Raw genomic sequence first — 54,320 nt, forward strand, 5'->3', positions numbered from 1 at the left:
CTCCACTCGTTCTGTGGCAATATTCCGCCGAAGGAGTACGAAGGCGCCTTCTTTAAGGCGCAGGAATCTGCTATGTCATTCGCAAGTTCGCAGGAATCGTAGCCTCCAAGATTCCCGGGGCGGTCCACGGACCGGACTCACACCGGCAAGCGACGACGAGCTTACGAACAACAGGATCCACCGCTACGTCACGGCTTCACCTCCCGTCCTGCTGGGCGCACGAGTCATCGAGGCCAAGGGAAGGCGCCACACCGGGGCCGATCATGTCCCGCAACCGCATGGCGGCCTTGGGCCCTGAACGGTTGTGGTCGAGAAAGAAGCGGAAAGAGCGGGACGCGGCCGTCGGCTATCACTTATGTCATGACATCCCGCAGCAGTTGAGACTGCTCTGCTGGCCGATGAGGCGACCCGAAGGGCGGCGCGGGAGGCCCTGGAGGAGTTCGAAGCCCGCCAGGCCGCCGCGGATGCTGAAGACCGCACCACGGCCGCCGAGGTCGCCAGCGAGGGGCAGCGTGAATACGACGCTGCGACAGGCGGTGACGAACCTGCAGGACAGTTTGATGACGAGTCACAACTTCCACTGGCACCTCATGGCATTACCCAGGACAACTTCGTGGCGATCCGCAGGAGAGCTGCGGTTCGACCTGTGAGCTCGCACAGATGAAACTTGCGGGAACATCCCATTCCCGCAAGTTGATAGCAGCCACGAGTGATGCAACAGATCTGGTTTTCTGGATTTGATTTTCTAGAAAATAGAAAATGGTAAGCTGGCTGCGTGACTGTCGAGAGTGGTGTGGTGACGCCTTGTAAGCACTGTGGGGCGGCGATTGAGCAGCGGCGGGGGAGAGGGCGGCCCAAGGCTTACTGTCCTGAGAAGGACTGTCAGGCGGCGGCCAAGCGGGAGCGGGAGTTGCGGCGCGCCACGCCTGGGCTGGAGGGGGCGCTGGCCAGGGCCGAGCAGTTGTACGACCGGATGGAGAGCGGGCTGGCGGCGGCCATCGAGCCGCTGGCCCGGGCGCTGGCCGACGAGCTGAGTCCGGCGGGGGTCGAGGCGAAGCTGAGTGCGGTGCAGGCCGAGGCCCACACGCGGGTGGCCATCGCGCGTACCGAGCGGGAGCAGGCATTCGAGCAGGTGCGGCTGGCGCGCGAGGCCGCGGAGCACGCTCGCAGGCAGACGGCCGAGATGCGGGAACGGCTCGAAGAGGCCGAGAACGAGCGGGAAACCGCGTTGGGCGATGCCGAGCGGGCCCGGGAGCAGGCGTTGGCCGCCTTGCGGGAGGCGGCGAGCACCGAGCGGCAGGCGCTGCAGGAGACCGAGAAGGCACAGCGGCGGTCGGAGCTGGCCGAGAAACGCGGCCGGGAGGCGGCGCGCCAGGTCAGGGTGGTGGAGGAGGCGCGGGATCAGGCCGTTCAGGAGCTGGCCGAGCGGGTGGAGACGGCCGAAAGGAGCGCCCGGGAGGCTGAGACTCGGGCCGACCGGGCCGCAGACGAGGCCCGGGGCATGGTCGAGAAGAACGCTGCCGAGGCACAGGTTCTGGTGGAGCGGGGCGCTGCCGAGGCACGGGAGCTCGTCGAGAAAGCCGCTGCTGAGGCGCGGGCGCTGGTCGCGCGGGCCGAAGGGGAGGCCGAGCGGGCGCGGGAGGAGCGGGATCGGGCGCAGGAGGAGGCGGCGGCCGCTGTACGCGGACGTGAGCGGGCCGAGCGCGAGATGATCGGGGCCACGGCGCGGGAGGAGGCGGCGGTGCAGGAGAGGGAAAGGGCCGTGCAACGAGCCGTCAGCGCCGAGCGGGCCGCCGCCGAGGCCGAACGCGATCGCGCGGTGTCGTTGCAGGAGGCTCGGCGGGCGGCGGCCGAGGCGGAGCTCCTGGCCGGAAAGATGGCCGAGGTCGAGCAGGAGGCCGCCACGGCGCTGGCCCGAGAGCGTAGGGCCGTCTCGCGGGAGAAGTCCCGGGCCGAGGCAGCGGTCAAGGAGCGTGACCGGGTCCGGGACGAGTCGAGGTCGGAGAGCGATCAGTTGCGGGCGGAGCTGAGGTTGGAGCGGGTGCGGCTTGAGGATCTACGGGCTGAGCTGGAGGCGGCCCGGGCCGAAGCGGCTCAGCTGCGGGAACGGGCCGTGGCGGCCGAACTCCGGTCTTCGCGGCGCTGACTCCGCCTGGTTTCTCATTGATGGTCGAGGGCGACATCGTGGTCGCAGGGACGACGATGTCGCCAACGTACGTGTCAGACAGGTTCTCGATCTGACCTGAGCTACTCGCAGGGCAGGTCGCTCAGGAGCCGATCCGCGGGGCGACGGTCACTTGCCGTCGCGTACGACCTGGATGGTCTTCGAGGTCGTGATCGGTGCGAGGGAACCGTCGTCGGTGTAGGCGCGCATCGACTCGTTCGTCACCGTGATGGTCACCGTGATGGTCACCGTGCCGCGGTTCAGCGCGGTGAGCGTCCGGGTCCGCGGGTCGAGGATCGCGGCCTTGCCCTTGCGGCGCGCCTCGTCCGCGGCCGCCTTGCCGCTGCCGATCGCCAGGTTGGCCGAGCCGCTCCAGCCGACCGACATCGGGTAGCGCAGCGGCACCACCCGCGTGCCCGCCGGCACGCCCTGCGGCTGCACGATGCTGCCCGAGAGCCGGGCCGTCTCGCGTACCCCGATCGAGTCCGGGGCCTCGAGGGTGATGGACTGCGCGAAGGCGCGGCCGCGTCGGGTACACGGTGACGACGGCCTTCGACGAGATGCCGAAGATGTTCGCCGCGATGGGCGCGCGGCACCTGCGGGAACTGCGCGGGGAGACGCTACACCCGCCGGGGATAGGCGAGACTCTCACCAGGCTGACGGCCGCAACCTCTGGCACGACGGCCCCCGGTCACACCCTCTACGGTGACCATGCCGCCTCAGAAAACACGATGCCAATGGGCCTCGGGGAACAGCCGGTGGCGGTCGGCGCTGATCACGATTTGGCCGGTCGGCAGCGAGCACGACGACCTGCGACAGCCTTGGACGCCGTCACCGCCGGGCTCTCGCTACCCGGGAAGTCTGGCCAGGCCGAGGGGCAGGAGCGGGGGCCTGGCCGACGAGGCCGTTGAGGTGGGCGTAGGCGACCGCGTGCACGCGGTCCCGCAGATTCAGCTTGGTCAGGATGCGTGACACGTGCGTCTTGACGGTCTCGTCGCCGATCCCGAGACGGTCGGCGATCTCCGCGTTACTGTACGCGCCGGCGAGCAGCAGCAGCACCTCGCGTTCCCGTGTGGTGAGGAGGTCCAGATCGGCCGGAGGCGGGGGAGGGGCGATGCCGTCGGCGAGACGGGCGCTGAGACGGCGGGTCACCGAGGGGTCGATGAGGGCGTCGCCGCGCGCGGCCACCCGGACGGCCGCGATCAGTTCCTCCGGCGGCAGGCTCTTCAGCAGGAATCCGCTGGCTCCTGCCCGAAGGGCGCGGTGGACGTACGTGTCGTGGTCGTAGGTGGTCAGCAGGATGACCTTGGTGGCGTTGGCCGGGTCCGCGAGGATCTCCTCCGTGGCGCGCAGGCCGTCGAGCCGGGGCATGCGGATGTCGATGATCGCGACGTCGGGACGCAGCCGGAGCACCTCGCTCACGGCGGCCCGGCCATCCGACGCCTCGCCTACGCAGGCGAGGTCGGGCTGGGTGTCCAGCACGGCGCGCAGACCCGAGCGGAACATGGCATGGTCGTCGGCGATCAGGACGCGCAAGGTCATGAGGGGCCCAAGGGGAACGTCGCGGTCGTGGTCCAGGTCCTGCCGTCGGGTGCCGGTCCGTAGCTGGTGGAGCCCGAGAACACGGCGGCACGGCTGCGGATCCCCTGCAGCCCCCGGTGCGGCGAGTCCGGCCGGGCACGCACCCGCGTGCCGAGGAGGTTGGAGGTGGTCACGGTGAGGCTGGCGGAAGCGTGGCGCAGCTCGACCTCCGCGACACCGCCGGCGCCATGCCGCAGGGCGTTGGTGAGCATCTCCTGCACCACCCGGTACACGGCGATGTCCAGCGACTCCGGCAGCGGAGACGGGACGCCGTGGACGGTCACCCGCACCCGCAGGCCAACGGCGCGCAGGGTGTCGAGGAGGTCGGGAAGGTTGTCCAGCCCGGGCTGGCTGTCCTCTCCCGACGGGTTGCCGTGCAGGACGTCCAGCAGCCGCCGCAGGTCGAGCATCGCCGCCCGGCTGGAGGTCTCCACGGCGGTCAGCGAGTCCGCCAGGTCGGGAGCGCCCGGTGCCGCCGCTGCCCGCAACCGGGCCACCCCGGCGTGGACACCGATGGCGCTCACGTGGTGGGAGATCACGTCGTGCAGGTCGCGGGCGATGCCGGCGCGCTCCTCCGCGATGGCCGCGGCCAGGGCCTGCCGCGCCTCCGCCTTCTCCCGCTCGGAGCGCTGTTCCAGCTCGGCGATGTACGCGCGTCGGGCGGTGGTGTACCGGCCGACGAGCCAGGGCAGCAGCGCGCTGGCCATGGGGGAGAGCACCAGGTGCGCCTGTGCGAAGTTCGTCTCGCTGAGGATCGGTCTCACGAGGATCCCCGCGACCAGGAAGAGGAGGGACACCACCGCCGGCCACCGGTCCAGCCAGGCACCCACCCGGTAGGCGGAGATGAGCAGGCCCGCGCTGTTCAGTGAGGGCGGCAGCGCGTTTTCGGGGGTCAACAACGTGCCCGCTGCCTGGACCGTCGCCTGAGCGACGGCCACCACTCCCGACAGCCGCGGTGCGCTGGCCAGGCCGGCGTCCACCACGACGATCGCCGCCAGCATGGCCCAGCGCCATCCCGCCGGAAATGCGGGGGAGCCGGTGGAGTGGGCTAAGGTGAGGGCGTCCACCACCAGGGTGACCGCGGCGATCACGATCGCCTGACGGGTCAGAGGCCCATTGACGTCGATGCGGACGGACCCGGCACCAGGCCCGGCACGTCCCTCCCTGTCGGGCACCGGCACCCCCTTCTCGTTCACGACCTCCCATGATGCCTGGTCGGCGGCGGCGGCCGAGTCCCCCGCCCGGGGGACCCGCATCCCCTGGCGCCGTGACGACAGGGGCGGGCGGCCTCCCTAGGCTGCCCGCACGATGAACGACTCCGCCGCTCGTACGAGGGAGTACGACAGATTCCCGCGCACGGCTCCTTACCTCCGGCCTGCCCGTCCGCTCCGTCTCGGTGCCGGGCTCGCCGTACTGCTGACCGGTGTGACCCTGATGCTCGCCTTCAGCCCACAGGCCGGGGCGGACTCCACCGGCGGCGACGTGCACGTCGCCCAGACGCTCGGCGACCGGGAGCTGACCGTCATCCTGCGCCGGGTCACCGGGGTGCCCGGACCACTGCACGTGGACGTGATCACCCACGCGGGCACGCCCGCCGGCGCCCTCAACCTGGCGGCGGTGCCCACCGGGGTCTCAACCTCCGCGTCCGCGGCCTCGGCGTCCGGCACGACCGTCGACACCGCCGTGGTCACGCTGGGGAGCCGGCCGGGGACCTACTCCGCGGTGCTGGACGTCACCCAGGCCGGCCCGTGGGAGCTGTCGCTCAGCGACGAGAAGAGGACCGCGACGATTCCGTTCATCGTGCCGAAGCAGACCACCTCGCCCGCCGAGGCCGCGGCCTACCTGGGCTTCTCCGGCGCCGGGGTGCTCATCCTCGTCACCGTCCTGGTCGCCGTACGGGCGCGGCACGTCTGGTGGACGCTGGTGCCCGCCGGCGGGCTCGTAGCCTGCCTGGCCGTGGCGGTTACCGGCGCGCTTTTGTCGTCCCAGTTGCCGCTGCCGCCGTCCCAGGGCGGCCAGGTGGACGCCACCATCGACGGCGTCAATGATCCCTACGCCTACGTCGGTCAGCAGACCAGCGACTACTCGCGCCCGCCAGCCACACTGCTGCTGTCGTCTTCCACGGACCGGGCGGGCGAGGCCGCCGAGCTGCGGCTGACCCTGTCGGACGCCGCCACCGGCCTGCCCCTGAACGACGTCGTCGTCCACGACGGCGCGCTGATGCACCTGCTGATCATCGGCCCTTCGGGACGATTGTGGCACCTGCACCCTGTACGGACCGGACCCGGCCAGTTCGAGGTTCCCTTGTCACTGCCCGAGGCAGGCCATTACGCGGTCTCCGCTGAGTTCGCCCGGCGGGGCGGCGGCGTCCAGCAACTGCGCTCCGCCACCGGCATCGACGTGGTGTCCGGCGCCGGCGCGCGGACCACGGCCGGTGACGCTCCGTCGCGGGTAGGGACCGGTTCGCGAACCGTTGCGGGGGTCGAGGTACGGCTGACCGCGTCGCCGCTGGTGGCGGGCAAGGCCACCGTCCTGACCGCCCGCGTGGGGGACACGGCGACCCTGCAGCCCTGGCTCGGGATGCTCGGCCACCTGGTCGTCGTCGGTCCGGTCTCGCCCACGGCAGCGGTGGGGGCGGAGACGCAGAAAGCCCAGCTCTGGGCCCATTCCCACTCCATGGGCGCGATGCCGGACAGTACCCATGACGTGAGCGGCACGCGGGAGACGTCGCACATGGGGACGCATTCGTCGCCGTCATCGTTGCCCACCTCCTCCTCGGAGACGCACTCGATGAGCGGGCTGACCTCCGTCAACGGCGACAGCACCGCCGATGAGACCGTCGCCGCCTACGGCCCCGACGTCGCCTTCGTCTACACCTTTCCGGCCGCCGGCCACTACCGGGTCTGGATCCAGGCCGAGCGCGACAACACCATCCTGACCGTTCCCTTCCTGCTCCACGTCACCGGCACGGAGGACAGGACCCCATGAGCCCGTCCGGTCGGCGGTTGCTGGTGGCCGCGGTGGTCGTAGCGGCGATCCTGCTCACCGCGCTGTCGGTTCATGCCCTGTGGGCGCCGTGGTCAGGTGGGACGCGGCCCGCGTCCGACTCCGTCCCGCCTGGCGCGGTGACCCTCACAGGCGGCACCGCCCACGATGTGGTGACCCTGACGGTTTCCGCGCCCGTCACCGGAGTCACCCCGGTCCATGTCCGGCTCGTACCGCGCGACGCGGCCGTCCGGTCATCACCGGTCGTCACAGTCTCCGCGGCGCTGCCCACCGCGGGCCACGCAACACCCGACTTCACCGCCGTGCAGGCCGCGGACAACAGCTACCACGTGGCCGGCCTTCCGCTGATGATGTCCGGCCGGTGGGAGTTCCTGGTCGCCATCGACGGCGACGGACGTCACGGGCGGCTCGTCTTCCCCTTCACGGTTTCCCCCTGATCGCGTACACCCTTCGAGAAAGGCATGTCCGATGGATCCCGTTCGCGCAAGTGCGCCCCCGTCCATCCGGCCGCCGGCCGGCGTGGCCGGCGCGTACACCGTGCTGGCCGGAACGCTGATGTCGACGGTCGGCATCAGCTGGGATGTGCAGTGGCACATCGAGGTCGGCCCGGACACCTTCTTCACCCTCCCGCACCTGATCCTGTACGCCGGCAGCGCCATCGCCGGCATCGCCAGCCTGGTGATGGTGCTCCGCGCCACCTTCGCCCAACGGGCCGGGCGCCCCGCCGACCCAGCTGTCGGCGGCAGTCCGGTCCGGGTTCTCGGCGGCACGTTCACCGCGCCCCTGGGATACCTCGTCGCCGGAACCGGCGGCGCGCTGTTCCTGCTCTACGGGCTGCTCGACCTGTGGTGGCACTCCCTGTACGGCTTCGACGCCGTACTGGACTCCCCGCCACACGTCGCCCTGTTCATCTCCATCAGCCTGACCATGATCGGCAGCCTCATCGCCTTCGCCGCCGCCCGCGCGCAGCGCTGGGGGCGGATCGGGCTCGTCGTCAGCATCCCCGTGCTGGTGACGTTCACCCCGATCACCACGTACGCCTTCCAGAGAGTGGCCCTGCCCATCGACCCCAAGCTCGCGGGCACTGTCTTCTTCGCCGTCTGCTTCGTCCTCATGGGAGCCATCACCCTGCGTCGCCGGCGGGTGGCCCTGTCCATCGCGGTCGTCCTCGGCGCCATGCAGCTCTTTCTCTGGTGGTTCTCGCCGTGGGCCACGAGGGTCTACGCCGGCGACGTCGGGCTGCCGCTGCGGGACAACCTCAGGGACATGGCGCCTGTGCTCCCGGCCGGCATACCGATGTTCATGCTCGCCGCGGCCCTGGTGATCGAGGGGCTGCTCTGGCTGGGGCGCGAGCGGGGCTGGTCGGCCCGCCGGCTGCCGCAACTCGTCGGCGCCGCCGGCGGCGTGGTGGTGAGCCTGTCCATGCTGGTGCAGACATCGATGCTGCGCGGAGGAGGGGGGAGAGGGCCGATGGGCCAGACCACCCCATCGGCGACCACAGTGCTGATCGACGTGATCCTCGGGCTGGCACTCGGTGCCCTGGCCGGCCACCTCGCCGCCCGCTTCGCCGTCCTGCTGCACCTCAACACGCCCGCCGCCGACCAGGAAAGGCGCTGACCCGATGCACGTCCGAACGTACCTGCCGTCACGCCCCCGACCGGACCGCGCCACCCGCCACGCGCCGAAGCACCGCGCCCGCAACCTGCTCCTCGCCGTATGCGTCATGGGAGCCGTGATCCCGTTCCCGGCCCCCTCCGCCCAGGCCCACGCGCCGGCGGCGGAGCCCGAGCAGGCGTACGCGCCGGTCGAGGTCGTCCACACCGAGCAGGTGCAGGCCGGCCCGTACCACCTGACCGTGGGCTTCTCCACGTGGCCGCTGCGCGCCATGCAGTCGCTGGACTTCACCTTCGCCCCCGACGGGGGACTGATCGGCAAATCCGGCACGCTCAGCATGACCGGCCCCGGCATGGAGAGGGGCAAGCGCAGGGCGGGCCCGCTGTCCCGCCACCCGCGCAAACGGTCCGTCTGGGGTCTGGACGTCCAGTCGCTGCCCACGGCCGGACGGTGGAGCTTCACCTTCGCCATCAACGGTCCTCAGGGGCAGGGAACAGGCACGCTCGACAACGTCACGGTCCTGGAGCAGCCCGGCCCGCCTCTGGCGCTGAGCTGGGCCCTTTGCACCCTGCCCGTCCTCGGACTGATCGCCTCCCTGGCCGTCGCCTGGCGACGTCACCGACCTTCCCGTCATCTCGCGGCGCTGGGCGTCTGACGAGGCCGAACCTGGAAAGATCAGACCATGGATGACAAGACCGAAGGGCAACTGCGTGTCATCCGCACGGTCATCGCGGTCATGCGACAGCCGACATCTCAGCGTGGCTGTTCGGGGGGCTGGGGACTCGATGCGAAGATCGCCGCCCGCACCATCACCGGCACCGACCGCAAGCGCTTCCTGCACCCTCGAAAAGCACATGTTCCCCGACCGGCCGAGCCGTACTCGGCGCCAGATGAGCCCGCAGGGTCGTTCAGGGTCTGCGGCCATGGAAGGTGCGGCGCAGGTCGCTCACCCAGGCGTCGGGGTTCTCCCAGGGGATGAAGTGGCCGCCGTGGTCGTGGGCGTTGACGTTGACGTGGTTGAACCAATCGGCCTGCGGGCCGGTCTTGAACGCCCGGACGCGCTCGTCGGCGGTGTGGATGCCGGGCGGGTTCTCGTACGTGACGAAGGTGAGGCCGACCGGGGCCTGCACGACCGGGGTGCGGTCGTGGGCGGGGGTCCAGGGGTAGCGGTTGGCGTTGGCGTAGTAACGCATCGACGTGGCGATGGAGTTGTTCACCCAGTAGATCGTGGCGTGGGTGAGCAGGTCGTCCTTGGTGAAGACGGACTCGACGTCGCCGTCGTTGTCGCTCCAGGCGTTCCAGCGCTCCAGCAGCCAGGCGAGCAGTCCGGCGGGTGAGTCGCTCAGCCCGTGGGCCAGGGTGGCGCCGTCGAGCATGTGCACGGTGAGGTGGGACGCCGAGCGGTGGTCCAGCTCGATGATGCGGGCGCGGACGTCGGCGGGCTGGTCGTCGGTGAGGGGGCGATTCCGGGCGAAGTCCCAGGCGCGGGGGCCGGTGAAGAAGTCGAGCGGCAGCCCCGAGCCGATGTGGATGCCGTACAGCTCGTCGGCGTACTTGTGGCCGAGCTGGCTGGAGACGATCCCGCCGATGTCGCAGCCCCCGGCGGCGTATTTCTCGTATCCCAGAGTCTCGGTCATCAGGGTGTGCCAGAGGTCGGAGACCTTCCAGAAGTTGACGTCCGGAAAGCCGGTGAGCGGGCCGGGGAAACCGAAGCCGGGCAGGGACGGCACGATGACGTCGAACGCGTCGGCGGGGTCACCGCCGAACGCGGCCGGGTCGGCGAGCGGGTCGATCACCTTCGACCAGTGCCAGAACGTCCACGGCCAGCCGTGGGTGAGGATCAGCGGGATCGGGCGGGGACCGCGACCGGGCTTGCGCATGAAGTGCACCGGGACACCGGCGACGCTCACCTGGTAGTGCTCGTGGGTGTTGATGGCGACCTCGGCCTTGCGCCAGTCGTAGCCGTCGCGCCAGTAGGCGACCAGCTCACGCAGATAGCCGTCCGGGACGCCGTAGGACCAGTCCTCATTCCCCTCGTCCAGCGGCGGACGGGTCAATGTGAGACGGGCGCGCAGGTCATCGAGGACCTCGTCGGACACATGGATCGGGGTGGGCTCCAGGGGGAAGACGTGCGGGGTGGTCATGCCGTGGTTCCTTACCGGGTACGGGGAAGCGGTGCCGTCGGCCTGTTGGATGGCCGGGCGGCGAGCCGGACCATTATTTCAAGCAGGCGCCGCCTGCCGGTGGTGCGGGTCGAGCCGGCCGGCCAGGCGACCGATGCCCTCCTGCCGTCGCCACTCGACCACCTTGACACGCCCGATATCCTGTCCCGACGATCATGAGAAGTCAGATGCCGATACCCACAAACGGCGGGAACGTCATACATGGACAGTGTCGAGATCGACGAGGGCTTGGTGCGCTCCTTGCTGCAGGAGCAGCATCCGGACCTTGCGAGGCTGGCCATCCGGGAGGTTGTGGGCGGCTGGGGCAACCAACAGTGGCGTCTTGGAGACGAGTTGGTCGTGCGCATGCCGCGCATGGAAAGTGCCGCGAACAGCCAGCACAACGAGCGCCGGTGGCTGCCCGTCCTGGCCCCGCGCCTTCCGCTCCCGATCCCGGTCCCTGTGCGGATCGGTGAACCGTCCGCGCGCTTCCCGAGGCCCTGGACCATTATGACGTGGGTTCCCGGCGAGCCGCTCGACTGCACCACGATCAGCCGCGGCGACCACGCGGCCGACACTCTGGCGGGCTTTCTGCGGGCGCTCCATGTGGAGGCGCCCGCAGAGGCACCGGCCAGTTCGGACCGCGGCGGTCACCCCAAGGAGTGCACGGGGGGCTTCGAACACTTCTTGCAGGCCGTTGACCCTGGCAACCTCGCCCCCGACGTCGGGGCCGTCCGGGCGGTCTGGGACGATGCCGTTGCCGCCTCCGAGTGGGAGGGGCCGCTCGTATGGCTGCACGGTGACCTCCATCCCGCGAATGTCGTCGTCTCGGACGGGACGCTCTCGGGCGTGATCGATTTCGGTGACATGTTCGCCGGCGATCCGGCGTGGGACCTCGCGGCCGCGTGGGTCCTGCTTCCCGCGGGCGCGGCCTCACGGTTCTTCGACCTGTACGCGCATGCGGACCAGGCGACGATCCGGCGCGCCCGCGGACTGGCTGCCATGAAAAGCCTGTTCCTCCTGCTTATGGGCCAGAACGGAGATCGGGGCCTTCCTGGCGGCAAGCCGGCATGGGGGCCCGCGGGCCGGGCGGCGCTCGATCGTGTGCTGACATCCAGCCCGGATTGACCTCCAATGGTCGGGTCAGTCGCCGTAGACGGGGTTCTTCGCCACGCGTTTCTCCGACACCAGCAGGCGTACCGCGCCCTGCCGGTAAGGCTCGGCGGCCCAGACGATCCAGTGGTCGCCCACCTTGGCGGACCGCTCGCGGGGATTCACCGAGAAGCCCTCCCCATTGGGGGCGGGTTGGATGATCTGGTACATCACCTCCAGGCCGCGTTTGCGCGTTTCGGCGAGGACCTCGGCGACCGTGTGGCCGTTCGGGTCGTAGCCCTCAAGTGACTCGCCCTTCCTGCCGGCGTCCGCGTTGTTCTGGTACGACTCCGACGGTTTGGCCGGGCGCCCGATATAGATCGTGCCCTTGCCGCTGAAGCCCTTGGTGACGGTGACGGTCAGGGCGCAGCCGGGATGCCCATAGGTGCAGCCTTCCGGCTCCAGGCCCCCTCCGAGGCGGTCCTTCCGCGTAGTGCCGTCGAAGCCCAGCCGGAAGATTTGACCGACTCCCGTGGGGGAAGCAGGCCGCAGGACCAGGGCGACGTCCAGGCCCAGCGCGTTGAACGCTTCGGTGTAGAGGGTGTGGTCGGCGAATGGGTCTATGATCCTGGCCACGTACTCGTCGCCGCGCAGTTGGACGTCGATGGCGGAGTTGGCGTAGGCGGTGGGGTAGAGGTCCTGACTGATCAGCGTCGGTCCCGCGACGACCGCCGTGGCGACCGCGGCCGCGGTGAGCAGGCCGGCGAGCACAAGACGGCTGCGGCGCCCGGCGGCGGGGGCGGTGGCCAGAGCGTTCAGGAGGCGGTCTTCCTGGGCGGTCAGGGCGTCCGGCGTGGGCGGGGGCACTTCGGAGCGGAAGTGTTCGAGCTCGGTCATCTCATTCATGGACGGGCTCCTCGCTGATGATGGCCATGGGGTTGACTCCTCCGAGCTCTTTGCGCAACCTCTCCCGAGCCCGGTTGATGCGCGAACGCACGGTTCCGAGGCGTACGTCCAGCGCCTCCGCGACCTCCGGATAGGTGAGTCCGGCCCAGGCGACGAGGAGCAGCGCGTCACGGTGGCCCTGGGGCAGCGTCGCCAGCGCCCCCGCAAGGCGGCGGCGGGAGGCCTCGGCGCTGACCCGGTCGTCGCTGCGGTCGGTGAAGGGAGCCGTCACCGGGTCGGTGCCCGTTCGTTCCAGGACGCGTAGCTGGTGCAACTCCGTACGCAGGTGGCGGCCGATCAAGTTGGTGGCGATGCCGTACAGCCATGGGCGAGCATTCGGGTGAGTCGCGTCGTAGCGCCTGCGCTGGCGAAACGCCGTCAGGAACGTCTCCGCCACCACGTCGTCGGCGGCGTTCACCCCCAGCCTTCTGGTGACGTACCGGGTGATGTCGGACGCATGTCGACGGAAAACCTCGGCGAAGGCGTCTGGTTCATGCAAGGAACGTTTGATATGGGAGGCGTCATCGCCCTCCGCCCGGCTCATGTCGCTCATGTGTGGCCTTTCGGCAAAAGATCAGGACAGCAGTTGTTGCCAAGTCGGAGGCATGCGGTTCCCGAGTCTCTCGAACGGCGTCGGCGCCGCGGCCCAGCAGCTCCGATCTCGGCCCATGTTCGGTTCCTGGGCGTGTGGGAGGTCGAGGAGGATGGGCCGCGCGGGGTGCATGAGCTCCGCGACGCTGGTGATGCCCTGGTCGGTGTGCAGGGTGAGGTCGGGGGCGAAGGCACCGGCCGGCACGTGGTGGCCGGTGCCGGGCATCGGGTAGCGGATGTCGGCGCCGGCGACCAGCGCTCCCATGCGGCGCAGCGGCTGCTCGTCGGCGAGCAACTCCTGGAGGACCTCCCGCAGCGCTTCGGCGGCTCCATGAGCCGAAGCCCCCGGCTCCGGAGTCCGGGGCCGGGGGTGCCGGTCAGAGTTCGGCCAGGATCTCGATGTCCTCCGCCGTGGCGTCGCGGACCAGCTCGAACGCCGACTTGGCCGCGGACATGTCGTGTGCGGCCTGGCGGGCAGCCGAGGCCGGGGTCGCGGTGCAGACGATCTACTTCGTTTTCGGCAACAAGCGCGCCCTGCTGAAGGAGCTGGTCGACGTCACGATCGTGGGCGACGACGAGCCGGTGGCCACGATGGACCGGCCGTGGTATGTGACGGCGCTGGCCGCCGGCACCGCCCAGGAGATGGTGCGCGCCTACGTCGCGGGCACGACCGCGGTCCTGGAACGCGTCGCGCCGATCATCAAGACCGTGGAGGCGGCGGTCGCGAGCGACCCCGAGGTCGCCGCGCTGTGGCCGCACGGCGTCGATCTCCGGTATGTCGTCAAGCAAGGTGCGGCCAAGGCGCTGGTCGGCAAGCCCGGGGCGCGGCCGGGGCTGGCGGAGGAGGAGGCCGCCGACCTGCTGTACGGGCTGCTCAGCCCCGAGCTGTACCTGCTGTTCGTACGGGAGCGGGGCTGGTCACGCGAGCGCTGGCAGGAGTGGGCCACCCGGACGCTGACCGCCCAGCTCTGCTCCACCGCGCGTCAGGGCGTTCCCGCGGTGGAGCGGGCGTAGCGGGCGGTGAGGGCGCGGATGTGGTCGATGAGTTCCGGCGGCTCGACGACCTCGAAGTCCAGATCGAGCAGGCCGATGTGGACGGCGATCGTGTGCAGGCTGTCCGCCCCGGTGTTCAGCACGCAGGTGTCGGCGTCCACGGCCTCCACCACGCCGACGGCGGGGTTGATGCGCTCGCTCACGACCTCGGCGGGCGCGTGGACGACGATCCGGGAGCGGTGGCGCCAGGCGGCGGCCGAGACGCCCCGCGCGACGTACGCGGCCGCGCCGCCCTCGGGTGGATCGCGCGGCGGGAAACGCGGCCCGGTGGGCACGCGCGGCTCGACGCGGTCCACCCGGAACGTCCGCCAGTCGTCGCGATCGACGTCCCACGCGACCAGATACCAGCGGCGGCCCCACGCCACGAGCCGGTGCGGTTCGACGGTCCGCACGCCCGCCGAACCGTCGTGGGCCCGGTAGTCGAACCGCAGGCGCTCCTGGTCCCGGCAGGCCGCGGCGAGCGCGGTCAGCACGCCCGGGTCGACCTCGGGGCCGGGACGGTCGGCCGGCACGGGCTCGGTGTAGACCTGCAGCGCGTTGACCCGGTGCCGCAGCCGGGAGGGCAGCACCTGCTCCAGCTTGGCGAGCGCGCGTACCGAGGTCTCCTCGATGCCGGCGACGCCGCCGCCGGCGGCGGTGCGCAACCCGACCGCCACCGCCACCGCCTCGTCGTCGTCGAGCAGGAGCGGCGGCATGGCGGTGCCGGCGCCCAGCCGGTAACCGCCGTAGGTGCCCCGGGTCGCGTCGACCGGGTATCCGAGGTCGCGTAGCCGATCGACGTCGCGGCGCACGGTCCGCTCGCTCACGCCCAGCCGCTCGGCCAGGGCCGTGCCGGACCAGTCCCGCCTGGCCTGCAACAACGACAGCAGGCGCAGCAGCCGCGCCGAGGTCTCCAACATGTTTCCCACTGTGCCAGGACTTCAGGACAGAGGTTGACCGGAAGGGTCCGTAGTGTTCTTGCCATGAGCGAAAACCACGAGATCAAGCCCTTCCGCATCGACGTTCCGCAGGCCCGGCTGGACGACCTGCGCGACCGGCTCGACCGCACCCTGTGGCCTGACGAGATCCCGGGCGCCGGCTGGGACTACGGCGTCCCGGTGGACTACGTGCGCAGGCTCGCCGACCACTGGCGCGACGGGTACGACTGGCGCGCTCATGAGGCCGAGATCAACCGCCACCCGCAGCTCACCACCGAGATCGACGGGCAGAACATCCACTTCCTGCACATCCGCTCGCGGCACGAGAACGCCCTGCCGCTGATCCTCACGCACGGCTGGCCCGGCTCCATCGTGGAATACCTGAGGGTCATCGAGCCCCTCACCGACCCCGAGGATCCGGCGCAGGCGTTCCACGTGGTGATCCCGTCGCTGCCCGGCTTCGGCTTCTCCGGCCCGACCAAGGAGCGGGGCTGGAACCGGTACCGCACCGCCAGGGCGTGGGCGGAACTGATGCGGCGGCTCGGCTACGACCGCTACGGCGCGGCGGGCAACGACGCCGGCTCGTTCGTCGCGCCCGAGCTGGGGCGGCATGATCCCGAGCATGTCGTCGGGGTGCACGTCACCCAGCTCTTCTCGTTCCCGTCCGGCGATCCGGCCGAGTTCGAGAAGATCACCCCGGAGGAGCAGAAGGGGCTGGAAGTGCTCCAGTGGTTCTACGACAACAAGATGTCGTACAACACCCTGCTCTCGCAGCAGCCGCAGACGCTGTCGTACGCGATCTTCGACTCGCCGGTCGGGCTGCTGGGCTGGAACTCGCAGCTCTTCGGCGACGGCGTCGACGCCGACTTCATCCTGACCAACACGATGCTCTACTGGCTGACCGGCACCGCCACCTCGGCCACCCGCTTCTACTACGAGGACGCGCACGCCGAGCAGCCCAAGGGGCCCACCACCGTCCCGACCGGCCTGGCGATGTTCGGCGGCGACTTCGTGTCCATGCGCACCTTCGCCGAGCGCGACCACCAGAACATCGTGCACTGGAAGTCGTACGAGCGCGGCGGCCACTACGCCGCCCACACCGTGCCCGACGTGCTCGTGGACGACCTGCGCACCTTCTACGGCGAGCTGCGCTGACCGCCGGAGGGGGCCGGCGGTTTAGAGTGCAGCGCATGGCCCCCTCCTCAACCATCCCGGGACGGGCCGGCACGGTCGCCCAGGACCTCGGCGCCGCGCTGCTGTGCGTCCTGGTGTTCTGGCTCCCGCTCGACCCGCCGGCGCAGGCCGAGACGGTGCTGATCGCGATCCTCGTCGTCGGCCTGCTGGTCAGGTCGTGGTCGCCGCTGCCGGCGTTCGTCCTGGTGGCCGCGGCCACGCTCGCGGGCGCGGCGGCGGGCATGGCGGACGACCCGTTCCTCGCGGCGGCCTGGACGCTCTACCCGGTGGCGCTCAGGTGGGGTGGCCGCAGGTTCCTGCCCTCGATCCCGGTGGTCCTGGGCGTGGTCATCGGCCTGCTCATGGTGACCGGACCCGCCGGCGCGGAGGCCGTGGTCCGGTACGCGATGATGAGCCTGCTGGCGCTGACCGCGGCATGGGTGCTCGGCGCCCAGGTCCGGCGCGGCAGGCAGGCCGCCGAGCAGGCGACGCGCGCCGAGAAGGAGCGCGCGGTCGCCGAGGAGCGGCTCCGCGTGGTCAGGGAGGTGCACGACGTCGTGTCACACTCGCTGGGCACGATCGCGATCACCTCGGGGGTGGCGTTGCACGTCGGCGGCGACGCCGAGGCCATGCGCGGCAAGCTCGCCCGCATCGAGTCGGCGAGCAGGCGGGCGCTCGACGAACTGCGCGGGGTGCTGCGGGCGGTCCGGGACGGCGGCGAAGGGGCCGAGCGCCACCCGCGGCTCGGCGTCCCCGACATTCCGGAGCTGGTCGAGCGGTCTCGGCAGGCCGGGCTGCCCATCGCGTTCACCATGACCGACGTCACCGGCGTGCCGCCGGCGGTGGGGCTGGCGGCGTACCGGATCGTGCAGGAGGCGCTGACGAACGTCGCCCGGCACGCCCCCGGCGCGCACTGCCGCGTGAGCGTCAGCGGCGCCGGCGGTACGGTCCGCGTCGAGATCGACGACGACGGCCCGCGAACCGCCCCCACGGGCGGCCACCCGCCCGGCTACGGCCTGATCGGCCTGCGGGAACGGGTCGAACTGCTCGGTGGCTCGTGCACCGCCGGGCCCCGGCCGGGCGGCGGGTTCACCGTCCGCGCCGCGATCCCGCTGGAGGCCGCCGATGCCTGACCCGGTCACCGTGGTCGTCGCCGAGGACGAGGACCTGCTGCGGGCGTCACTGCGGGAACTGGTCGACAGCGATCCCGCGCTGGTCACCGCCGCGGAGGCGCGCGACGGCAGGGAGGCGGTGGCGGCCGCCGACCGGCTGCGACCCGGCGTGGTGCTGATGGACATCCGCATGCCCGTCATGGACGGCCTGGCCGCGACCGCCGCGATCTGCGCCCGGCACCCCGCCACCAGGGTCGTCATCCTCACCACCTTCGACCTCGACGAGTACGTCTACGAGGCGCTGCGCGCGGGCGCCGCGGGATTCCTGCTGAAGAACACGCCACCGGCGGAGATCCTGCGGGCGATCCACATCGTGCACGAGGGCAACGCCATGCTCGCCCCCGAGGTGACCCGGCGGATGATCGCCGAGCTGGCCGACCGGCGCCCCGGGCGGGCGGCCGGGGCGGCGCGCTTCGACCTGCTGACCGCGCGGGAGCGTGACGTCGTGGCCGCGATCGTGCGGGGGATGTCGAACGAGGAGATCGCCGCCGCGCTGTTCCTCAGCCGGGCGACGGTCAAGACCTACCTCAGCAGACTGTTCGTCAAGCTCGACGTGCGTGACCGCACGCAGCTCGTCATCCTCGCCTACGAGTCGGGCTTCGTCGACACCCTGCGCTGAGCGCCGGTGTCAACCTTTGGCCGATGCGCCGTCCGGCACGCGACGGCCACCCTGGACCGGTGATCGAATTCATCGGCCTCACCAAGCGCCACGGCAGGAAGCTCGCCGTGGACGACGTGAGCTTCACCGTCTGTCCCGGCCGGGTGACCGGGTTCCTCGGGCCGAACGGCGCGGGCAAGTCCTCGACCCTGCGGATCCTGCTCGGTCTCGACTTCGCCGACGCCGGGACCGCGCTGGTCGGCGGCCGGCCGTACCGGGAGATCAGGAACCCGCTGCGCACGGTCGGGTCGCTGCTCGACGGCAGCGGCGCCCACCGCTCCCGGAGCGCGCGGGCCCACCTGACCTGGCTGGCGTGCAGCAACGGCATCCCCAGGTCGCGGGTGGGGGAGGTGCTGGACGTGGTGGGGCTCGCGGACGTCGCGGGCCGGCGGGTCTCGACGTACTCCCTCGGGATGGGACGGCGGCTCGGCCTCGCGGCGGCGCTGCTGGGGGAGCCGGAGGTGCTGGTCCTCGACGAGCCGGTCAACGGTCTCGACCCCGTGGGCATCCGCTGGATCCGCGGGTTCCTGCGGGCGTACGCGGCCGAGGGGCGTACGGTGCTGCTGTCCAGCCACCTGATGGGCGAGACGGCGGAGACCGCGGACGACCTTGTGGTGATCAACGCGGGCCGGATCGTCACCCGGGGATCGGTCCAGGAGGTCGTCGGCGGGCACGCCTCCCTGGAGGAGTCGTTCTTCGCTCTCACCGAGGGGCTGAGCCGGTGAGGGTGGTGGCCGCGGAGTTCCGCAAACTGCTCACCCTGCCGTCGGCGCTGGTCGCGATCGGTTTCACGGTCGCGGCTATGCCGGGCCTGGCGGCGCAGACCGCGAGCCAGATCGCGGCCCGCCTCGACGCGGGCGGCCCCGAGGTCGTCGGCACCGTTTCCACGCTGAACGTCGGCTTCTATCTCGTGCCCTTCGCGGTCATCGGACCCATTGTGCTGGGCATCGTCCTCGCCGGCAGCGAGTACACGCGGGGCAACCGGGACACCGACGGCGGCCGGCAGATCACCGCCAGCCTCACCGCCGTCCCCGCGCGTGGCACGCTGCTCATGGCCAAGGCCTCGGTGCTCGTCGTGCTGTCCGGCGTGCTGGCGGCCGTCGTCGTCCCGGCCACGATCTGGCTGACCCAGACCGTGCTCGGCGAGCACGGGCACACCTGGGACGAGCTGGCGGGTACGCTCGGCTGGCGGGTCGCCGGGGCCGTCGCCTACTGGGTGCTGATGTCGCTGCTCGCCTTCGCCGTCACCTTGGTCGCCAGGAGCGGGATCGTGCCGATGATCTTCTTCGTCGTCAACTCCTCGATGGTGTCCTTCTCGTTTCTGCTGACCCGGGCCACACCCCTGGCGAAATACCTGCCCGATGTCGCGGGGACGCAGATGTTCAGCCCCGACTACCCGGCGGAAGGCATGCTCGGCCCGGTCCCCGGCGGGCTGGTGATGCTCGCCTGGACGGCCGGGCTGCTCGCCGTCGCCGCCCTCGTCCTCACCCGGCGGGACGCGTGACGAGCCACCTGTGGCGGGTCGTCGCCGCCGAACTGATCAAGCTGCGCAGCCTGCCCGCCGTGCCGGCCACCGTCGGCACGACGGTCGCGGTCACCGCCGGGCTGGCGTTCGTGGCCGGGCGGGCCGGCGTCGACTCGCCCGCGGACGTGGCGTTCCAGGTCATCACGTACGCGCAGGCCGGCTTCATCCTGCTCGGGGTGCTGACCGTGGCCGCCGAGTACGGTGGCGGCCCGATCCGCACCACCCTGGCCGCCGTCCCCGGCAGGGTGGCGTTGACGGTGGCGAAACTTGCGGCGTACGTCCTGATCGCCGTGCCGTTCGCCGCGGTCACCGTCGTCGCGGCCTGCCGGGTCGCCGGCCGGACCGGAGTGCCGGTCGGTGCCACCGCCTACCTGGTGCTGGTCGGCGCGCTCGCGTTCGCCGTCGCGCTGCTGGTCAGGGGAGTGCTCACGGCGCTGGGGATCATGCTGACGCTCGCGTTCGCCGTCTCGCCCCTGCTCGCCACGCTCACCGAGTACGCCGCCTACCTGCCCGACCTCGCCGGAGCACGGATGTTCCGCCCGGGACCGCCGGACGTGCTGACCCCCGGTCAGGGCGCGGTGGTCATGGCGGCATGGGTCGTCTGCCTGCTCGGCACGGCCGTCGCCGCCTTCGCCCAGCGCGACGCCTGACATCCTCCCCCGCCCTGAGGGACAAGGCGGCCCATCATTTCGCTTCAACCCACGAAATCTTCGGTTTTTCCAGCCACGCCTTGAGCGTGAGCAACCCAGGGTGCTGCTCGCGCAGCGCCGGGATGTCGGCCTCGTATCCCGACTCCCCGAGCCAGAGCAGCATCCGCGCCTCTGAGTTCGTCCGGTCCGCGAGGTCACAGCCAGCCGCGCGACTCGGCCACGCGGACGGCCTCGGCGCGGTTGCGGGCGCCCGTCTTGCCGATGGCCGAGGACAGGTAGTTGCGTACGGTGCCGTCGGTGAGGAACAGCCGCCGGGCGATGTCGGCCACCGTGGAGCCGTCGGAGGCGACGCGCAGCACCTCGGCCTCCCGCTGCGTGAGCGGGCTCGGGCCGACGGTCAGGGCGGTCACGGCCAGCTTGGGATCGATCACCCGCTTGCCCGCCATCACCCGCCGCACGGCCGCCGTCAGCTCGGTGACCGGGGCGTCCTTGACCACGTACCCGGCCACGCCCGCGTCCAGGGCCCGGTTGAGGTAGCCGGGCCTGCCGAACGTGGTCACGATGATCACCCGGCGGTCGCGCAGGCGTTCGGCCACCTCCAGGCCCGACAGGCCCGGCATCTCGATGTCGAGCAGGATGACGTCGGGGTCGTGCTCGGCCGCCGCGGCCACGACCTGGTCGCCGCGCCCGACCTCGGCGACCACCTCGATATCGGCCTCCAGCGAGAGCAGCGCCGCCAGGCCGCCTCTGACCAGGTCCTGGTCGTCGGCGATCAGCACCCGGATCATGAGGTCACCGCCAGCGGGACCCGGGCGTAGAGGCGGTAGCCGCCGCCCGCCGGCCGGCCGACCTCCAGCAGCCCGCCGGCCTGCGTGAGCCGCTCGGCCAGCCCGGTCAGCCCGCTCCCCGGGCGGTGCTGCCCGCCGCGCTGCACCCCGGCCTCCAGCAGACCACCCTCCGGGGGGCTGTTCGCCGGGGGACCGTCGTCGCGGACCTCCAGGCTGGCCGCCGTGGCGTCGACCCGCAGGTCGATCCAGCAGCGCCGGGCCCGGCTGTGGCGCAGCACGTTGGTCGCGGCCTCCCGTACGACCCAGGCCAGCAGCGCCTCGGCGGCGGCCGGGATGGGCCCGTCGGCGGGCGACACCGCCAGCTCGATCCCGGCCAGCCGCAACCCGCGCGCCGCCTTGTCCAGCTCCTCCGACAGCGCGGGCGCGCGATAGCCGGACACCGCGTGCCGTACCTCGTCGAGGGCCTGGCGGGCGGACCGCTCCACGTCGGTCATCTCGCGGGCCGCGCGATCGGGATCGGTGTGGGCCAGCCGCGTGGCGAGCTGGCTCCTGATGGTGATCGTGGTCAGCGTGTGCCCCAGGATGTCGTGCAGGTCCCGGGCGAAGCGTAACCGTTCGTTCTCCACGGCCAGTTGTGCCACCTCGGCGCGGGCCGCGTCCAGCCGCGCCAGCAGGAGTCCCATCCGCATCAGGCTGTTCACCGTGGCCGCCTGCACCGCGACCGCGACCGGCACCCACCAGATCCCGCCGAACGACACCCCCCGCAGCACCAGCGCGACCACCTCGACGATCGCCGTCACCGCCGTCGCGGCGGCGAACGCGGCCCCTGTCAGCGCGGTGGCCAGCGTGCTGACGACGAACACGAACGACACGTACGCCCACGGCGGCCCGAGCACCGGCAGCAGGGACGACGCCGTGACCAGCAGCCCGGCCACCGCCCACACCGAGGGCCTGCGTCCGCCGAACATCCGCCACATGGCGCCCAGCCAGCAGGCCGCGAACGCGGCCACCGCCGCGAGCACCCCCACCACCGGCCCGGGCCCCGGCGCCGCCGCGAAGAACGACCAGAGCGGCCAGCCCAGCAGCAGCAACCAGGCCAGCGCCCCGGCCCGGCTCGCCGCCCGGCGCGGCCCGGCCTCCTTCAGTGACATCCCCGGTATCACCGTTCCGACCGTCACAAAGCCCGACGGTAACGCCACACGGCCAGCACGGCGAACAGCAAGGTCCAGGCGGCCAGCACACCGACCGCGGTCCCGGTCGGCCACTGGCCCTCCAGCGCCCGCCAGCCCAGCGATCCCGCCTGGTAGGCGGGGCTGTACTCGGCCAGCACCCGCATCGCCTCGGGCATCGCCTGCACGGGCAACCACAATCCGCCCAGGACGGACAGGGCGAAGTAGACGGCCATCATGGCCAGGTTCGCGGCCTGCCCCCGCAGCGTGTAGCCGAAGGCGATGCCCAGGGCCGCGAAGGGCACCACGCCCACCCAGATCAGCGCCACGAGGACCGGCCAGGTCCCCAGCGGCAGCCGTACCCCGCCGAGCAGCGCGCCCGCGGCCAGCACGACGACGATGCTCGGCAGCACCCCGGCGGCCCCGCTGACCAGCTTGGCCACCACATAGCCGGAGGCCGGCAGCGGTGTCACCGCGAGCTGCCGCGCCCAGCCCTTGCCCCGCTCCAGCGCGATGGCGCCGCCGATGAACAACGCGCCGCCCAGCGAACCGTACGTGGCCATCGACACCATGCTGAAAGCGGCGAAGTCGCCCTGCTGGTTTTGCGGCACCACGTTCAGCACCCTGGTCCACAGCAGGTAGAGAGCCACCGGGAAGCCGGTCAGCAGGATCAGCCCGGCCGGGTTGCGGAACGCCCGGCGCAGCTCCAGCCTCAGGTACGAGCTCATTGCCCCGGCCCTCCCGTCAGGCTCACGAAGGCGCTCTCCAGGTCGGGGCTCGCCGTGCGGACGTCCCTGACGTCGTCGAACGTCGCGAACAGGGTGCGGAGGGTCGCGTCGGAATCGCCGGTACGCAGCACGACTGTACGGCCCTCGGCGTGCACCTGGCGGACACCGGGCAGCGCCTCGAACCCCGACACGTCGGTGCGGTCGGTCACGAAACGCACCTCCGTGCCACCGACCAGGGACTTGACGGCGTCGACCGGCCCGTCCGCCACGATCTTGCCGCCGGCGAGCAGCACCACCCGGTCGGCGTAGTCGTCGGCCTCGGTCAGGTAGTGGGTGGCGAACACGACCGTGCGGCCCTCCGCCGTGCGGGCGCGTACCTCCTGCCACAGGGCGCGGCGGCTGTCGACGTCCAGCCCCACCGTGGGCTCGTCGAGCACGAGCAGCTTGGGGTCGCCGGCCAGCGCCAGGGCGAACCGTACCCGCTGCTGCTGCCCGCCGGACAACCGGCCGACGCGCCGGGCGGCGAGCTCCGCCACGCCCGCCGCCCGCAGCACCCGCTCGACCGGCATCGCCGCCGGGTACATCCTGGCCACCGCGGTCACCAGCTCGGCCACCCGCACGTCCTCCAGCAGCCCGGCGTCCTGCAACAGCGCCCCGACCGCGCCCGATCGCAGCGCCTCGGCCGGCGGGCGGCCGAACACCCTGGCCTTTCCCGCACCGGGCTGGAGCAGCCCGAGGGCGATGGACAGCATCGTGGTCTTGCCCGCCCCGTTGGGGCCGAGCACGGCGACCGTCTGGCCCTCCGTCACATTCAGATCCACACCGTCGAGCGCCACGGTGGTGCCGTAGCGCTTGCTCACGGCCTCGACTTCCAGTGCGATTCCCATGCCGTTCAGCCTGGTCGAAGGCGGGACGCGGCTGTAGTGCCGGGCGTCAGCCGACCGGATGTGACAGATGTCAGTGGCGTGCATGCTTCACGTCGAGCCCAAGGGATCTGAGCAGGTCGAGCAGTCCGGCGTGGTAGAGCTTGGCGGGATCGCCGGTCTGCGTGGCGAGATGGCCGTAGACCTGGCCGCCGTCCAGATCGCCGCCCACCTGGGCGCCACGCCCATCGCGGTGACCAGGACCGGCACCAAAACCGACCGGCTGCTGGCCGCGGGCGCCGCGCACGTGACCGCATCAGAGCGATTCCAGGCCGCGCATCGCGAGATCCACGGCCCTCCCGGTTGATGCCAGAGACTCCTGCTCGTCCTGGCCGTACACCTCCAGGCTGGCCAGCGCAGCCGCCTGCACCGCCCCCATGAACGCGCCGGTCGCCGCCGCGGCGCTGATGGGGTCCAGCCTGCCGGGGAAGGCCTTCAGCAACGCGTCGGCGATCCGGCGTTGCGCGCCGAACATCACGTGCAGGGCCTTGGCTCGCACGGCGGGCACGGTCGCGAGCAGCCTCTGGTAGACCTCTGCCAGTTCCGGGTCCCCGGCCTGCAACCCCTGGGTGAGGTAGTGGGCGATGACCTGCTCGTAGGTCCTGCGCAGCACTTGCGGCACCGTGTCGTCCGGCGCGCGGTCAGCGATCACCTCCAGCGCCAGCCCGTAGTACCGCTCGACGTCGGCGAACAGCACGTCCTCCTTGCTCGGGAAGTAGTTGAAGAACGTCTTAGTGGCCACGTCCGCCGCCGCGGCGATCTGCGCGCCGGTGGTCTGCTCATATCCCTGCTCGGCGAACAGCCGCACAGCCGCGCGGATGAGCAGTTGCCTGGTCTGTCGCTTCTTGCGTTCGCGTAGAGTCTCTTCCATGGCTGCAATCTTACACTAGACGATATTTACAAAGTTGTATGTTTGCATGCAGCGATGGTATGCAAAGGAACATGACCCAAGGAGCATCACTTCCCCGCCTGGCGCCCGCCATCGGGCTGTTCTTCCTGGCGCCCCTGACCGCCGAGTACCTGATGGGCAACGTACCGATCACCCACGTCCAAAACATGATCGGTCTAGCCCCCCTGTACGGCGGCGGCGCCCTACTCATCCGTGAGTTCGCCCGCCGCACCGGACGCGGCTGGCCCACCATGATGACCCTCGCGCTGGCCTACGGCATGATCGAGGAGGCCTACGTCACCCAGACGCTGTGGGACTCGAACTGGATGGTCGGCGCGCACACCCTCGAATACGGCTTCATCCCCGCGCTCGGCCTGGCCGGACCATGGACGATGTTCATGGTCGGCGTGCACACGGTCTTCAGCATCAGCGCCCCGATCGCGATCGCGGAGACCCTCGCCGGCTCGCGGCGCACCACGCCATGGCTGGGTAAGCTCGGTCTCACCATCACGGGCGTGCTGTACGCGGTCGTCGCCCTGGGCGCGGGCATCGCCCAAGCCGTCTACGGCAACCATGCCTCCACGTCCCAGCTCATCGGCGCCGCAGTCGTCATCGCCGCGATCATTGTCGTCGGCGTCCGTCTCCCCAGGCACACCACCGACCTCACCCTGCTGCCCGGCCACGCCCCCAGCCCATGGGTCGCCGGTGCACTCGCCATGGCCTCCGGAGCAGTCTTCGTGCTGCTGTACGCGGTCGACCCCACCGGATTCACGCCCTGGCTGGCGGAGGCGATCACCCTCCCCGCGTGGCTCAGTGTGATCATCTATCTGGCCCTGTTCGTCACCACCGCCACCGTGGTGGTCCGCTGGTCGCACCGCGCTGGCTGGTCGCAGGCCCACCGGCTGGCACTCGCTGGCGGCGCCATGCTGACCTACGCCTGGCACTCCTTCCCGCAGAGGACCATCACCCCGATAGTTCCGCCCACCCCACCGGCCAGCCTGGCGGAAGACCTGACCAGCAACGCCGTCCTCACCGCGGGCGCGGTTGCCCTGCTGGTGGTCGCGGCTCTGCGGCTCCGTCAACCATCGGCCACTGGTGCGGGGAGCGCCGCCACCGAGGACGACAACTCCCACGCCAACAGGCCGGGGGAGCGTCGCGTGTAGGCCCTGACCTGGCCGATCGTTCAAGGATTCGAGGAGGGGCGGGGGTGTCCCAACCCGCTTTCTGCCGCCCACACCGCCATCGGCGACGACTGACTTCCCAGCCCCCTATTCCTCGCACGTCGTGATGGATGGAAACGATTTAGTCGGGGTATGGCGGCGTCTGTGACAGCAGGAAAGAGAGGCGCCGAGTGTCGGCGGGGACCGGCCGGAGTACGAACCGCGTGGCTGCCCGCGTGGCGCGGCCTTCTCCTGGTACACCTACTCTCCGACGCGGGTGCGTTACCCGTACTCGCGGGGCGTGCTGGTGGAGATGTACCGGGAGGCCAAGGCGCGGCTGGGTGACCCGGTCGAGGCGTGGGCGGAGATCACGACGGATCCGGGCAAGCGAGCCAGGTACCAGTCCGCCCGGGGCAAGGGCGGGCTGGTCAGGATTTCCTGGGATGAGGCCACGGAGATCGTCGCGGCGGCCCACGTGCACACGATCAAGGCGTACGGTCCCGACCGGGTGGCGGGTTTCTCCCCGATCCCGGCCATGTCCATGGCCTCGCACGCGATCGGCGCCCGCTTCATCTCCCTCATCGGCGGCGCGGCGGACAGCCGGTGCCGGTCTGGGACGATCTGAGGCATGGCGCGTGGTGATGGTGGCGGAAGGGACGGCAGAGGCGAGCCCGAGTGGCGGCCGGTGACCGACGTGGACATGATGACCGCGATCGTGCTGGAGCAATTGGGCGCCAACCGCGAGCAGTTGCGGACCCTGGAGCCGGCGCGGCGTGCTCCGCATCTGCTGGACGACCACACCGTCGAGCGGATCAAGCAGGTGTTCGGGGAGCAGCGCGTTCAGCTATTTTCCTCCGGTGGCATCAACCCGAGCGATGGGCCTCTCTGGCCCCCGAGCCGCGATCAGCCGCAAGCCGCGGCGATCCGGCGCGTGAGAGGCTCAAGGGCGGGCTGCGGCTGACCGGCGAGGGCTCAATGCTCGGTGAGCTGGTCAAGGCGGTACTGGAACGTGCCCTGGAGGCCGAGCTGTCGTCCCATCTGGGCTACGGCAAGCATGAGGTGGCCGGCCACGGGAGCGGCAACTCCCGCAACGGCAGGATCGGCAAGACCGTGCAGACCGGAGTCGGCCCGGTCCGGCTGGCCGTGCCCCGGGACCGGGCCGGCACCTTCGAGCCGGTGCTGGTACCCAAGCGGGCCGGCCGCATCTCCGGCGGCCTGGACGACATGATCATCAGCCTGTACGCGCACGGCATGAGCGTGCGCGACATCCAGCACCACCTGCGCCAGATCTATGACACCGAACTGTCCCATGAGGCGATCTCCAACATCACCGACGCCGTGCTGGAGGAGGTCCGCGCCTGGCAGGCCCGGCCGCTGGAGGCCGTCTACCCGGTGGTGTTCCTGGACGCCATCGTGGTCAAGGTCCGCGACAACCACAGCGTCCAGGCCAAGCCCGCCTACCTCGCGGTCGGCATCGACGCCGACGGCGAGAAACACGTCCTCGGGATCTGGCTGGCCAAGACCCCGCTCGACCACGCCACCGCCGGCGAGTCGGCCCGCTTTTGGACCTCGGTGATGACCGACCTGAAAAACCGGGGCGTGCGCGACATCCTCATCGCCTGCACCGACGGCCTGAACGGCTTCGAAGACGCCATCCACGCCGCGTTCCCGTACACCACCGTGCAGACCTGTGTCGTTCACCTGATCTGCAACGCGCTCCGGCCGGTCGCCCGCCGCCACCGCGCCGCGGTGGCCGCCGAACTGAAGAAGATCTACACCGCGCCCACCGCGGACGCGGCTTTCGACGCCCTGGCCGACTTCACCGCCTCCACGTGGGGCGAGAGGTATCCGCAGGCGGCCCGCGTGTTCGAGATGGCCTGGGACCGCTTCACGCCGTTCCGGCGCACGAGAGCAGGAGGCCGCACTCCGGTTGGCCGCCGAAGGGCCACCCGCCGAAGCCGTCGGCCTGGAACCCTACGCGATCATGGAGGCGGGCAGATGAGCATCCTGCTGTGGGTGATCGCGCCGTACGTCGCACTGACCGTGTTCGTGCTCGGCCACATGTGGCGCTACCGCTACGACAAGTTCGGCTGGACCACCCGATCCTCGCAAATGTACGAATCACGGCTGCTGCGCATCGGCAGCCCGCTCTTTCACTTCGGCATCCTCGTCGTGGCACTCGGCCACGTCGGCGGCCTGGTCATCCCCAAAAGCTGGACCGAGGCCGCGGGCGTCAGCGAGGAGCTCTACCACCTGTCCGCCATCGTGCTGGGCACGATCGCGGGCATCGCCACGGTGGGCGGCCTGGCCATCCTGATCTACCACCGCCGCACTGTCGGCCCGGTGTTCACCGCCACCACCCGCAACGACAAACTCATGTACGCCGTCCTGGCCCTCACCATCGCCCTCGGCCTGGCCGCCACCGTGCTGGCGAACATCACCGGGAGTGGCTACGACTACCGCGCCACCGTCTCGCCGTGGTTCCGCTCGATCTTCTCTTTCCAGCCGGATCCGGCGCTGATGGCCGGCGCGCCCTCGCTGTTCCAGTTGCACGCCCTGAGCGCGCTGGTGCTGTTCGCGATCTGGCCGTTCACCCGGCTGGTGCACATGCTCACCGCACCGGTCGGTTACCTCACCCGCCCGTACATCGTCTACCGCAGCAGGGACGAGGGACGGCCGCCCGCGCGGCGCGGCTGGGAACCATCTCGCTGACCGACCGGACCGTGTCCGCCGATGGCGCAGCGGGTGTCCCAGCGGTCACCAGCGTCCCGGCAGAGGCGGTTCGCCGGCGGGCTGGGATACGGGGTCACGGGCGATGGCCGTGGACGCGTTCGTCGTCCACAGCGCCGGCCTGAGCAGCGACGTGAAGGTCAGCAGGTATCTGCGGGGGCTGCCGTAAGAGCGGGTCTGCCCGGCCACGCCGATGAACAGCACCGGCACGATGGTGGCGGCGGAGATCAGCGGGAACATCACCCGGCCGCCGAAGCGGTCGGTGAGCGCGCCGACCGGGATGCGGCCCAGCGAGCCGACGATCACCGGTACGGCGACCAGCAACGCCTGCTGCGCGGCCGACAGCCCGAGCAGTTCCTTCAACCGCGGGCCGAGCGGGCTGAGCAGGGCCCAGGCCCAGAAATTGACCGCGAACCCAAAAGTCGCCACCCCCAGCATCACCCACGCTGGCTGAGGCGTCCGAACCGAAGCGATCTCCTTGTCCGTCACCGGTGCCCCTTCTGCCTCTTGCCCGGCATAATCTGGATCCGGTGAATTGTCTACCCCGCAACGGGACGGCGAAGACAAGGGCTCGCCCGCCGAGGGGCCGGCGTCGCCGGTGCCCGACCACGGCCGGTGCGGGTGGCCAGGCACCGAAGGGCGGCCTGCCCGTCCTCCTTGGGTGATAACCGCCCCTCAAGCGATCGGAGCGCTCGACTCGGCCGGAGGCCGCACACCTGGGCGACCCTGCATGCTCGGCGGCCCAACGGCGAACCGGCTCAAGGGCTCAATCTGACCAAGACGGCGGCAATCTGTCCAAAGAAGGAGGGGATGGGGCGCTACCGTTACCCCGGCAGCTCGGGGGGACGACGCGCTGCTCAGCACCGACGACGGTGACCTTGGCAAGGCCTTGCGGCACGGTGGCGGCGGCCGTGCACAGGATCTGCTCGACGGCCAGCGCGGACAGTTCGCCGGCCGGAGTGGACGGGGTCACCACCAAATGGCCGGGCCGGCGGCCCGGCCCGGCGGTCACCGAGAACGGGCCGGCTTCGGGCGGGACGTCGGTGGTGAGTCCGTCCGCCTGTTCGCTCGGGGTGGGTCCGGCTGTCAGCAGCGCGAGCCTGTCCGCTGGGGACAGCTGACGACCGGTCCGGGTCACCGCGCTGAGCCGGCCGTTCTTCACCAGGTAGAGGGTGACCTCCCAGGTTGGTGCGACGCGTCCGCTCGGTGGGTCGCCGGCCTGGATGGCGTCGCTGGGCTGCACGCCGCAGCCGGTCACGGCGACGAGCGATACGAGGCCCGCGGCGAGCACGCGGCGGGCGAGCCCGGTCCTCACTCGGGACCTCCGTCCGGATCGGGTGCCCGCCGTGGCAGGCGCAGCGTGAAGATGGCGCCACCGTCCGGGGCGTTGGTGACGGTGAGGTCACCTTGGTGCAGGCGCGCGTTCTCCCGAGCGATGGCCAGGCCCAGGCCGCTGCCCTCGGACCTGGCCCTGGCCGCGTTGGCCTTGTAGAACCGGTCGAACACGTGCGGAAGCACCGCTTCGTCCAGGCCCGGTCCGTGGTCGCGGACCTCCAGAGCGATCCAGTGCGGGTCGGCGGAAAACCGTACCGACACCGGTGGCTCGCCGTGCCGCAGGGCGTTGCCGACCATGTTCGCGAGGATGACATCCACCCGGCGTGGGTCCAGCCGTGCCGTCACCGAAGGTGGAAGCTCGGTGTGCACCGACTCCGACCAGCCCCGCGTACGCAGGGTCGCGCGTACCAGTTCGGCCACGTCGATCTCGTTCAGTGCGAGGGCCGCGACGCCGGAGTCGAACCTGCTGATCTCGATGAGGTCGTTCACCAGCCCGGTGAGGTTGAACGTCTCCTGGCTGACCAGCCTGGCGGCTCTACTGGCGTGCTCGGGCAGCTCAGCCGCCTCCTCATCCAGGACGTCGGCGACCGCGGCGAGGGCGGCCAGCGGGGTACGCAGCTCGTGGGACACATCAGCCACGAACCGGCGGGCCTCGGCCTCCATCTCGCGCAACTGCTTGACATGCCGTTCCAGCTCCGCGGCGGTGGTGTTGAACGTGCGGGCCACGTCGGCCAGCTCATCGGAGCCGCGGACCGCGATCCTGGCCCGCAGCTCACCCTCGCCCAGCAGGCGTGCCGCCCGGCCGAGCTCGCGGACCGGGCGCAGCACGCCACGGCTGGCCAGCAACGCCAGGACGACCGCGAACGCCAGGGCCGCCCCGCCGATGAGCCAGGCACGTACAGCAAGGTTATTGATGCTGTGCTGTTCGGGACTCAGGCTGCGTGCGGTGTAGACCTCGATGCCGGACAACCGCGTCGTCTGGTCCCGCTCGATGATCAGCAACGGCGTGCCGATGACCAGGATGGGCCTGCCCTGCCATATCACGCGTTGCCATGCGATTTGGCCGTCGGCCACCGCCCGTCGCAGCCCGCGCGGAATCATCTCGGGAGGCAGGCCGGGATCATTACCCGCGGGCCGCGAGTGCAGCTGGTGGTAGAGGGCGACCGCGGGGATGTTCTGGTCACTCACGGTGCGGGCGATCTCGCCGAGCTCGTCCGGGCCCGGCGCCGGATTCTGCAACGGGAAGACCTCCTCCAGGCGTTCTTTCATCGCCCGCACCGCGGCATCCTGGGTCCGCTGCAGGATCTCGTTGCGGGCCAGGAGGTAGAGCCCGCCGGCCACCGCCGCCGCGGTGACCACACTCAGCAGCGCGAACGCGAACAGCAGCCGGGCACGCAGCCCCAGGCTCGGCCGAGGTGCCACCGGCGGGTCACACCGGCCCGAACCGGTAGCCGAACCCACGCACCGTCTGCACGTAGACGGGGGCCGCCGAGTCATCCTCGATCTTCGCGCGCAACCGCTGCACGCACGCGTCCACCAGACGCGAGTCGCCGAAATATCCCTGCTCCCACACCGACTCCAGCAACTGCTGGCGGCTGTGCACCCGGCCCGGCGTGCCGGACAGCTCCAGCAGCAGGCGCAACTCGGTCGGGGCGAGGCTGACCGGCTCACCCCGGTTGGTGACCACCAGCCCGGCCCGATCGATGGTCAGGTCCCGGTGCCGTTCCAGCTCGGCCTGGTCACGGCCGATCCGCCGGAGCACCGCGCGAATGCGTGCTTCGAGCACCCTGGGCTGCACCGGCTTGATCACGTAGTCGTCGGCACCCGCCTCCAACCCGGCCACCACGTCCATGTCGTCGCCGCGCGCGGTCAGCATGATGATCGGTACCTGTCCGGCGGCCCGGATGCGGCGGCAGACCTCGAACCCGTCCATGCCGGGCAACATCAGATCGAGCACGACGACATCGGGAAGGTCCGTACGCAGTCGGTCCAGCCCCTGTTCGCCGGACTCCACCGCGCGCACCCGGTGCCCATGCCGGGTCAGGGCCAGCTCAAGGCCCTCCCGCACGGCCGGGTCATCCTCGATCAACAACACTCGCGACCCACCGCCGAGTTTCACCGCACACTCCATCACTTGCCCGCCGGTCCACCCCATCCACTGTCGGTCGGCCGTGTCCTCGCCCCGTCCGCGCCATGTCATGGTTGTGTCACAGTCCCACCGGCGGCGGCCGCCGTCGAGAAACGGTGACATGCGGCGGACAACGCGCGCACATTCGGCGCCAATCGTAGTCGCCATGGACGAACCACGCACGATCCCATCTCGCCCCCGAGACCGGCTGTTCGCCGCGGTCACGCTGGTGCTGGCCGTGCTCCTGCTGCCCGCGGCGTTCGTTCGCCATCCCGGCCGCGCTCGCGAACTGGCCTGCCGCTGGGCGCTGTGGATGCGATTCCCCGCCGAGGACCTCACCGGGCTCACCGACGGCGCCCTGGCGGCGTTCACCGCGGCCCGCACCGAGGCACTCTGGCGTCACGGCCAGCTCATCGGCCTCACCTCGGGCTACCGCGACCCCCTCGTCCAACAACAGATGTTCGACGCGGAAGTGCGCCGCTCCGGCTCCCCGGCCTCAGCACGCATGCTCGTCCTGCCACCGGCCGAATCCAACCACGTCAAAGGCATCGCGCTGGACGTGCGCCCCCACGAAGGCGCGCGCTGGCTCGAGGAACACGGCGCCCGCCACGACCTCTACCGCATGTACGACAACGAGTGGTGGCACTTCGAGTACCGCCCGGACAGCGGTCGCACACCACCACCACGACGACCCCACCCCGGCGTAGGGGTGTAAGCGGTTCCCGGACGGCGCCAATGCGCCATGAGCCCGGGAGCGCTGCGGGAAGATGAAGGGTTACGGCGTCTGGCGGACGCGGTAGCACAGGTAGGCCATGCCGCCGTCGAACCGGCGCTCCTCCAGCAGGTCGAGCTGGAGGCGGAGGCCGTCCTGGAAGAGCCGGTTGCCGCCGCCCACCACGATGGGCGCCACGAACAGCCGGCACTCGTCCACCAGCCCCGCGCGCATCGCGTGGGCGGCCAGGCGCGGCCCGCCGATGGTGAGGTCGCGGTCCGCCGTCGCCTTCAGCTTCCGGATCGCGTCGGGGTCGAAGTCGCGTGCGAGGCGGGTCCTGGTGGTGGGCGCCTGTGCCAGGGGCCGGGAGAACACGATCTTGTCCGCGGCCCGCCAGAGCATCGCGAAGTCCCGCATGGCTGCCGACTGGGCCGGGCCGGTGTCCATGGTCTCCGAGACCATCATCGACTCGTACATTGCTCTAACCGGTGTGCGAGCTGGGCCACCGCCACGACCACCACCAGGTCGAAGAACAGCTCCAGCCAGCTCGCATGACGCGCTTCCGCTCCACTCATGGCTAGCGAGGATAGGGCCCCACCGTCCTGACCTCTGCCGTGGGGCGGGCGATCGGTGGACTGCCGCGCGCCGGTCACCGATCTTGCGGGGGCGCGGGCGGTGCGGCGGGGACGACGCAGGACAGGGCGCCGCGCAGGACGGCGGCGAAGGAACCGGTGCTGCCGGGCTCGAGCCAGTGCCGCCCGGCCACGCGGATGGCGCCGGCGATCGCGGCGGCGGTGACGGCGGGGAACAGGTCGCGCGCGGGGTCGGTGCCGGTGCGAGCGGCGATCGCCTCGGCGAGCGGGCCCTCGGCCATGGTGAACGCCTTGAGCGCCTCGCCCGCCAGCTCGGGCGTCGACATGATCATGCTCAGTCCGGCCTTGTCGGGCTCGGGGTCGGTGTAGAGCTCGATCATCGCCGCGATGACGGCCTGGTCGAGTGGCTCGTCGGCGGGCCGGGCCCGCAGCGCCTGCCCCGCGCGCGCGGCCTGGTCGGCCTGGAAGGCGCAGATCGCCTCGGCCCTGCTGGAGAAGTAGTTGTTGTAGGTGCGTGCGGAGACGCCCGCGGCGGTGGCGATGTCGTGGACGCGGACGAGGGCCAGGCCGTGCGGGCCGTGCTCGATGGCCAGGCGGAGCGCGGCGTGGCCGATCGCTTCCCGGGTGGATTGCTTGTTGCGGGCCCGGAGGTCCATGACGTCGTCGTGCATGGACCCACTCTATCGGAGACTGCGCACCGCGCACTAGGTGCGCGTCACGCAACTTGTGTGTAGAGTGCGGCGTGACGCCTTGGCACTCACGACCGGAGAGTGCCAGCCACAGGGCGTGTGCCGGGACGGCGAGGTACGCCGGCGGGTCGTCCGCCTGCCCGCGGACCGTCCGTCGCGGGCGCCGTCCCGGCGAGCCCCCATCGAGAGCAGGAGCATTCATGGCTTCGAAAATGATCGCGTTCGACGAGGACGCCCGGCGCGGCCTTGAGCGCGGTATGAACCAGCTCGCCGACGCCGTCAAGGTGACCTTGGGCCCCAAGGGCCGCAACGTCGTGCTGGAGAAGAAGTGGGGCGCCCCCACGATCACCAACGACGGTGTCTCGATCGCCAAGGAGATCGAGCTCGAGGACCCTTGGGAGAAGATCGGCGCCGAGCTGGTCAAGGAAGTCGCCAAGAAGACCGACGACGTCGCCGGCGACGGCACCACCACCGCCACCGTGCTCGCCCAGGCGCTGGTGCGTGAGGGCCTGCGCAACGTGGCCGCCGGCGCCAACCCGATGGCTCTGAAGAAGGGCATCGAGGCCGCCGTCGAGCGGGTCAGTGAGGAGCTTTCCAAGCTGGCCAGGGACGTGGAGACCAAGGAGCAGATCGCCTCCACCGCCTCCATCTCCGCCGCCGACGCCGAGATCGGCTCGCTCATCGCCGAGGCGATGGACAAGGTCGGCCAGGAAGGCGTCATCACCGTCGAGGAGAGCAACACCTTCGGCCTGGAGCTCGAGCTCACCGAGGGCATGCGCTTCGACAAGGGCTACATCGCGCCGCTGTTCATCACCGACACCGACCGGCTCGAAGCGGTCCTGGACGAGCCGTACGTGCTGGTCGTGAGCGGCAAGATCTCCGCCAACAGGGACCTGATCCCGCTGCTGGACAAGGTCGTGCAGGGGGGCAGGCCGCTGCTGGTGATCGCCGAGGACGTCGAGGCCGAGGCCCTGGCGACGCTGGTGGTCAACAAGATGAAGGGCGTCCTGCGGTCGGTGGCCGTCAAGGCTCCGGGCTTCGGCGACCGCCGCAAGGCCATGCTCAACGACATCGCGATCCTGGCCGGTGGCCAGGTCATCGCCGAGGAGGTCGGCCTCAAGCTGGAGACCGCCACCCTCGACCTGCTGGGCCGCGCCCGCAAGGTGGTCGTGACCAAGGACGAGACCACGATCGTGGACGGCGCCGGTGACGCCGAGCAGATCTCCGGGCGGGTCAACGAGATCCGCGCCGAGATCGAGCGCACCGACTCCGACTACGACCGGGAGAAGCTCCAGGAGCGGCTGGCCAAGCTGGCCGGCGGCGTGGCCGTGATCAAGGCCGGCGCCGCGACCGAGGTGGAGCTGAAGGAGCGCAAGCACCGCATCGAGGACGCCGTGCGCAACGCGCAGGCGGCCGTCGAGGAGGGCATCGTCCCCGGTGGTGGCGTGGCGCTGCTGCAGGCCGGGGCCAAGGCGTTCGACAAGCTGGAGCTGTCGGGCGACGAGGCCACGGGCGCGGCGATCGTGAAGAAGGCTCTGGAGGAGCCGCTCAAGCAGATCGCCGTCAACGCCGGCCTCGAGGGTGGCGTCGTGGTGGAGCGGGTGCGCAACCTCACCCCGGGTGAGGGCCTGAATGCCGCTTCGGGCGAATATGTCAACATGTTCGACGCCGGCATCCTGGACCCGGCCAAGGTGACGCGTTCGGCGCTGCAGAACGCCGCGTCCATCGCGGCGCTGTTCCTCACCACCGAGGCCGTCATCGCCGAGAAGCCCGAGAAGACCCCTGCCGCTCCGGCCATGCCGGGCGGCGGCGACATGGACTTCTAGGCCGGCTCACCCAGTGGATCTCCCGCCCTGGGCCCGGGCGCATCGTGCCGTCCCGGGCCCCTGACCCGCGGGCAGGCGCTTGCCGTACGAAACGATTCCGTTGCGGGTGCGTCTCTCACGCCACCATGGAACTCTGGGCGCGAGGTTGCGTCCCATGAGCCGTCGGTGACCCAGTCGATGTGTCCGAACCCACGAGGGCTGAGCCGCCACCCCTCAGCCCGCAGGGACCGCACACACGAGTCGGGAGCGCCCGCACCGCGGTCGGCGACGTGCGGCGCTTCCCGGTCGTCCGCCGGCGGGCACACCGTGTTCATCAACGGGGCAGCGGTTTGCCGCTCAGAGACATCGGTCCCGGTGGCCTGCTCCCCAGGCTGATCTCGATCGCCGGGGGAGACCCCGCACATGTCGTGACGATCACAGACTTCGCGAACGCCGCCGGATTTCTGAGTGTTCCGGTGCGGCTCGTCGAGCCCCAGGAGGACGAGGGTCCAGGACGACATCAAGGTCGGCGCTTCGAAGGGGAAGACCGTCCTCCGTGTGAGCCATCAGCGCACCTGGGAGTGGCCGTTCTGGTGTACGGCGCAGCACGATGGCGGACATATCAGGATTGGAGAAGCGCTGGTCATGGAGTCGCACCTAGCCTGATCGTCATGAACCCGGGTCGGCCGGCCCGGCGTGCCCGAGGCGACCCACGTACACGGATGGAGACACGATGAGCACAGTCACGAGGACGGATTCGCAGTCGCCTGCGCTGCACGTTGCCGACAGCCACGACCTGATCCGGGTGCACGGTGCGCGCGAGAACAACCTCAAGGACATCAGCGTTGAGATCCCCAAGCGCCGGCTGACGGTGTTCACCGGGGTCTCCGGGTCGGGCAAGAGCTCGCTCGTGTTCGACACGATCGCGGTGGACTCGCAGCGGCTGATCAACGAGACCTACAGCACCTTCGTCCAGGGCTTCATGCCGACGCTGGCGCGGCCCGAGGTCGACGTGCTCGAAGGGCTGACCACCGCCATCATCGTCGACCAGCAGCGGATGGGCGCCGACCCCCGGTCCACGGTCGGCACCGCCACCGACGTCAACGCGATGCTGCGCATCCTCTTCAGCCGGCTCGGTCAGCCGCACATCGGCTCGCCCAACGCCTTCTCCTTCAACGTCCCCTCGGTACGGGCGAGCGGCACGGTCACGGTCGAACGCGGTGCCGCCAAGGCCGTACGGCAGACCTTCACCCGCACCGGCGGCATGTGCCCGAAGTGCGAAGGCCGGGGCACGGTCTCCGACATCGACCTCACCCAGCTCTACGACGACTCCAAGTCGATCGCCGAGGGCGCGTTCACCATCCCCGGCTGGAAGTCCGACAGCTGGTGGACGGTGCGGATCTACGCCGAGTCGGGCTTCCTCGACCCGGACAAGCCGATCCGCGAGTTCACCAAGAAGGAGATGAACGACTTCCTCTACCGGGAGCCGACCAAGGTGAAGGTCGAGGGTGTGAACCTCACCTACGAGGGCCTGATCCCGAAGATCCAGAAGTCGTTCCTGTCCAAGGACAAGGAGTCGATGCAGCCGCACATCCGGGCGTTCGTGGAGCGGGCGGTGACGTTCACCACCTGTCCCAAGTGCGACGGCACCCGGCTCAGCGAGGCGGCCCTGTCGTCGAGGATCGACGGGATCAACATCGCCGACGCCTGCGCGATGCAGATCAGCGACCTGGCCGAATGGGTCCGCGGGCGCGATGAGCCGTCGGTGGCGCCGCTGCTCACCACGCTGCAGCGGACCCTCGACTCGTTCGTGGAGATCGGGCTGGGCTACCTCTCGCTCGACCGGCCGTCGGGCACGCTGTCGGGCGGCGAGGCGCAGCGTACCAAGATGATCCGCCACCTCGGCTCCTCGCTCACCGACACCACTTACGTCTTCGACGAGCCCACCACGGGCCTGCACCCCCATGACATCCAGCGGATGAACGACCTGCTGCTCCGGCTGCGGGACAAGGGCAACACGGTGCTCGTCGTGGAGCACGAACCGGAGACGATCGCGATCGCCGACCACGTCATCGACCTCGGCCCCGGCGCCGGTACGGCAGGCGGCACCGTCTGCTTCGAGGGCACCGTCGAAGGGCTGCGGGCCAGCGGCACCACCACCGGCCGCCACCTCGGTGACCGGGCCGCCCTCAAGGAAACGGTCCGCAAGCCCACCGGCGCGCTGGAGATCCGCGGCGCCACGACGCACAACCTGCGGAAGGTCGACGTCGACATCCCGCTCGGTGTCCTGGTCGTCGTCACCGGCGTGGCCGGCTCCGGCAAGAGCTCGCTCGTGCGCGGGTCGATCCCGGCCCGCGCGGGTGTGGTGTCGATCGACCAGGGCGGGATCCGCGGCTCGCGCCGGAGCAACCCGGCGACGTACACCGGGCTGCTCGACCCGATCCGCAAGGCGTTCGCGAAGGCCAACGGCGTGAAGCCGGCGCTGTTCAGTGCCAACTCCGAGGGCGCCTGCCCCAACTGCAACGGCGCCGGCGTCATCTACACCGACCTGGCGATCATGTCCACCGTCGCCACCACCTGCGAGGAGTGCGAGGGGAAGCGGTTCGAGGCCTCGGTGCTCGACCACCTGCTCGGCGGCCGCGACATCAGCGAGGTGCTGGCGATGCCGGTGAACGAGGCCGAGGAGTTCTTCGGCGCCGGCGAGGCACGTACGCCGGCCGCGCACGCCATCCTCGAGCGGCTCGCCGACGTCGGGCTCGGCTACCTCGCCATCGGCCAGCCGCTCACCACGCTGTCCGGCGGCGAGCGGCAGCGCCTCAAGCTGGCCACCCACATGGCCGACAAGGGCGGCGTCTATGTCCTCGACGAGCCCACCACCGGCCTGCACCTGGCCGACGTCGAGCAGTTGCTCGGCGTGCTCGACCGGCTCGTCGAGTCCGGCAAGTCGGTCATCGTTGTCGAGCACCACCAGGCGGTCATGGCACACGCCGACTGGATCATCGACCTCGGCCCGGGCGCCGGTCACGATGGCGGCCGCATCGTCTTCGAGGGCACCCCGGCCGACCTGGTCGCCGCCCGCTCCACCCGCACCGGCGAGCACCTGGCGGCCTACGTCGGCGCATGAGCCGGAAGGGGCGGGCGTCCGGTGAACGTCATGGTCGAGGCGACCCTCTACGACCCGGCACGCGCGCCGTTGCTGGCCGCCCTGCACCTGGTCACGTGGGTGCCCGGGACGCTGGTGCTGCTCGTTTCCCTGTTCTGGCTCGTCCGCATCACCGGCCGGGGCGTGGCCGGCGACCGCGCGCTGTTCTCCACCCACACGGCGCGGGACCTGCGAAGGATCGGTACGATCATCACGCTCGGCTCACTGGTGGCCTTCGCTCTCGACTTCGCGGCCAAGACCGCGGCGGCTCGGATGCTGACCGTCGAGGCGTACCTGGTGCCCGGCGAGGTCGAATGGCCGATTCCGGCCGTGGTGATGGGGGTGGGAGCGTTCGTGGTGGCTGAAGTGATCGGGCGCGGCCTGGCCATGTTCGACGAGCTCGAAGGCATGATCTGAGTGCCGCCGCCAGGCGAGCTCGGCGGGCGCATCGAGATCCGGCTCGACGAGTTGCTCGCCCGGCGGGGCATGACGCTGACCGAGCTGTCCTACCGGGTCGAGGTGACGATCGCCAACCTGTCCATCCTCAAGACGGGCAAGGGCAAGGCCATCAGGTTCTCCACTCTGGCCCGGCTGTGCGAGGTGCTCGACTGCCAGCCGGGAGACCTGCTGAGTTACACGACACATCCCGCCGACAAGCCGTGAGGCCGCCTCAGTCGAACTGGCTGACCACGCCCGCCAGCCCGCAGGGCGCGTGCAGGAAGAGGTAGTGGACGCCGGCTCCGCTCTCGGCGACGTCGGCACCGGCCAGGGCGCCGACGTACGTCATGACCTGCCCGCAGCCGGGGCACACGGGATAGTCGGGATCCTGGATCCAGTCCGGTCGTCCGCCGAGGGTGGACCGGCCCTCGCCGTCGCCTGCCAGATACAGGCCGGGCCGTCGCTCACCCGGTGTGAAGCGCGCCGGGGGCGGCTCCATCGCCTCCAGCACCAGTTCGTTCAGGTAACCGGGCGGGACGGTGTGCGTGGACCAGGCCGCGCCACCTTCCGGGGTCACCTCGGTGAAGATGTCGGCGTAGGTCGAGCACGGGCAGCAGGCGACGATCCGCAGGCGACCCTGCCAGCCGCTGTGCGCGAGCGCGTCACCGGCCGCCGGGTCGGCGGTGTCCACGTCGAGCAGGGTCCACAGCCGGCTCTGGCACCACGGGCAGGTCCCCGCGGCGGTGCTCGCCCCCTCCTCGGGCACCAGCCGGTACGCCGTCGTCCCGCAAACCCGCAGAGCCCGCCCGTCGGCGTCGAAGTCCCACCCGTACCTCTGCAGGCCGCGGACGAGGTCGACGTCGATTCCGGGCGGCGGCTGGCTCCGCCACCTCCGGAAGGCGGCCTCGACCACCGGACCGCGGGTCGCGGTGAGCACCGTGATCAGCCACTGCTCCCCGGCCCCCGCGTCGAGCCGCGCGACGGCCTCACGCTGGAGATCCTCATCCGCGGCGCGGAACAACGTCTCGGGGAGGTACATGTCCGCATCGAGCAGCCGCCGCAGGTACGGCCGGAGCGCGACCGGATCGTCCTCCGCCTCCCCGCCCAGCTCCCACACGGCGTCGTCGTCGCCGGACAGGACGCGGTCCACGAGTTCAGCAATCATGATCGCAGGCTATCGACCCTGGCAAGGGGGCCTGTCATACCCGTTCGAGGGCGACGCCGGGTCCCACCCGTTTCCGATCGCTGACGATGTCCTGGCCGAGCTCGGTGGGGTAGTGCAGGACGAGGTTGGCCTGCCGGACGCTGTCGATCAGCTTGGCCTGGCGCAGGACCCGGGCGTGCTCGCTGGCCGTGGCCAGCGGGACGCCGGCCCGGCCGGCCAGTTCGGTGGTGCTGCACCCCTGGGTCATCGCGATGCAGCGCAGGATGTCGGCCCTGGTCTTGCCCAGCAGCGCGGCCAGGGCGTCGCTGCCGACCACCTCCGGGTTGGACCGGTGCGGCGCGGGATAGACCAGCACGGGCGACAGTTCCGGGTCGGCCAGCGCGATGGGGGAGCGCCTGCAGAAGTAGGACGGGATGAGCGTCAGCCCCCGCCCGTTCAGCAGGATCTCCCGGCCTGCCACGGGGTAGTCGACCTCCAGCACGGGGAACCGCCAGCGCACATGCGGCGAGAAGCTGGACAGCACCTGCTCGACACCGCCGTCCGAGAGGCCGCGTAACATGACCGCACGTTCCCTGGCCAGGGCGCGCTCCACGAACACCCAGTGCGAAGTCAGGACCGCGCGGCAGTAGTCGCTCACGGTGCGGCTGAGCCGGCGTATCGCCTCGGGTTCCCCGCCGGCGAGGTCCTCCAGGTCGGCGGGCAGGTCGACGTGGCCGCGCAGCAGCTCCAGCTCGTGGCGGACCCGGGCGCCGGGGGTCCGCGCGAGCGCCTGGATCGCGGGGCCGGGCCCGTCCTGGGCCTCGATCGGGGTGAGGAAGTCCGGAAAGTACCGGGCGAGCGGGGTCAGCGGGATGAGCGTCGTACGCACCTGGCTGAGCAGGCCGGCGTCGATGATCTGCCGGCGCGCCCGCTGCCGCCATTCGTGGATGACCGGGCCGCCGTCCTGGGATTGCAGGCGGTGCAGGCTCCCGACCATTTCCCACATCAGGTCCGCCCGAGGCGCGATGCGGATACGCGCCAAGTCATCCGCGGTGAAGACTATTTTCAGGGTCCCCCTGGCCATGCCATCTCCTGCCGTTGTCGTCCCCTTGCTGAATGGCGGTTCGGGTGCCGTCTCGTACGTTGTCCATGCCAGGCACAGAGCGCGCGATCACAGCGTCGACTGTCAGCGCAGAATGGCCGGACGCCGCATCTCATCAGGCAGGCTCGGCCGTGGCCCGACCCGTGGACAGGCGTAGGTGGGGCTTCCCCTTGCCCCGACACCCCGTTCGAGGCACATGCTGGCAGCCGCCCGTCACGCGGAGCAAGGCGGACCACCGGGGATGGGATGCCGGGACGCTCCCACCCGCCCGGAGCTGGGGGTTCACCGGCCTCGCGGGACACGGACGGGATGCCGCCCGGCCACGGTCAGGCCTGCAGATAGCGCAGGACGGCGAGCACCCGGCGGTGGTCGTTGTCCGACGGGGACAGGCCCAGCTTGGTGAAGATCTGCGTCACGTGCTTCTCCACCGAGCCGTACGACAGGAACAGCGCCGCGGCGATGGCGTTGTTGGAACGCCCCTCCGCCATCATGGCCAGCACCTCGCGCTCCCTGGGGGTGAGCGGTGCCGATCGCCGCGCCGCTGGCGGCGTCGTCGCGCACCCGCAGGGTCAGCAGGCCGTCGCGCACCCGGACGTCCACACCGGCCTGCCCGGCGCCGCTGTGCTTGACCACGTTGGCGAGCAGTTCGGTGGTGCAGAAGTACGCGATGGCCTCGATGGCCGGCGCCGGACGCTCGGGCAGGTAGGCCGCGAACCGGACGGGGATCGGGCTGCGCGCGGTGAGTGTGGCCAGGGCGACCTCCAGCCCCTGGTCGAGCGCGGGCGGGTGGATGCCGCGAATGAGGTCGCGCAGCGAGGACCTGCGGAGATGACCGTGGCTACGCCGGTTACGCCGAGTTGGAGAAGTTCCGCCGCCAGGCGCGGGAGATCTCGCCGAACTTCGGCGGAGCCGCGTTCGACGCGCTCGGCTGCGCCGGCTGGCTGCTCAAGGTCGCCAACCCGACCCGCCCGCTGCGGACCCACGGCCTGCCGCCGTTCCTGGGGGCCGGCAGCACGTGGGGCGACTACAGCATCACCGAGAGCTTCACGAAGATGGTCCAGGGATCGGTGACCGTGGGCTACGACGGGCCCGGCCACGTCATGTATCTGTCGGGCAAGAAGTGCCCGATCCGGTACGCCACCGCGTACCTGACCGGCCTGAAACTGCCGAAGCCGGGCACCACCTGCCCCGCCGAGTGACGCTCAGTGGCCGCCCGTCTGGCGGTCCGGCGCCCAGAGCTGGTCGGCGTCGCCGGCGGCGAGCCTGCCCCGGTAGACGTCGATCTTGTGATCGATGAGCCTGAGGTTCTCCTGCACCTCGGCGAGCTTGGCGGTCACGTCGGCGCGGTGGGCCTCCAGCAGGGCGAGCCGTTCCTGCTCGTTGCCCTGCCCGGCGGACACGAGCTGGGCGTAGCGCCGGATGGTCTTGATGGGCATGCCGGTGGCCCGCAACTTGGTGCAGACGACGATCCACTGGAGGTCGAGCCGCTGGTAGCAGCGCCGGCCGCCGGCGGTGCGGCGCACAGGGGTGACGACCAGCCCGGCACGCTCGTAGTAGCGCAGGGTGTGCACGCTGACCCCGGTGCGGCGGGCGGCCTCGGCGATGCTCAGGCCCGGATCGGGGTCGGAGCGTACAGGCCCGGAACGCGGCTGCGACGTGACCTCGAGCATGCGTCAAATCCTAGCGCCCCTGGTCAAACCACCTCTGACCGGGACAAGCCCCGGAACGGCAGCGCCCCCCGGACTACCCAAGCCGGGGCCCTTTAGCGCCGGCCCTCGAAGCCGTGGCGCATGATCAGGAGCAGCCGCCGCGCGTGCTCCGCGCCGCCGGCCGCGATGGCGGCGGCGCTCGTCAGGGCGAGCAGGTCGTCCGCCGTCAGATCGGGGTCCAGGGCGCCGGTTTCCCGGGCTCGGGCGAGCAGCTTCCGCGCGGTCGATCGCATGGACTCGTGCCAGGAGTCGAACAGCTTGGTACGCCGCTCGCCGTTGTGCTCGGTGCCGGCGAGCGCCAGGGCGCGTTTGGTGGCGACGTGGACGACGAAGGCGTCCAGCCAGGTGAACAGCGCCTCGTCCGCGGGTTCGGATTCGAGCAGAGCGGCCCCGTGCTCCAGGAGTGTCGTCACCTCGCCCGCGTACACCGCCACGATCAGATCCTGGCGGGTGGGGAAATGGCGGTAGAGCGTCGCGTTGCCGACGCCCGCCCGGCGGGCCACCTCGTCCAGCGCGACGTCGGGCCCATGCCCGTCGAAGAGCTCCTTGGCCGCCGCGAGCAGCGACTGGACGCTCCTGGCCGCGTCAGCCCTGCGCGGCTTCGGCATCGTCACGCTCCTGGTTGCCATGTGGGGAGTTCCCCGTTTACCGTAGCGCACGGCGAAAACGGGGAACTCCCCACATCGACGTCAGCCCAGGAGAACCGTCATGACACTCACGTACGAAGATCGCTGTCTCATCACCGACCTGATCGCGATGCACGGGCACCTGTGCGACAGCGGGGAACTCGACCGGCTGGACGAGGTGTTCACCGCCGACGTCGTGTACGACGTGACCGATTTCGGGCTGGAGATCCTGCGCGGGGTGGTCGCCTGCGCCGAGGCGGGACGCGCCCTGGGCGACCGGAACCCGGTGGGACACCACGTCACGAACACCGTCCTGAGCGAGCAGGCCGCCGGCCGGGTGCACGCACGCTCCAAAGGCATCGGCGTCACAGCCGACGGCACGTGCGGGAGCCTCGTCTACGAGGACACCGTCGTGCGCGTGGCCCAGGGCTGGCGGATCAGCCACCGGACGGTGCGCGCCCGGCGGGTGCCTCTGGGCGGGTGACGATCAGCCTCGGCCGAGGGAGGCTCAGGACGCCGCCTCCTGCCGGGAGCGTGGCCGGGCGCGGACGTGCATGCGTTCCCCCTGGCGGCCGAACAGGTTGAGGACCTCCACGGGAGACTCGCCCGCGGGGCCGAACCAGTGCGGCAGGCGGGTGTCGAACTCGGCGGCCTCGCCCGGTCCCATGAGCAGGTCGTGGTCGGCCACGATGAGCCGGAGCTTCCCGGACAGGACGTACAGCCACTCGTAGCCCTCGTGGGTGATCGGCTGGGGCGTCTTCTGATCGGCCGGGATGATCGACTTCCAGGCCTGAATGGGTCCCGGGTGAGCGGTCAGGGGGATCACCGTGCGGCCGTTGCGGACCCGGGGCCTGGAGCGGATCCGCGGGTCGCCGACCTCCGGCGCCCCGACCAGCTCGTCCAGCGGCACCTGATGGGCCTGCGCGATGGGCAGCAGCAGCTCCAGGCTCGGGCGGCGCTGGCCGGTCTCCAGCCTCGACAGCGTGCTCTTGGAGATGCCGGTGGCCTCGGCCAGCTCCGACAGGCTCACGCCGCGCTCGGTACGGATGCGCCTGAGGCGGGAGCCGACCTGGGCCAGCGCGGTGGCGATGGGGGATTGCTCGTCCATGTCCTCATTTCACCTCCCGCGTCCCAGAAATAGCAACGATAGTTGTCGATTTCAGGGCCTGCGCCGCACCATCGGGCACGGAGGTGATCGCCATGATCAAGGCGACTGACCAGGACGGCATGGACAAGGCCGTCCCGAACGAGGTGTACGACGTGGTGGTGGTCGGCGCCGGGGCGGCCGGCCTGAACGCCGCCCTGCTGCTGGGCCGCGCCCGCCGCAAGGTGGTGGTGACAGACGGCGGGGAGCCGCGCAACGCGCCCGCCGCGCACATGCACGGCTTCCTGTCCCGCGACGGCCTGCCCCCGGCGGAGCTGCTCGAACTCGGCCGCGCCGAGGTCACCCGGTACGGCGTCCGGCTCCTCCGGGCCCGGGTGACACGGATCGACCACGGCTACTACGTCCGCCTGGCCGACGGGGCGGTGCTCAGGGCCCGCCGCGTCCTGGTCGCGACCGGGCTGCGCGACGAACTGCCCGACCTCCCCGGCGTGCGCGAACGCTGGGGCAAGGACCTGCTGCACTGCCCCTACTGCCACGGCTACGAAGTACGCGACCAGCCGCTGGCCGTGCTCGGCACCGGTCCTGGCGCGGTGCACCAGGCCCTGCTCCTGCGCGACTGGAGCGACGACGTCGCCTTCTTCCCGCACACCCTCGACCTGACGGCGCAGGACCGGGAGCGGCTGGAGGCACGCGGCCTGCGCATCGTGGAGGGCGAGATCGAGCGGCTGGTCATCGACGGCGACCGGCTGCGCGGCATCGAGCTCGCCGGCGGTCACGTCGTCCCGCGTGCCGCCGCCTTCGTCTTCCCGCGCATGGTGCCGCGCGACGACCTGCTGACCGGCCTGGGCTGCGCCAGGGACGACAACGGCTGGGTCACCACCGACCGCACCGGCCGGACCAGCGTCCCCGGCGTCTGGGCCGCCGGCAACGTCATCGACCCGCGCGCCCAGGTCGTCACCGCCGCCGGCATGGGGTCCGCCGCCGCCTTCGCCATCAACACCGACCTGGTGAACGAGGACGTCGACAGCGCCGTCGAACAGCGTCGCGCCGCGTTCGCGGTCCGGGGTGAGAGCCGGTGAGCGTGGAAACCGCACAGCAACGGGTGCCGGTCTCGCGCGGGAGGCTGCCGCTCGGCGTCTACCTGCTGGCGTTCAGCCTGTTCGCGATGGGCAGCGCGGAGTTCCTGCTGGCCGGGGTGCTGCCGGCGGTCGCGGCGGACTTCGGGATCACCCTGTCCGCCGCCGGCGCGCTGATCTCGGCGTTCGGCGTCGGCGTCGTCATCGGCGGGCCACCCTTCGCGATCATGACGTTGCGCTGGCCGCGCCGCACCACGCTGGTGGCCACCCAGGCGGTCTTCGCCGCCTCGGTGACCGCCGGCCTGCTGACCAGCGACTACACGGTGCTGCTGACCACCCGTTTCGTCTGCGGCCTGGCCTATGCGGGCTACTGGGCGGTCGCGGCGGTCACCGCGATCGGCCTCGTCACGCCCGACCGCACCGCACGCGCCTCGGGGGTCGTCGTCAGCGGGCTCAGCCTCGCGATGATCGCCGGTGGCCCGGCCGGGGCGTTGCTCAGCTACTTCACGGGATGGCGGGGCGGGTTCTGGGGCGTGGTCGCCCTGACCGCCGCCGGTGCGATCTTGAGTCTGCTCGCGATGCCCGCGACCAGCGCGGGGGAGGAGCCCAGCGTGCGGCGCGAGCTGCGCACCATGAGACGGCCGCAACTGTGGGTCGTGTACGCCGTCACCATCCTGAGCACCGCCGCCTACATGATCTCGTTCAACTACCTGGCCCCGTTCCTGACCGGCATCACCGGCCTGCCCGGCGTCTGGGTCCCGGCGATCCTCGCGCTGTTCGGCGGGGGCGCCTTCGCCGGCCTGTCCGTCGGAGGCCGGATCGCCGATCGGCGGCCCTTCCACGCGCTCCTGATCGGGGCGATCGGGATCCTGGCCAGTTCTGTCCTGCTCGCCGTACTCGCCGGGCAGGCGGTGGCCGTGATCCCCCTCGTCCTGCTCCTGGGGGTGGCCGGGTTCGTGCTGAACCCGGCCATCTACGGGCGGGTGTTCACCATCGCGTCGGAGGCGCCGACCCTCGCCGGGGCCACCGCCGTCTCCGCGTTCCAGCTCGGCATCAGCCTCGTCCCGGCGCTGGCCGGGGTGGCACTGAACGCGGGTGCCGGCATCACCTCGGTCATGTGGATCGGTGCCGCCCTGGCCGCGGTCACGGTGCCGGCCGCGCTGCTCGACCGGGCCATCTCCCGGCGCCGGTCAGACAGCTCCTGAACCCGGCGGCGTGACGGCGGTCGAGCCCGATCCGAAGATGCGGGAGAAACCGGCCGAGCGATTGCCGCGCTGCGTCGTCTGTGACTTCCGGGGTTTCGAGAGTGCCGGGTGCGTGGGAGTTGGTAGCGATCGTGTAACCCGCCGCACATGGAACGGCCGTTCTGTCACGATCTGGATCGCCGGCGATCAGGATAGATGCGGGGCGGCGCTCGGTCAGGACGGGAGCGGCGAGCCGGGGCACGTGCTGGTGCGCCGGCCGGTTTCGAAGTAGCTGACGATCTTGGCTATGCAGCCGGGTATCCGGGTGGCGGAGCCGTGCACGTCGTCGTCGATACTCACGAGGCCACCGCCGATGGCTTTGTGCATGGCGAGCGTCCCCTCGTACGGAGCCAAGGTCTCGTAGCGGTGTCCCGACAACATCAACGAGCCGCCGCCGCGCTTCACGGGGCTTTCGTCCACCGGCAGCGGCCATCCCGCGCATGGGGGCACGTAGGTGCTGGATCGGCCGGTCACCGGGTAGCGCTCCAGGATCTGCTGGTACGCCTTCCACGCCGGTTCGAACGCGCGCGAGCCCGAGTCCTCGTTGCAGATGTAGGCGAGGTTCGCCGTCCTGTCGGACCCGCCGTCCGACGGCCCGCCGCCGAACACCTTCCTGACGGCCGGTGGCGCCGTCGGTCCTTCCGCGTCCACCAGTTCCTTGAACGCTTGCGCGACGTCGGGCCAGCTCGCGCTGGAACGGCCTGCGGCCTGGGCGACCTTGCCGCCGTCCAAGGCGATGCCGGGGTCGGTGAAGGTCAGCGGCTCGGCGTCGTACGACTTGCGCATCGCCGTGAGCGTCGACACCACCTGCTTCCGGGATGCGCCCAGCCCGTAGGTGCCATCGCGTTCGGCGATCCAGGCGGCCAACCGCTGGAAGCCGCGGTCGGCAGCCTTTGCGCGCAGCCCTGTCGCGTGGTCCCGGCCGCGCTCGGGCGGCGCCACGCTGTCCAGCCACATCCGGTGCACCTTGTCGCCGTGCAGGCTGCGCAGGACGGCCCCGAGCCAGGTGCCCCACGAGATGCCGTAGAAGCTGATCTTCCGCTCACCCAGCGCGGCGCGGATCCGGTCTATGTCACGAGCCACGTTCGCGGCGCTGAGCTGCTTTAGGAAGGCGGGGTTCGACCGGGCGCACGCCTGGTTTCTGGCGGCCGTGTCGTCGTAGAGCCTTCTGGCCCGCTCCTTGGTGACCGACCCTGGCTGTGTCCGGTCCGGGCTCAGGGCGCAGGCGGTTTTCGTGCTGCGGCCGACGCCTCTCGGGTCAAACCCGATCAGGTCATACCGTTCGTCCAGCGACACACCCTTCGTGACAAGTTCGATCGGCATCAGGTAGCCGCTGCCGCCCGGCCCACCCGGGTTGAAGGCCAGGCTCCCGATCCTGCGCTTCTGATCCGTGGCCTTCAGCCTGGTCAGGGCGATGGTGATCTGGGTACCGCCCGGATCGGAGTAGTCCTGCGGAACGCTCAGGGTCCCGCACTGCGTACGGCCGAGCAACTGACGCAACTTCGCGAACTCCTTCTCCTTCAGCCCCCGGGAGCGCAACTCATCGTCAGAATATTCCGGGCACTGCTGCCATGAGATGGACGCAGGCTTGACCCCGGTTTCGGCCACGGCGGGCGGCGAGGCCACCACGGAGCTCACCAGCAGAGCACCCAGCCCCACGCCGGGCACGGTCGAATGGTTCATGAACGGAAGTCCTTTCCTCGGCGAAAGATCCAGTTATGCACCAAGGGATGTTTCCTGAGCGTTAGCGCGCATGAGTGCCACTCGCATGGGACCTCCCGCTCGCCGGAGCCGTCGGCCGCGATCCTGTCCCGGCCGGACAGGAAGAGACGTGGGCGCGGGCCGCGGGGCATTTCGGCCGCTTGCACCCGGTTACACGATCGCTACCTCACCGGCCTGCCGTCCCCGCCAGCGGGCGTGAGTGACCGGGAAGGGGTGTGTCCCGGTCGCGCCTCCATGACGGGATGGTGGGGTGGACTCTGCCCCCGTGGGAGAGTCCATGCTGGGGTTCGTGGACGGAGATCTACTGCCGATCGGGCAGTTCGCCAGGTTGAGCCGGTTGAGCGTCAAGCAGTTGCGGCACTATGACGAGCTGGGGCTGCTGGTGCCGGCGTATGTGGACGCCGATTCCGGCTACCGCTACTACCGGCGCGGGCAGGCCAGGCAGGCGTTGTCGATCGGGCTGCTGCGCACGCTGGACGTTCCGCTGCCGGTCATCGCCGAGGTCCTGTCGGGCACGGCCGGCGCCCTGGACGGGGTGCGCGCCGGGCTGGAGGCGGAGCTGGAGAGGCGGCGGCGGACGCTGGCGACGCTGGAGCGCGTGATGGCCGACGGGTTGCCGGTCGCGCCCGTACGGGTGGTCACCGAGCCGGCCAGGCCGGTGGCGATGGCCCGGGAGAGCGCGGCCGGGCCCGCCGACGTGGCCCGCGCCACCTCGGCGGCGATCGCCCGGCTGATGCGCGCCCGGCCCGAGGCCGGGCCGCCGGAGCTGATCGGGCTGTTCCCGGTCGAGCTGGGCGACGCCTTCGAGGTGCGCGTCGCGCTCGTCGCCGGCCGCGACGGCCCGGCCGGGCCGTGGGAGCGGGCGGGCCTCGACCTGGCGGTGCTGCCCGGCGGGGCGTTCGCCTGCGCGACGCACGTAGGCCCGTACGACCAGATCTCCTTCACCGCCCACGCCGTGCTGGCCTGGTGCGCCGAGAGAGGGCACCCACTGAGCGGCCCCATCCGCGAGGTGTACGTCTCCGACCCGGCCACCACCGAGCCGGACCGGCTCGTCACCCACCTGATGACCCCCTTGGAGGACCTGCCATGACCCCGACGATCGCCACCCATGGCCCCGTGACCTGCCTGAACGTGACCGGCCTGGGGGAGCCCGGCGGCAGCGAGCACACCACGGCCATCCGCGCCCTGTACACCGTCGCCGCCGCCCTGGGCGCCGACACCGGCCCGATGACGGGCCAGTGGTGGGTGGAGGACGAGCGGCCGGCCCTGCGGGTGCCCCGCGAGCAGTGGCGCTGGCACCTGCTGCTGCCGCTGCGAGCCGTGCCGGAGCACGAGCACCCGGAGGGCGCGCTGGAGCGGGCCCGCGAGGCCGGCCGCGCCTCGGGCGCCGCCGTGGACCGCGTACGGCTGGCCACCATCACCGAGGGCCGGTGCGTGGAGCTGCTGCACGAGGGCCCGTTCAGTGAGGAGCCCCGGTCGCTGAAGGTCATGGAGGACTTCATGGCCGCGCGCGGCCTGGTCGCCAACGGCCCGCACCACGAGGTCTACCTGACCTCCCTGGACGACCCGGCGCCCCGCACGTTGCTGCGTCAGCCGGTACGCCCGGCCTGACGCACTCCCACCCCATCGGCCGGTGCCGCCTCCTCGCCGGTCGGCACCGGCTTTCTGGTGCGGCGTGCTTCCGGGAGGAAGCACAGCAGGCCGATGGCCGCCAGGGCGGCGCCGAGCCAGAGGGGGGCGCGCAGGCCGTAGGCGTCGATGGCCAGGCCACCGACCGAGGAGCCGATGATGACGCCCAGGGTGATGAAGGACGAGTGGACGGTGTTCACGAGCGGGCGGGCGTTGGCGATGCGCTGGACACGGGTGCCCATGGCGGGGTTCATGGTGACGCCCACCAGGCCGATGCCCAGCATGAACGCCACGGCGGGGACGCTGACGTGGGCCAGCAGGGCGAAACCGGTCAGGAAGAGCAGGTTGAGTGCCAGGCCCCATACCTGGACGCTGATGGTGTGCCGGTCGGCCAGGCGTCCGACGACGGTGTTGCCCACCACGGTCGCGGCGCCGTACGCGACCAGCAGGAGCGGTACGGTGTCAGCGCTGACCCCCGTCACCTGGGTGAGGATCGGGCTCAGGTAGCTGAAGGCGGAGAAGGTCGCGCCGATGATGAGGGTGCTGGTGCACAGCACCAGCCACAGCTTGGCGTTCTTGAAGACCTGCAGCTCGTCGCGGAAGCTCGCGCCGTCATCCGCGGCCTGCTCCAGGCGCGGCCCGCCGATCAGCGTGGCCAGGGCGGTCAGGATCGTCAGCGCGCTGACGGCCCAGAAGGCGGCGCGCCATCCCAGGTGCTCTCCGATCAGCGTGCACAGCGGGAGCCCCAGCAGGGTGCCGACCATCAGGCCGTTCAGGACCACCGCGATGGCCCGCCCGCGGATGTGGGGCGCCGTCAACCGGGCGGCCAGGGAGATGGCCACCCCGAAGAACGCCTGCGCGGCGACTCCGGTGATGACCCGCGCGACCAGCATGACCGGGTACGAGCCCGCGGTGGCGGCCAGCACGTTGCCCAACAGAAAGACGGCGAACAGCGACATGAGCGCCGGCTTGGGGCGCCACTTCGCGACCGCGACGGTGAGGAACGGGCCGCCGACGGTCATCGCGACCGCGAAGGCCGTGATGAGATAGCCGATCTGCGGGATGGTCGCGTCGAGTCCCACGGCCATCTGCGGCATGAGTCCGGCGACGGAGAACTCACTGGTCACCATGGCGAAGATGCCGAAGGCAAGCAGGTATACGGCACGGGGCAAGGCAGGCACTCCTCAGAATTTTGCATCGATTGGTGTAAAATGTGGGCAGGCGAGCGCCCGCCCACGACTCGGGGGCTTGTCAGGGCGGGAAGGTCAGGTCAGGGCATCCAGGGCAAGGTCGGCGATGCCCTCCAGGGCGGCACGGTCCGAGCCTCCCTGCGCGGCCACCCTGATGCCCGCGATCACGGCGTTGACGAACCGGGCCAGCGACTCCGGTCCGCGCGTGGAGGTGATCTCGCCGGCCGCCAGCCCGGCCGCGATCACGGTTCTCAAGGAATCGAGCCGCCCGGCCAGGTCGCGGTTCAGGACCGCGGCGATCTCCGGGTCACGGGCCGCCAGCTCCACGGTGGTGTTCACGGTCAGACAGCCGCGACCGTGGCCGTTCCGGAAGGTCGCCGACTCCTGGTCGATGATCGCCGTGAGGAGCGCGCGGATCCGCTCCACGGCCGACTGCCGCTCGTCCTCCAGGATGCGGAACTGGTTGCCGGCGGTGGCCTCGATGTAGCGGGCCAGTACGCGCTTGAACAGCTCGTGTTTGCTGCTGAAGGCGTTGTAGAGGCTGCTGCGGTCAAGGCCGACGGCCGTGCAGAGGTCCCGGGTCGAGGTGGCCTCATAGCCGTTCGCCCAGAACAGGTCCATCGCGATGTCCAGCACCCGTTCCTCGTCGAACGTCCGTGGTCGAGCCATGCGGCAACACTAGCGTTCTGCACCGATTGGTGCAATATCGGAGTGAGTCAGGGATCGGCGCGCCTCACGGCAGCAGGCCGCGTTCCATCGCCGTCATCACCGCCGCCGTGCGGTCGGAGACGCCGAGCTTCTTGAAGGTGCGCAGCAGGTACGTCTTGACGGTGGCCTCGCTGATGAACAGCTCGCCGCCGATCTCGGCGTTGGTCAGGCCCTGGCCGACCAGGCGGAGCACGTCGCGCTCGCGGTCGGAGAGAGGCGACGGCTCGGCCCCCCGGGCACGGAAGAGCTTGCCGGCTAGGGACGGGGTGAGCACGGTGTCCCCGCGGGCGGCGCTCTGCACCGCGCCGATCATCTCCGCGCGCGAGCTGCCCTTCAGCAGATAGCCCGCCGCGCCCGCCTCGACCGCCCGCAGGATGTCGGTGTCGTCCTCGTAGGTGGTCACGATGACGACCTTGCTGCCGGGCAGCCGCCGCACGATGTGCTCGGTGGCCGAGACGCCGTCCATCCCGCCCATGCGCAGGTCCAGCAGGATGACGTCCGGCCGGAGCGCCTCCGCCCGGACGACCGCCTCCTCTCCGGAGCCGGCCTCGCCCACGACGGTGATGCCGTCGGCGGACTGCAGCATGGCGATGAGACCCTCGCGGACCACCGGGTGGTCGTCGGCGAGCAGGACCTTGATGTCAGACATGTGCCGCCTCCTCGACGGGGACGCGCACCTCGACGGCGGTGCCCTCGCCCGGCCGGCTGGTGACCGTCACCGTCCCGTCGATCTCCGCCACCCGGGCCTGCATGCCGCGCAGCCCGTACCCCTCGTGGGTGTCGTCCGGGGTGAACCCCTCACCGTCGTCACGGATCAGCAGGCGGACCGTGTCGCCCTCGAAGGCCACCACCACCTCCAGCGCGCGGGCCCGCCTGGCGTGCTTGCGCACGTTGGCGATCGCCTCCTGCACCGAGCGCAGCAGGACGACGTTGACCGGCATCGGCAGGGCTCGCTCCGTGCCCTGGACGGAGGTGCGCACGTCCAGGCCGGTCTCCGCGACCAGGCCGTCCGCCTGCCTGCGTACGGCCTGCACCAGGGAGCCGGCCCGCAGGGTGGGCGGGGTCAGGGCCGCGACGAAGTCACGGGCCTCGGCGAGGGACTCCCTGGCCACCTCCCCGGCGCGTGACAGGTGCCGGCTCGCCTGGTCCGGCGCGTCGCGCATGCTCGACTCCGCCGCCTGGACCAGGCTGATGATGCTGGTCAGGCCCTGGGCGAGGGTGTCGTGGATCTCCCGGGCCAGCCTTTCCCGCTCGGCCGAGATGCCGGCCTCGTGGGAGAGCCGGGCCACCCGCTCCCGGCTGCGCCGCAGCTCCTCGATGAGCCGGCCGCGCTCTTTGCTCTGCCGTATCACCCTCTTGATCCACAGTCCGAGCAGGACCGACAGCGCGAGGCTCAGCAGTGAGATGGGCAGCACGCCCCAGACGCTCACCGCCGGCTCCTCGCTCCTGAGCCACACCATCGCCGTCGGGAACAGGTTGGCCACCACGAGCAGGACGACCGCCGGCCTCATCGGCAGGCTCATGAGCAGCATG

General features: G+C 70.9%; 59 protein-coding genes and 3 pseudogenes (1 of these 62 running past the window's edge). 30 read left to right on the forward strand and 32 right to left on the reverse strand.

Annotation, left to right across the window (positions count from 1 at the left end):
- The first annotated feature begins 910 nt into the window (after positions 1-910).
- A complete protein-coding gene (locus ABGB18_RS44210; RefSeq protein ID WP_347701697.1) occupies positions 911-2,146 on the forward strand; it encodes a hypothetical protein in 1,236 nt (411 codons plus the stop codon).
- A gap of 147 nt (positions 2,147-2,293) precedes the next feature.
- Here ABGB18_RS44210 and ABGB18_RS44215 read toward each other — a convergent pair whose 3' ends face one another.
- The 3 genes from ABGB18_RS44215 to ABGB18_RS44225 all read right to left on the reverse strand — a co-directional run bounded on the left by ABGB18_RS44215 (position 2,294) and on the right by ABGB18_RS44225 (position 5,001).
- Entirely contained in the window at positions 2,294-2,605 is a 312-nt protein-coding gene (locus ABGB18_RS44215; RefSeq protein ID WP_347701698.1) for a hypothetical protein, read from the reverse strand.
- A gap of 390 nt (positions 2,606-2,995) precedes the next feature.
- Positions 2,996-3,706, reverse strand: coding sequence for a response regulator transcription factor (locus tag ABGB18_RS44220; protein WP_347701699.1), 711 nt, complete (start codon positions 3,704-3,706; stop codon positions 2,996-2,998).
- Positions 3,703-5,001 (reverse strand): histidine kinase, encoded by a 1,299-nt coding sequence (locus tag ABGB18_RS44225; protein WP_347701700.1) that lies wholly within the window; start codon positions 4,999-5,001, stop codon positions 3,703-3,705. Before ABGB18_RS44225 ends, ABGB18_RS44220 begins: the two co-directional genes overlap by 4 nt.
- Before the next feature lie 52 nt (positions 5,002-5,053).
- Here ABGB18_RS44225 and ABGB18_RS44230 point away from each other — a divergent pair, with 52 nt between their 5' ends.
- Genes ABGB18_RS44230 through ABGB18_RS44245 form a run of 4 tightly spaced genes read left to right on the forward strand, consistent with a single transcriptional unit; the run spans position 5,054 to position 9,020 of the window.
- Positions 5,054-6,733 (forward strand): hypothetical protein, encoded by a 1,680-nt coding sequence (locus ABGB18_RS44230; protein WP_347701701.1) that lies wholly within the window; start codon positions 5,054-5,056, stop codon positions 6,731-6,733.
- Positions 6,730-7,188: a hypothetical protein gene (locus ABGB18_RS44235; protein WP_347701702.1), complete on the forward strand. Its 459-nt coding sequence runs from the start codon at positions 6,730-6,732 to the stop codon at positions 7,186-7,188. The genes ABGB18_RS44230 and ABGB18_RS44235 overlap by 4 nt, the downstream gene beginning before the upstream one ends.
- 31 nt (positions 7,189-7,219) lie before the next feature.
- Positions 7,220-8,368 carry a hypothetical protein gene (locus ABGB18_RS44240; RefSeq protein ID WP_347701703.1) on the forward strand — a complete coding sequence of 383 codons (1,149 nt, stop codon included), beginning with the start codon at positions 7,220-7,222 and terminating at the stop codon, positions 8,366-8,368.
- A 4-nt stretch (positions 8,369-8,372) separates the two neighbouring features.
- Positions 8,373-9,020, forward strand: coding sequence for a hypothetical protein (locus ABGB18_RS44245; RefSeq protein WP_347701704.1), 648 nt, complete (start codon positions 8,373-8,375; stop codon positions 9,018-9,020).
- A gap of 253 nt (positions 9,021-9,273) precedes the next feature.
- Here ABGB18_RS44245 and ABGB18_RS44250 read toward each other — a convergent pair whose 3' ends face one another.
- Complete coding sequence (locus ABGB18_RS44250; RefSeq protein ID WP_347701705.1) at positions 9,274-10,509, reverse strand: epoxide hydrolase; 1,236 nt, start codon at positions 10,507-10,509, stop codon at positions 9,274-9,276.
- A 240-nt stretch (positions 10,510-10,749) separates the two neighbouring features.
- Here ABGB18_RS44250 and ABGB18_RS44255 point away from each other — a divergent pair, with 240 nt between their 5' ends.
- On the forward strand, positions 10,750-11,655 hold the full coding sequence (locus tag ABGB18_RS44255) for an aminoglycoside phosphotransferase family protein (RefSeq protein WP_347701706.1): 906 nt from the start codon (positions 10,750-10,752) through the stop codon (positions 11,653-11,655).
- Between the two features lie 15 nt (positions 11,656-11,670).
- Here the strand turns inward: ABGB18_RS44255 and ABGB18_RS44260 are convergent, their stop codons facing one another.
- The 3 genes from ABGB18_RS44260 to ABGB18_RS44270 are packed head-to-tail and all read right to left on the reverse strand — an operon-like array spanning position 11,671 to position 13,450.
- Positions 11,671-12,525, reverse strand: a complete 855-nt coding sequence (locus tag ABGB18_RS44260; RefSeq protein WP_347701707.1) for a hypothetical protein — start codon at positions 12,523-12,525, stop codon at positions 11,671-11,673.
- On the reverse strand, positions 12,518-13,117 hold the full coding sequence (locus ABGB18_RS44265) for an RNA polymerase sigma factor (protein WP_347701708.1): 600 nt from the start codon (positions 13,115-13,117) through the stop codon (positions 12,518-12,520). Before ABGB18_RS44265 ends, ABGB18_RS44260 begins: the two co-directional genes overlap by 8 nt.
- A gap of 21 nt (positions 13,118-13,138) precedes the next feature.
- Positions 13,139-13,450, reverse strand: a complete 312-nt coding sequence (locus ABGB18_RS44270; RefSeq protein WP_347701709.1) for a hypothetical protein — start codon at positions 13,448-13,450, stop codon at positions 13,139-13,141.
- 104 nt (positions 13,451-13,554) lie between these two features.
- Here ABGB18_RS44270 and ABGB18_RS44275 point away from each other — a divergent pair, with 104 nt between their 5' ends.
- Positions 13,555-14,169, forward strand: coding sequence for a TetR/AcrR family transcriptional regulator (locus tag ABGB18_RS44275; RefSeq protein WP_347701710.1), 615 nt, complete (start codon positions 13,555-13,557; stop codon positions 14,167-14,169).
- Here ABGB18_RS44275 and ABGB18_RS44280 read toward each other — a convergent pair.
- Positions 14,139-15,107 (reverse strand): YafY family protein, encoded by a 969-nt coding sequence (locus ABGB18_RS44280; RefSeq protein WP_347701711.1) that lies wholly within the window; start codon positions 15,105-15,107, stop codon positions 14,139-14,141. The genes ABGB18_RS44275 and ABGB18_RS44280 overlap by 31 nt on opposite strands.
- A gap of 63 nt (positions 15,108-15,170) precedes the next feature.
- Between ABGB18_RS44280 and ABGB18_RS44285 the strand changes: the two genes are divergently transcribed.
- The 6 genes from ABGB18_RS44285 to ABGB18_RS44310 are packed head-to-tail and all read left to right on the forward strand — an operon-like array spanning position 15,171 to position 20,303.
- Positions 15,171-16,280 carry an epoxide hydrolase family protein gene (locus ABGB18_RS44285; protein WP_347701712.1) on the forward strand — a complete coding sequence of 370 codons (1,110 nt, stop codon included), beginning with the start codon at positions 15,171-15,173 and terminating at the stop codon, positions 16,278-16,280.
- A gap of 35 nt (positions 16,281-16,315) precedes the next feature.
- Positions 16,316-17,431 carry a sensor histidine kinase gene (locus tag ABGB18_RS44290; protein WP_347701713.1) on the forward strand — a complete coding sequence of 372 codons (1,116 nt, stop codon included), beginning with the start codon at positions 16,316-16,318 and terminating at the stop codon, positions 17,429-17,431.
- Positions 17,424-18,089: a response regulator transcription factor gene (locus ABGB18_RS44295; protein WP_347701714.1), complete on the forward strand. Its 666-nt coding sequence runs from the start codon at positions 17,424-17,426 to the stop codon at positions 18,087-18,089. The genes ABGB18_RS44290 and ABGB18_RS44295 overlap by 8 nt, the downstream gene beginning before the upstream one ends.
- A gap of 59 nt (positions 18,090-18,148) precedes the next feature.
- Positions 18,149-18,853 (forward strand): ATP-binding cassette domain-containing protein, encoded by a 705-nt coding sequence (locus ABGB18_RS44300; RefSeq protein ID WP_347701715.1) that lies wholly within the window; start codon positions 18,149-18,151, stop codon positions 18,851-18,853.
- A complete protein-coding gene (locus ABGB18_RS44305; RefSeq protein WP_347701716.1) occupies positions 18,850-19,632 on the forward strand; it encodes an ABC transporter permease in 783 nt (260 codons plus the stop codon). The genes ABGB18_RS44300 and ABGB18_RS44305 overlap by 4 nt, the downstream gene beginning before the upstream one ends.
- Positions 19,629-20,303: an ABC transporter permease gene (locus tag ABGB18_RS44310; protein ID WP_347701717.1), complete on the forward strand. Its 675-nt coding sequence runs from the start codon at positions 19,629-19,631 to the stop codon at positions 20,301-20,303. The genes ABGB18_RS44305 and ABGB18_RS44310 overlap by 4 nt, the downstream gene beginning before the upstream one ends.
- 34 nt (positions 20,304-20,337) lie before the next feature.
- On the opposite strand, the gene ABGB18_RS44315 is transcribed toward ABGB18_RS44310, so the two are convergent.
- From ABGB18_RS44315 to ABGB18_RS44335, 5 genes are read right to left on the reverse strand one after another with little or no spacing between them, the layout of a single operon-like run.
- Complete coding sequence (locus tag ABGB18_RS44315; RefSeq protein WP_347701718.1) at positions 20,338-20,466, reverse strand: hypothetical protein; 129 nt, start codon at positions 20,464-20,466, stop codon at positions 20,338-20,340.
- A 31-nt stretch (positions 20,467-20,497) separates the two neighbouring features.
- Complete coding sequence (locus ABGB18_RS44320) at positions 20,498-21,091, reverse strand: response regulator transcription factor (RefSeq protein WP_347701719.1); 594 nt, start codon at positions 21,089-21,091, stop codon at positions 20,498-20,500.
- The gene (locus tag ABGB18_RS44325; protein ID WP_347701720.1) at positions 21,088-22,242 is read right to left on the reverse strand and encodes a sensor histidine kinase; all 1,155 of its coding nucleotides are present in this window, start codon (positions 22,240-22,242) and stop codon (positions 21,088-21,090) included. The genes ABGB18_RS44320 and ABGB18_RS44325 overlap by 4 nt, the downstream gene beginning before the upstream one ends.
- Before the next feature lie 23 nt (positions 22,243-22,265).
- Positions 22,266-22,988, reverse strand: coding sequence for an ABC transporter permease (locus ABGB18_RS44330; RefSeq protein WP_347701721.1), 723 nt, complete (start codon positions 22,986-22,988; stop codon positions 22,266-22,268).
- Positions 22,985-23,875: an ABC transporter ATP-binding protein gene (locus ABGB18_RS44335; protein WP_347701722.1), complete on the reverse strand. Its 891-nt coding sequence runs from the start codon at positions 23,873-23,875 to the stop codon at positions 22,985-22,987. The genes ABGB18_RS44330 and ABGB18_RS44335 overlap by 4 nt, the downstream gene beginning before the upstream one ends.
- 82 nt (positions 23,876-23,957) lie before the next feature.
- Here ABGB18_RS44335 and ABGB18_RS44340 point away from each other — a divergent pair, with 82 nt between their 5' ends.
- Positions 23,958-24,218, forward strand: coding sequence for a hypothetical protein (locus tag ABGB18_RS44340; protein ID WP_347701723.1), 261 nt, complete (start codon positions 23,958-23,960; stop codon positions 24,216-24,218).
- Here the strand turns inward: ABGB18_RS44340 and ABGB18_RS44345 are convergent.
- A complete protein-coding gene (locus tag ABGB18_RS44345) occupies positions 24,168-24,782 on the reverse strand; it encodes a TetR family transcriptional regulator (protein ID WP_347701724.1) in 615 nt (204 codons plus the stop codon). The genes ABGB18_RS44340 and ABGB18_RS44345 overlap by 51 nt on opposite strands.
- A gap of 71 nt (positions 24,783-24,853) precedes the next feature.
- Between ABGB18_RS44345 and ABGB18_RS44350 the strand changes: the two genes are divergently transcribed.
- The 5 genes and pseudogenes from ABGB18_RS44350 to narI all read left to right on the forward strand — a co-directional run bounded on the left by ABGB18_RS44350 (position 24,854) and on the right by narI (position 28,672).
- Complete coding sequence (locus tag ABGB18_RS44350; protein ID WP_347701725.1) at positions 24,854-25,963, forward strand: hypothetical protein; 1,110 nt, start codon at positions 24,854-24,856, stop codon at positions 25,961-25,963.
- A 184-nt stretch (positions 25,964-26,147) separates the two neighbouring features.
- Positions 26,148-26,552 (forward strand): annotated as a pseudogene (locus tag ABGB18_RS44355) (molybdopterin-dependent oxidoreductase); the annotation flags it as partial.
- Between the two features lie 93 nt (positions 26,553-26,645).
- The gene (locus ABGB18_RS44360; protein WP_347701764.1) at positions 26,646-26,921 is read left to right on the forward strand and encodes a hypothetical protein; all 276 of its coding nucleotides are present in this window, start codon (positions 26,646-26,648) and stop codon (positions 26,919-26,921) included.
- A pseudogene (locus ABGB18_RS44365) lies at positions 26,903-27,859 on the forward strand (IS256 family transposase); the annotation flags it as partial. The gene ABGB18_RS44360 and the pseudogene ABGB18_RS44365, both read left to right, overlap by 19 nt.
- Before the next feature lie 99 nt (positions 27,860-27,958).
- The gene (narI, locus tag ABGB18_RS44370) at positions 27,959-28,672 is read left to right on the forward strand and encodes a respiratory nitrate reductase subunit gamma (protein WP_347701762.1); all 714 of its coding nucleotides are present in this window, start codon (positions 27,959-27,961) and stop codon (positions 28,670-28,672) included.
- Between the two features lie 45 nt (positions 28,673-28,717).
- On the opposite strand, the gene ABGB18_RS44375 is transcribed toward narI, so the two are convergent.
- The 4 genes from ABGB18_RS44375 to ABGB18_RS44390 form a co-directional block, all read right to left on the reverse strand.
- On the reverse strand, positions 28,718-29,323 hold the full coding sequence (locus ABGB18_RS44375) for an MFS transporter (protein ID WP_347701726.1): 606 nt from the start codon (positions 29,321-29,323) through the stop codon (positions 28,718-28,720).
- Between the two features lie 133 nt (positions 29,324-29,456).
- Positions 29,457-30,005 carry a hypothetical protein gene (locus tag ABGB18_RS44380; protein WP_347701727.1) on the reverse strand — a complete coding sequence of 183 codons (549 nt, stop codon included), beginning with the start codon at positions 30,003-30,005 and terminating at the stop codon, positions 29,457-29,459.
- Positions 30,002-31,447, reverse strand: coding sequence for a HAMP domain-containing sensor histidine kinase (locus ABGB18_RS44385; RefSeq protein ID WP_347701728.1), 1,446 nt, complete (start codon positions 31,445-31,447; stop codon positions 30,002-30,004). The genes ABGB18_RS44380 and ABGB18_RS44385 overlap by 4 nt, the downstream gene beginning before the upstream one ends.
- 7 nt (positions 31,448-31,454) lie before the next feature.
- Positions 31,455-32,144, reverse strand: coding sequence for a response regulator transcription factor (locus ABGB18_RS44390; RefSeq protein WP_347701729.1), 690 nt, complete (start codon positions 32,142-32,144; stop codon positions 31,455-31,457).
- A gap of 175 nt (positions 32,145-32,319) precedes the next feature.
- On the opposite strand from ABGB18_RS44390, the gene vanY-N reads away from it, so the two are divergent.
- Positions 32,320-32,868, forward strand: coding sequence for a D,D-peptidase/D,D-carboxypeptidase VanY-N (gene vanY-N / locus ABGB18_RS44395; protein WP_347701730.1), 549 nt, complete (start codon positions 32,320-32,322; stop codon positions 32,866-32,868).
- A gap of 60 nt (positions 32,869-32,928) precedes the next feature.
- Here vanY-N and ABGB18_RS44400 read toward each other — a convergent pair whose 3' ends face one another.
- From ABGB18_RS44400 to ABGB18_RS44410, 3 genes are all read right to left on the reverse strand, one after another.
- Positions 32,929-33,342: a dihydrofolate reductase family protein gene (locus ABGB18_RS44400; RefSeq protein ID WP_347701731.1), complete on the reverse strand. Its 414-nt coding sequence runs from the start codon at positions 33,340-33,342 to the stop codon at positions 32,929-32,931.
- Entirely contained in the window at positions 33,327-33,440 is a 114-nt protein-coding gene (locus ABGB18_RS44405; protein WP_347701732.1) for a low temperature requirement protein A, read from the reverse strand. The genes ABGB18_RS44400 and ABGB18_RS44405 overlap by 16 nt, the downstream gene beginning before the upstream one ends.
- A gap of 74 nt (positions 33,441-33,514) precedes the next feature.
- Complete coding sequence (locus ABGB18_RS44410) at positions 33,515-34,129, reverse strand: TetR/AcrR family transcriptional regulator (RefSeq protein WP_347701733.1); 615 nt, start codon at positions 34,127-34,129, stop codon at positions 33,515-33,517.
- Positions 34,130-34,347: 218 nt separating this feature from the next.
- On the opposite strand from ABGB18_RS44410, the gene groL reads away from it, so the two are divergent.
- From groL to ABGB18_RS44430, 4 genes are all read left to right on the forward strand, one after another.
- The gene (groL, locus tag ABGB18_RS44415; protein WP_347701734.1) at positions 34,348-35,973 is read left to right on the forward strand and encodes a chaperonin GroEL; all 1,626 of its coding nucleotides are present in this window, start codon (positions 34,348-34,350) and stop codon (positions 35,971-35,973) included.
- A gap of 712 nt (positions 35,974-36,685) precedes the next feature.
- Complete coding sequence (locus ABGB18_RS44420; protein ID WP_347701735.1) at positions 36,686-39,076, forward strand: excinuclease ABC subunit UvrA; 2,391 nt, start codon at positions 36,686-36,688, stop codon at positions 39,074-39,076.
- A 21-nt stretch (positions 39,077-39,097) separates the two neighbouring features.
- Positions 39,098-39,511 carry a DUF2975 domain-containing protein gene (locus ABGB18_RS44425; RefSeq protein ID WP_347701736.1) on the forward strand — a complete coding sequence of 138 codons (414 nt, stop codon included), beginning with the start codon at positions 39,098-39,100 and terminating at the stop codon, positions 39,509-39,511.
- Positions 39,512-39,757, forward strand: a complete 246-nt coding sequence (locus tag ABGB18_RS44430; protein WP_347701737.1) for a helix-turn-helix transcriptional regulator — start codon at positions 39,512-39,514, stop codon at positions 39,755-39,757.
- A 7-nt stretch (positions 39,758-39,764) separates the two neighbouring features.
- Here the strand turns inward: ABGB18_RS44430 and ABGB18_RS44435 are convergent, their stop codons facing one another.
- The 3 genes and pseudogenes from ABGB18_RS44435 to ABGB18_RS44445 form a co-directional block, all read right to left on the reverse strand.
- Complete coding sequence (locus tag ABGB18_RS44435) at positions 39,765-40,697, reverse strand: hypothetical protein (protein WP_347701738.1); 933 nt, start codon at positions 40,695-40,697, stop codon at positions 39,765-39,767.
- Between the two features lie 34 nt (positions 40,698-40,731).
- Positions 40,732-41,760, reverse strand: coding sequence for a helix-turn-helix domain-containing protein (locus ABGB18_RS44440; RefSeq protein WP_347701739.1), 1,029 nt, complete (start codon positions 41,758-41,760; stop codon positions 40,732-40,734).
- Positions 41,761-42,104: 344 nt separating this feature from the next.
- Positions 42,105-42,299, reverse strand: a pseudogene (locus ABGB18_RS44445) (helix-turn-helix transcriptional regulator); the annotation flags it as partial.
- 336 nt (positions 42,300-42,635) lie between these two features.
- Between ABGB18_RS44445 and ABGB18_RS44450 the strand changes: the two are divergent.
- Positions 42,636-42,977, forward strand: a complete 342-nt coding sequence (locus ABGB18_RS44450) for an alpha/beta hydrolase (RefSeq protein WP_347701740.1) — start codon at positions 42,636-42,638, stop codon at positions 42,975-42,977.
- A 3-nt stretch (positions 42,978-42,980) separates the two neighbouring features.
- Here the strand turns inward: ABGB18_RS44450 and ABGB18_RS44455 are convergent, their stop codons facing one another.
- Both ABGB18_RS44455 and ABGB18_RS44460 read right to left on the reverse strand, forming a co-directional pair.
- Positions 42,981-43,448, reverse strand: coding sequence for a MerR family transcriptional regulator (locus ABGB18_RS44455; protein WP_347701741.1), 468 nt, complete (start codon positions 43,446-43,448; stop codon positions 42,981-42,983).
- Positions 43,449-43,540: 92 nt separating this feature from the next.
- Positions 43,541-44,095, reverse strand: coding sequence for a helix-turn-helix domain-containing protein (locus ABGB18_RS44460; RefSeq protein WP_347701742.1), 555 nt, complete (start codon positions 44,093-44,095; stop codon positions 43,541-43,543).
- Between the two features lie 100 nt (positions 44,096-44,195).
- On the opposite strand from ABGB18_RS44460, the gene ABGB18_RS44465 reads away from it, so the two are divergent.
- Positions 44,196-44,597 carry a nuclear transport factor 2 family protein gene (locus ABGB18_RS44465; RefSeq protein ID WP_347701743.1) on the forward strand — a complete coding sequence of 134 codons (402 nt, stop codon included), beginning with the start codon at positions 44,196-44,198 and terminating at the stop codon, positions 44,595-44,597.
- A 24-nt stretch (positions 44,598-44,621) separates the two neighbouring features.
- On the opposite strand, the gene ABGB18_RS44470 is transcribed toward ABGB18_RS44465, so the two are convergent.
- The gene (locus ABGB18_RS44470; protein WP_347701744.1) at positions 44,622-45,221 is read right to left on the reverse strand and encodes an XRE family transcriptional regulator; all 600 of its coding nucleotides are present in this window, start codon (positions 45,219-45,221) and stop codon (positions 44,622-44,624) included.
- Positions 45,222-45,313: 92 nt separating this feature from the next.
- Between ABGB18_RS44470 and ABGB18_RS44475 the strand changes: the two genes are divergently transcribed.
- Both ABGB18_RS44475 and ABGB18_RS44480 read left to right on the forward strand, forming a co-directional pair.
- Positions 45,314-46,297, forward strand: coding sequence for an NAD(P)/FAD-dependent oxidoreductase (locus tag ABGB18_RS44475; protein WP_347701745.1), 984 nt, complete (start codon positions 45,314-45,316; stop codon positions 46,295-46,297).
- Positions 46,294-47,499 (forward strand): MFS transporter, encoded by a 1,206-nt coding sequence (locus ABGB18_RS44480; RefSeq protein WP_347701746.1) that lies wholly within the window; start codon positions 46,294-46,296, stop codon positions 47,497-47,499. The genes ABGB18_RS44475 and ABGB18_RS44480 overlap by 4 nt, the downstream gene beginning before the upstream one ends.
- 213 nt (positions 47,500-47,712) lie before the next feature.
- Here the strand turns inward: ABGB18_RS44480 and ABGB18_RS44485 are convergent, their stop codons facing one another.
- Complete coding sequence (locus ABGB18_RS44485; protein WP_347701747.1) at positions 47,713-49,221, reverse strand: alpha/beta fold hydrolase; 1,509 nt, start codon at positions 49,219-49,221, stop codon at positions 47,713-47,715.
- 328 nt (positions 49,222-49,549) lie between these two features.
- Between ABGB18_RS44485 and ABGB18_RS44490 the strand changes: the two genes are divergently transcribed.
- On the forward strand, positions 49,550-50,350 hold the full coding sequence (locus ABGB18_RS44490; RefSeq protein ID WP_347701748.1) for a MerR family transcriptional regulator: 801 nt from the start codon (positions 49,550-49,552) through the stop codon (positions 50,348-50,350).
- Entirely contained in the window at positions 50,347-50,871 is a 525-nt protein-coding gene (locus ABGB18_RS44495) for a hypothetical protein (RefSeq protein WP_347701749.1), read from the forward strand. Before ABGB18_RS44490 ends, ABGB18_RS44495 begins: the two co-directional genes overlap by 4 nt.
- On the opposite strand, the gene ABGB18_RS44500 is transcribed toward ABGB18_RS44495, so the two are convergent.
- From ABGB18_RS44500 to ABGB18_RS44515, 4 genes are all read right to left on the reverse strand, one after another.
- Complete coding sequence (locus ABGB18_RS44500) at positions 50,850-52,061, reverse strand: MFS transporter (protein WP_347701750.1); 1,212 nt, start codon at positions 52,059-52,061, stop codon at positions 50,850-50,852. The two genes, ABGB18_RS44495 and ABGB18_RS44500, sit on opposite strands and share 22 nt — an antisense overlap.
- 93 nt (positions 52,062-52,154) lie before the next feature.
- Positions 52,155-52,748, reverse strand: coding sequence for a TetR/AcrR family transcriptional regulator (locus ABGB18_RS44505; RefSeq protein WP_347701751.1), 594 nt, complete (start codon positions 52,746-52,748; stop codon positions 52,155-52,157).
- A gap of 64 nt (positions 52,749-52,812) precedes the next feature.
- Positions 52,813-53,436, reverse strand: a complete 624-nt coding sequence (locus ABGB18_RS44510; RefSeq protein ID WP_347701752.1) for a response regulator transcription factor — start codon at positions 53,434-53,436, stop codon at positions 52,813-52,815.
- Positions 53,429-54,320: the 3' portion of a sensor histidine kinase gene (locus ABGB18_RS44515; protein ID WP_347701753.1), read on the reverse strand. The gene runs 341 nt beyond the window's last position; the window shows 892 of its 1,233 coding nt (coding positions 342-1,233); its start codon lies beyond the right edge, outside the window; its stop codon occupies positions 53,429-53,431. The genes ABGB18_RS44510 and ABGB18_RS44515 overlap by 8 nt, the downstream gene beginning before the upstream one ends.

The organism is Nonomuraea sp. B12E4, from assembly GCF_039871825.1.
GTDB lineage: Bacteria > Actinomycetota > Actinomycetes > Streptosporangiales > Streptosporangiaceae > Nonomuraea.

Excerpts from the sequence above, each read along its gene's own strand:
- ABGB18_RS44220 (WP_347701699.1), bottom strand. The coding sequence starts at position 3,706 with ATGACCTTGCGCGTCCTGATCGCCGACGACCATGCCATGTTCCGCTCG.
- ABGB18_RS44225 (WP_347701700.1), bottom strand. The coding sequence starts at position 5,001 with ATGCGGGTCCCCCGGGCGGGGGACTCGGCCGCCGCCGCCGACCAGGCA.
- ABGB18_RS44230 (WP_347701701.1), top strand. The coding sequence starts at position 5,054 with ATGAACGACTCCGCCGCTCGTACGAGGGAGTACGACAGATTCCCGCGC.
- ABGB18_RS44235 (WP_347701702.1), top strand. The coding sequence starts at position 6,730 with ATGAGCCCGTCCGGTCGGCGGTTGCTGGTGGCCGCGGTGGTCGTAGCG.
- ABGB18_RS44240 (WP_347701703.1), top strand. The coding sequence starts at position 7,220 with ATGGATCCCGTTCGCGCAAGTGCGCCCCCGTCCATCCGGCCGCCGGCC.
- ABGB18_RS44245 (WP_347701704.1), top strand. The coding sequence starts at position 8,373 with ATGCACGTCCGAACGTACCTGCCGTCACGCCCCCGACCGGACCGCGCC.
- ABGB18_RS44250 (WP_347701705.1), bottom strand. The coding sequence starts at position 10,509 with ATGACCACCCCGCACGTCTTCCCCCTGGAGCCCACCCCGATCCATGTG.
- ABGB18_RS44255 (WP_347701706.1), top strand. The coding sequence starts at position 10,750 with ATGGACAGTGTCGAGATCGACGAGGGCTTGGTGCGCTCCTTGCTGCAG.
- ABGB18_RS44260 (WP_347701707.1), bottom strand. The coding sequence starts at position 12,525 with ATGAATGAGATGACCGAGCTCGAACACTTCCGCTCCGAAGTGCCCCCG.
- ABGB18_RS44265 (WP_347701708.1), bottom strand. The coding sequence starts at position 13,117 with ATGAGCGACATGAGCCGGGCGGAGGGCGATGACGCCTCCCATATCAAA.
- ABGB18_RS44275 (WP_347701710.1), top strand. The coding sequence starts at position 13,555 with ATGTCCTCCGCCGTGGCGTCGCGGACCAGCTCGAACGCCGACTTGGCC.
- ABGB18_RS44280 (WP_347701711.1), bottom strand. The coding sequence starts at position 15,107 with ATGTTGGAGACCTCGGCGCGGCTGCTGCGCCTGCTGTCGTTGTTGCAG.
- ABGB18_RS44285 (WP_347701712.1), top strand. The coding sequence starts at position 15,171 with ATGAGCGAAAACCACGAGATCAAGCCCTTCCGCATCGACGTTCCGCAG.
- ABGB18_RS44290 (WP_347701713.1), top strand. The coding sequence starts at position 16,316 with ATGGCCCCCTCCTCAACCATCCCGGGACGGGCCGGCACGGTCGCCCAG.
- ABGB18_RS44295 (WP_347701714.1), top strand. The coding sequence starts at position 17,424 with ATGCCTGACCCGGTCACCGTGGTCGTCGCCGAGGACGAGGACCTGCTG.
- ABGB18_RS44315 (WP_347701718.1), bottom strand. The coding sequence starts at position 20,466 with ATGCTGCTCTGGCTCGGGGAGTCGGGATACGAGGCCGACATCCCGGCG.
- ABGB18_RS44320 (WP_347701719.1), bottom strand. The coding sequence starts at position 21,091 with ATGATCCGGGTGCTGATCGCCGACGACCAGGACCTGGTCAGAGGCGGC.
- ABGB18_RS44325 (WP_347701720.1), bottom strand. The coding sequence starts at position 22,242 with ATGTCACTGAAGGAGGCCGGGCCGCGCCGGGCGGCGAGCCGGGCCGGG.
- ABGB18_RS44330 (WP_347701721.1), bottom strand. The coding sequence starts at position 22,988 with ATGAGCTCGTACCTGAGGCTGGAGCTGCGCCGGGCGTTCCGCAACCCG.
- ABGB18_RS44335 (WP_347701722.1), bottom strand. The coding sequence starts at position 23,875 with ATGGGAATCGCACTGGAAGTCGAGGCCGTGAGCAAGCGCTACGGCACC.
- ABGB18_RS44340 (WP_347701723.1), top strand. The coding sequence starts at position 23,958 with ATGCTTCACGTCGAGCCCAAGGGATCTGAGCAGGTCGAGCAGTCCGGC.
- ABGB18_RS44345 (WP_347701724.1), bottom strand. The coding sequence starts at position 24,782 with ATGGAAGAGACTCTACGCGAACGCAAGAAGCGACAGACCAGGCAACTG.
- ABGB18_RS44350 (WP_347701725.1), top strand. The coding sequence starts at position 24,854 with ATGACCCAAGGAGCATCACTTCCCCGCCTGGCGCCCGCCATCGGGCTG.
- narI (WP_347701762.1), top strand. The coding sequence starts at position 27,959 with ATGAGCATCCTGCTGTGGGTGATCGCGCCGTACGTCGCACTGACCGTG.
- vanY-N (WP_347701730.1), top strand. The coding sequence starts at position 32,320 with ATGGACGAACCACGCACGATCCCATCTCGCCCCCGAGACCGGCTGTTC.
- ABGB18_RS44400 (WP_347701731.1), bottom strand. The coding sequence starts at position 33,342 with ATGTACGAGTCGATGATGGTCTCGGAGACCATGGACACCGGCCCGGCC.
- ABGB18_RS44405 (WP_347701732.1), bottom strand. The coding sequence starts at position 33,440 with ATGAGTGGAGCGGAAGCGCGTCATGCGAGCTGGCTGGAGCTGTTCTTC.
- ABGB18_RS44410 (WP_347701733.1), bottom strand. The coding sequence starts at position 34,129 with ATGCACGACGACGTCATGGACCTCCGGGCCCGCAACAAGCAATCCACC.
- groL (WP_347701734.1), top strand. The coding sequence starts at position 34,348 with ATGGCTTCGAAAATGATCGCGTTCGACGAGGACGCCCGGCGCGGCCTT.
- ABGB18_RS44420 (WP_347701735.1), top strand. The coding sequence starts at position 36,686 with ATGAGCACAGTCACGAGGACGGATTCGCAGTCGCCTGCGCTGCACGTT.
- ABGB18_RS44435 (WP_347701738.1), bottom strand. The coding sequence starts at position 40,697 with ATGATTGCTGAACTCGTGGACCGCGTCCTGTCCGGCGACGACGACGCC.
- ABGB18_RS44440 (WP_347701739.1), bottom strand. The coding sequence starts at position 41,760 with ATGGCCAGGGGGACCCTGAAAATAGTCTTCACCGCGGATGACTTGGCG.
- ABGB18_RS44455 (WP_347701741.1), bottom strand. The coding sequence starts at position 43,448 with ATGCTCGAGGTCACGTCGCAGCCGCGTTCCGGGCCTGTACGCTCCGAC.
- ABGB18_RS44460 (WP_347701742.1), bottom strand. The coding sequence starts at position 44,095 with ATGCCGAAGCCGCGCAGGGCTGACGCGGCCAGGAGCGTCCAGTCGCTG.
- ABGB18_RS44465 (WP_347701743.1), top strand. The coding sequence starts at position 44,196 with ATGACACTCACGTACGAAGATCGCTGTCTCATCACCGACCTGATCGCG.
- ABGB18_RS44470 (WP_347701744.1), bottom strand. The coding sequence starts at position 45,221 with ATGGACGAGCAATCCCCCATCGCCACCGCGCTGGCCCAGGTCGGCTCC.
- ABGB18_RS44475 (WP_347701745.1), top strand. The coding sequence starts at position 45,314 with ATGATCAAGGCGACTGACCAGGACGGCATGGACAAGGCCGTCCCGAAC.
- ABGB18_RS44485 (WP_347701747.1), bottom strand. The coding sequence starts at position 49,221 with ATGAACCATTCGACCGTGCCCGGCGTGGGGCTGGGTGCTCTGCTGGTG.
- ABGB18_RS44495 (WP_347701749.1), top strand. The coding sequence starts at position 50,347 with ATGACCCCGACGATCGCCACCCATGGCCCCGTGACCTGCCTGAACGTG.
- ABGB18_RS44505 (WP_347701751.1), bottom strand. The coding sequence starts at position 52,748 with ATGGCTCGACCACGGACGTTCGACGAGGAACGGGTGCTGGACATCGCG.
- ABGB18_RS44510 (WP_347701752.1), bottom strand. The coding sequence starts at position 53,436 with ATGTCTGACATCAAGGTCCTGCTCGCCGACGACCACCCGGTGGTCCGC.